This is a genomic window from Georgenia sp. Z1344 (assembly GCF_049856295.1).
In the GTDB taxonomy this organism is placed as follows: Bacteria; Actinomycetota; Actinomycetes; order Actinomycetales; family Actinomycetaceae; genus JB111.
Window position 1 is genome coordinate 1 of record NZ_JBNDMZ010000001.1, and the last position, 50,417, is coordinate 50,417.

At 74.7% G+C, this 50,417-nt stretch carries 42 protein-coding genes, 3 tRNA genes and 1 riboswitch; of the genes, 31 read left to right on the top strand and 14 right to left on the bottom strand.

All coding sequences use genetic code 11. From position 1 onward, the window contains the following. On the top strand, nt 1-693 hold a 693-nt coding region (locus tag ACPYO6_RS00005; RefSeq protein WP_425712829.1), incomplete at its 5' end, for a hypothetical protein. A 55-nt stretch (nt 694-748) separates the two neighbouring features. Here the strand turns inward: ACPYO6_RS00005 and ACPYO6_RS00010 are convergent. After that, on the bottom strand, nt 749-1,666 hold the full coding sequence (locus tag ACPYO6_RS00010; RefSeq protein WP_425712830.1) for a 3-methyladenine DNA glycosylase: 918 nt from the start codon (nt 1,664-1,666) through the stop codon (nt 749-751). A 195-nt stretch (nt 1,667-1,861) separates the two neighbouring features. Here ACPYO6_RS00010 and ACPYO6_RS00015 point away from each other — a divergent pair, with 195 nt between their 5' ends. The 5 genes from ACPYO6_RS00015 (at nt 1,862) to ACPYO6_RS00035 (ending at nt 4,813) form a co-directional block, all read left to right on the top strand. Next, entirely contained in the window at nt 1,862-2,620 is a 759-nt protein-coding gene (locus ACPYO6_RS00015; RefSeq protein WP_425712831.1) for a fumarylacetoacetate hydrolase family protein, read from the top strand. A gap of 117 nt (nt 2,621-2,737) precedes the next feature. After that, on the top strand, nt 2,738-4,252 hold the full coding sequence (gene gltX / locus ACPYO6_RS00020) for a glutamate--tRNA ligase (protein ID WP_425712832.1): 1,515 nt from the start codon (nt 2,738-2,740) through the stop codon (nt 4,250-4,252). A 173-nt stretch (nt 4,253-4,425) separates the two neighbouring features. Further along, a tRNA-Gln gene (locus tag ACPYO6_RS00025) sits at nt 4,426-4,497 on the top strand. A gap of 48 nt (nt 4,498-4,545) precedes the next feature. Further along, nucleotides 4,546-4,618: transfer RNA gene (locus ACPYO6_RS00030), tRNA-Glu, on the top strand. Nucleotides 4,619-4,740: 122 nt separating this feature from the next. Then, a tRNA-Glu gene (locus ACPYO6_RS00035) sits at nt 4,741-4,813 on the top strand. Nucleotides 4,814-4,963: 150 nt separating this feature from the next. Here the strand turns inward: ACPYO6_RS00035 and ACPYO6_RS00040 are convergent. Beyond that, the gene (locus ACPYO6_RS00040) at nt 4,964-5,695 is read right to left on the bottom strand and encodes an IclR family transcriptional regulator (protein ID WP_425712833.1); all 732 of its coding nucleotides are present in this window, start codon (nt 5,693-5,695) and stop codon (nt 4,964-4,966) included. An 80-nt stretch (nt 5,696-5,775) separates the two neighbouring features. On the opposite strand from ACPYO6_RS00040, the gene leuC reads away from it, so the two are divergent. From leuC to ACPYO6_RS00080, 8 genes are all read left to right on the top strand, one after another. Then, a complete protein-coding gene (gene leuC / locus ACPYO6_RS00045) occupies nt 5,776-7,209 on the top strand; it encodes a 3-isopropylmalate dehydratase large subunit (RefSeq protein ID WP_425712834.1) in 1,434 nt (477 codons plus the stop codon). A gap of 13 nt (nt 7,210-7,222) precedes the next feature. After that, a complete protein-coding gene (gene leuD, locus ACPYO6_RS00050) occupies nt 7,223-7,879 on the top strand; it encodes a 3-isopropylmalate dehydratase small subunit (protein ID WP_425712835.1) in 657 nt (218 codons plus the stop codon). Nucleotides 7,880-8,174: 295 nt separating this feature from the next. After that, nucleotides 8,175-9,494, top strand: coding sequence for a UDP-N-acetylglucosamine 1-carboxyvinyltransferase (murA, locus tag ACPYO6_RS00055; protein ID WP_425713186.1), 1,320 nt, complete (start codon nt 8,175-8,177; stop codon nt 9,492-9,494). Nucleotides 9,495-9,826: 332 nt separating this feature from the next. Further along, nucleotides 9,827-10,816 (top strand): ABC transporter ATP-binding protein, encoded by a 990-nt coding sequence (locus tag ACPYO6_RS00060; protein WP_425712836.1) that lies wholly within the window; start codon nt 9,827-9,829, stop codon nt 10,814-10,816. A gap of 44 nt (nt 10,817-10,860) precedes the next feature. Then, nucleotides 10,861-11,775: an ABC transporter permease gene (locus ACPYO6_RS00065; protein WP_425712837.1), complete on the top strand. Its 915-nt coding sequence runs from the start codon at nt 10,861-10,863 to the stop codon at nt 11,773-11,775. A gap of 121 nt (nt 11,776-11,896) precedes the next feature. Then, complete coding sequence (locus ACPYO6_RS00070) at nt 11,897-13,333, top strand: sensor histidine kinase (protein WP_425712838.1); 1,437 nt, start codon at nt 11,897-11,899, stop codon at nt 13,331-13,333. Beyond that, nucleotides 13,330-13,935, top strand: coding sequence for a response regulator transcription factor (locus ACPYO6_RS00075; RefSeq protein ID WP_425712839.1), 606 nt, complete (start codon nt 13,330-13,332; stop codon nt 13,933-13,935). The genes ACPYO6_RS00070 and ACPYO6_RS00075 overlap by 4 nt, the downstream gene beginning before the upstream one ends. A gap of 28 nt (nt 13,936-13,963) precedes the next feature. Continuing rightward, the gene (locus ACPYO6_RS00080; RefSeq protein ID WP_425712840.1) at nt 13,964-14,776 is read left to right on the top strand and encodes a lysophospholipid acyltransferase family protein; all 813 of its coding nucleotides are present in this window, start codon (nt 13,964-13,966) and stop codon (nt 14,774-14,776) included. A 136-nt stretch (nt 14,777-14,912) separates the two neighbouring features. Here ACPYO6_RS00080 and ACPYO6_RS00085 read toward each other — a convergent pair whose 3' ends face one another. Next, nucleotides 14,913-15,692, bottom strand: coding sequence for an AMIN-like domain-containing (lipo)protein (locus ACPYO6_RS00085; protein ID WP_425712841.1), 780 nt, complete (start codon nt 15,690-15,692; stop codon nt 14,913-14,915). Nucleotides 15,693-15,830: 138 nt separating this feature from the next. Between ACPYO6_RS00085 and ACPYO6_RS00090 the strand changes: the two genes are divergently transcribed. Next, nucleotides 15,831-17,015 (top strand): D-alanine--D-alanine ligase family protein, encoded by a 1,185-nt coding sequence (locus ACPYO6_RS00090; protein ID WP_425712842.1) that lies wholly within the window; start codon nt 15,831-15,833, stop codon nt 17,013-17,015. A 1-nt stretch (nt 17,016) separates the two neighbouring features. Here the strand turns inward: ACPYO6_RS00090 and ACPYO6_RS00095 are convergent, their stop codons facing one another. Then, the gene (locus tag ACPYO6_RS00095) at nt 17,017-17,604 is read right to left on the bottom strand and encodes a DUF3515 family protein (protein WP_425712843.1); all 588 of its coding nucleotides are present in this window, start codon (nt 17,602-17,604) and stop codon (nt 17,017-17,019) included. 38 nt (nt 17,605-17,642) lie between these two features. On the opposite strand from ACPYO6_RS00095, the gene ACPYO6_RS00100 reads away from it, so the two are divergent. Next, nucleotides 17,643-18,716, top strand: a complete 1,074-nt coding sequence (locus ACPYO6_RS00100; protein ID WP_425712844.1) for a thiamine-phosphate kinase — start codon at nt 17,643-17,645, stop codon at nt 18,714-18,716. A gap of 87 nt (nt 18,717-18,803) precedes the next feature. Here ACPYO6_RS00100 and rpmB read toward each other — a convergent pair whose 3' ends face one another. Then, nucleotides 18,804-19,001: a 50S ribosomal protein L28 gene (gene rpmB, locus ACPYO6_RS00105; protein ID WP_425708419.1), complete on the bottom strand. Its 198-nt coding sequence runs from the start codon at nt 18,999-19,001 to the stop codon at nt 18,804-18,806. Between the two features lie 233 nt (nt 19,002-19,234). On the opposite strand from rpmB, the gene ACPYO6_RS00110 reads away from it, so the two are divergent. Further along, nucleotides 19,235-21,496, top strand: coding sequence for an ATP-dependent DNA helicase RecG (locus ACPYO6_RS00110; RefSeq protein WP_425712845.1), 2,262 nt, complete (start codon nt 19,235-19,237; stop codon nt 21,494-21,496). Nucleotides 21,497-21,511: 15 nt separating this feature from the next. Here the strand turns inward: ACPYO6_RS00110 and ACPYO6_RS00115 are convergent, their stop codons facing one another. Together ACPYO6_RS00115 and ACPYO6_RS00120 are read right to left on the bottom strand one after the other, a co-directional pair. Continuing rightward, entirely contained in the window at nt 21,512-23,161 is a 1,650-nt protein-coding gene (locus tag ACPYO6_RS00115; protein WP_425712846.1) for a DUF6297 family protein, read from the bottom strand. A gap of 113 nt (nt 23,162-23,274) precedes the next feature. Further along, nucleotides 23,275-23,946 carry an ABC transporter ATP-binding protein gene (locus ACPYO6_RS00120; protein ID WP_425712847.1) on the bottom strand — a complete coding sequence of 224 codons (672 nt, stop codon included), beginning with the start codon at nt 23,944-23,946 and terminating at the stop codon, nt 23,275-23,277. A gap of 105 nt (nt 23,947-24,051) precedes the next feature. Between ACPYO6_RS00120 and rsmD the strand changes: the two genes are divergently transcribed. Genes rsmD through mutM form a run of 6 tightly spaced genes read left to right on the top strand, consistent with a single transcriptional unit; the run spans nt 24,052 to nt 28,231 of the window. Beyond that, on the top strand, nt 24,052-24,633 hold the full coding sequence (gene rsmD / locus ACPYO6_RS00125) for a 16S rRNA (guanine(966)-N(2))-methyltransferase RsmD (RefSeq protein ID WP_425712848.1): 582 nt from the start codon (nt 24,052-24,054) through the stop codon (nt 24,631-24,633). After that, nucleotides 24,630-25,196 (top strand): pantetheine-phosphate adenylyltransferase, encoded by a 567-nt coding sequence (coaD, locus tag ACPYO6_RS00130; protein WP_425712849.1) that lies wholly within the window; start codon nt 24,630-24,632, stop codon nt 25,194-25,196. Before rsmD ends, coaD begins: the two co-directional genes overlap by 4 nt. Continuing rightward, the gene (locus ACPYO6_RS00135) at nt 25,193-25,798 is read left to right on the top strand and encodes a hypothetical protein (RefSeq protein ID WP_425712850.1); all 606 of its coding nucleotides are present in this window, start codon (nt 25,193-25,195) and stop codon (nt 25,796-25,798) included. The genes coaD and ACPYO6_RS00135 overlap by 4 nt, the downstream gene beginning before the upstream one ends. Continuing rightward, complete coding sequence (locus ACPYO6_RS00140; protein WP_425712851.1) at nt 25,795-26,469, top strand: YceD family protein; 675 nt, start codon at nt 25,795-25,797, stop codon at nt 26,467-26,469. The genes ACPYO6_RS00135 and ACPYO6_RS00140 overlap by 4 nt, the downstream gene beginning before the upstream one ends. Then, entirely contained in the window at nt 26,466-27,335 is an 870-nt protein-coding gene (rnc, locus tag ACPYO6_RS00145; protein ID WP_425712852.1) for a ribonuclease III, read from the top strand. Before ACPYO6_RS00140 ends, rnc begins: the two co-directional genes overlap by 4 nt. Continuing rightward, complete coding sequence (mutM, locus tag ACPYO6_RS00150) at nt 27,335-28,231, top strand: bifunctional DNA-formamidopyrimidine glycosylase/DNA-(apurinic or apyrimidinic site) lyase (protein ID WP_425712853.1); 897 nt, start codon at nt 27,335-27,337, stop codon at nt 28,229-28,231. The genes rnc and mutM overlap by 1 nt, the downstream gene beginning before the upstream one ends. Nucleotides 28,232-28,309: 78 nt before the next feature. Here the strand turns inward: mutM and ACPYO6_RS00155 are convergent, their stop codons facing one another. Continuing rightward, nucleotides 28,310-29,323 carry a hypothetical protein gene (locus tag ACPYO6_RS00155; RefSeq protein ID WP_425712854.1) on the bottom strand — a complete coding sequence of 338 codons (1,014 nt, stop codon included), beginning with the start codon at nt 29,321-29,323 and terminating at the stop codon, nt 28,310-28,312. 279 nt (nt 29,324-29,602) lie between these two features. Here ACPYO6_RS00155 and ACPYO6_RS00160 point away from each other — a divergent pair, with 279 nt between their 5' ends. Further along, the gene (locus ACPYO6_RS00160; protein WP_425712855.1) at nt 29,603-30,196 is read left to right on the top strand and encodes a TetR/AcrR family transcriptional regulator; all 594 of its coding nucleotides are present in this window, start codon (nt 29,603-29,605) and stop codon (nt 30,194-30,196) included. 10 nt (nt 30,197-30,206) lie between these two features. Then, nucleotides 30,207-30,854: a response regulator gene (locus ACPYO6_RS00165; RefSeq protein WP_425712856.1), complete on the top strand. Its 648-nt coding sequence runs from the start codon at nt 30,207-30,209 to the stop codon at nt 30,852-30,854. Between the two features lie 31 nt (nt 30,855-30,885). Here ACPYO6_RS00165 and ACPYO6_RS00170 read toward each other — a convergent pair whose 3' ends face one another. Genes ACPYO6_RS00170 through ACPYO6_RS00190 form a run of 5 tightly spaced genes read right to left on the bottom strand, consistent with a single transcriptional unit; the run spans nt 30,886 to nt 38,959 of the window. After that, a complete protein-coding gene (locus tag ACPYO6_RS00170) occupies nt 30,886-32,610 on the bottom strand; it encodes a GAF domain-containing protein (RefSeq protein WP_425712857.1) in 1,725 nt (574 codons plus the stop codon). 14 nt (nt 32,611-32,624) lie between these two features. Next, nucleotides 32,625-34,583 (bottom strand): thiol reductant ABC exporter subunit CydC, encoded by a 1,959-nt coding sequence (gene cydC / locus ACPYO6_RS00175; protein WP_425712858.1) that lies wholly within the window; start codon nt 34,581-34,583, stop codon nt 32,625-32,627. Beyond that, entirely contained in the window at nt 34,580-36,262 is a 1,683-nt protein-coding gene (cydD, locus tag ACPYO6_RS00180) for a thiol reductant ABC exporter subunit CydD (RefSeq protein ID WP_425712859.1), read from the bottom strand. Before cydD ends, cydC begins: the two co-directional genes overlap by 4 nt. After that, nucleotides 36,259-37,416 (bottom strand): cytochrome d ubiquinol oxidase subunit II, encoded by a 1,158-nt coding sequence (gene cydB, locus ACPYO6_RS00185; RefSeq protein ID WP_425712860.1) that lies wholly within the window; start codon nt 37,414-37,416, stop codon nt 36,259-36,261. Before cydB ends, cydD begins: the two co-directional genes overlap by 4 nt. Before the next feature lie 31 nt (nt 37,417-37,447). Continuing rightward, on the bottom strand, nt 37,448-38,959 hold the full coding sequence (locus ACPYO6_RS00190; RefSeq protein WP_425712861.1) for a cytochrome ubiquinol oxidase subunit I: 1,512 nt from the start codon (nt 38,957-38,959) through the stop codon (nt 37,448-37,450). Between the two features lie 486 nt (nt 38,960-39,445). Between ACPYO6_RS00190 and ACPYO6_RS00195 the strand changes: the two genes are divergently transcribed. Then, nucleotides 39,446-43,570: an Rne/Rng family ribonuclease gene (locus ACPYO6_RS00195; protein ID WP_425712862.1), complete on the top strand. Its 4,125-nt coding sequence runs from the start codon at nt 39,446-39,448 to the stop codon at nt 43,568-43,570. 131 nt (nt 43,571-43,701) lie between these two features. On the opposite strand, the gene ACPYO6_RS00200 is transcribed toward ACPYO6_RS00195, so the two are convergent. Next, nucleotides 43,702-45,123, bottom strand: a complete 1,422-nt coding sequence (locus tag ACPYO6_RS00200) for a DUF4921 family protein (protein ID WP_425712863.1) — start codon at nt 45,121-45,123, stop codon at nt 43,702-43,704. A 227-nt stretch (nt 45,124-45,350) separates the two neighbouring features. Here ACPYO6_RS00200 and rplU point away from each other — a divergent pair, with 227 nt between their 5' ends. From rplU to ACPYO6_RS00225, 5 genes are all read left to right on the top strand, one after another. Next, nucleotides 45,351-45,668, top strand: a complete 318-nt coding sequence (gene rplU / locus ACPYO6_RS00205; protein WP_425712864.1) for a 50S ribosomal protein L21 — start codon at nt 45,351-45,353, stop codon at nt 45,666-45,668. Nucleotides 45,669-45,747: 79 nt separating this feature from the next. After that, nucleotides 45,748-46,005 (top strand): 50S ribosomal protein L27, encoded by a 258-nt coding sequence (gene rpmA / locus ACPYO6_RS00210; RefSeq protein WP_425712865.1) that lies wholly within the window; start codon nt 45,748-45,750, stop codon nt 46,003-46,005. 82 nt (nt 46,006-46,087) lie between these two features. Then, the gene (gene obgE / locus ACPYO6_RS00215) at nt 46,088-47,608 is read left to right on the top strand and encodes a GTPase ObgE (RefSeq protein WP_425712866.1); all 1,521 of its coding nucleotides are present in this window, start codon (nt 46,088-46,090) and stop codon (nt 47,606-47,608) included. A 79-nt stretch (nt 47,609-47,687) separates the two neighbouring features. Continuing rightward, entirely contained in the window at nt 47,688-48,836 is a 1,149-nt protein-coding gene (proB, locus tag ACPYO6_RS00220) for a glutamate 5-kinase (RefSeq protein WP_425712867.1), read from the top strand. A gap of 93 nt (nt 48,837-48,929) precedes the next feature. Continuing rightward, nucleotides 48,930-49,041: riboswitch (SAM riboswitch) on the top strand. Between the two features lie 288 nt (nt 49,042-49,329). Beyond that, nucleotides 49,330-50,304 (top strand): hypothetical protein, encoded by a 975-nt coding sequence (locus ACPYO6_RS00225; RefSeq protein WP_425712868.1) that lies wholly within the window; start codon nt 49,330-49,332, stop codon nt 50,302-50,304. Nucleotides 50,305-50,417: the final 113 nt, after the last annotated feature.

Below are 50,417 nucleotides of genomic sequence, written 5' to 3' on the forward strand. Positions count from 1 at the left end.
CCGGTGCCGCCGACTCCGGGGCGTGGGTTCTACCTCAACGACGGCTGGGACGCGGTCGCGGAGCACGAGTTCTCCTTCGGCCGGGTCGGTGACGAGGTGCTCGTGGGTGACTGGGACGGTGACGGGAGCGACTCGCTCGCGGTCCGTCGCGGGAACAGCTACTTCCTGTCCAACTCGCTGTACGGCGGGAACGCGGACGTCGAGCTCGACTACGGCCGGGCGAGCGACACGGTGCTCGTGGGTGACTGGGACGGTGACGGCGTGGACACCTTCGCCGTGCGCCGGGGGAACAGCTACTTCGTGTCCAACACCCTGGAGTCCGGGGACGCGGAGACCGAGCTGGACTACGGCCGCGCCCCCGACGCCGTCCTCGTGGGTGACTACGACGGCGACGCGATCGACACGTTCACGGTGCGTCGGGGGAACCGGTACTTCATCGCCAACTCGCTCACCGGTGGGAACGCGGACTCCGAGCTCGCCTACGGCCGGGCCACGGACGAGGTGTACGTCGGTGACTGGGACGGTGACGCGGTCGACACGTTCGCGGTGCGGCGTGGGATCACGTTCTTCGTCTCGAACTCGCTCACGGCGGTCAACGCCGAGATCGAGCAGGACTACGGCCGCTCCGGTGACGAGGTCTTCGTCGGCGACTGGGACGGCAACGGCACCGACACCGTCGGCATCCGCCGCTGACCGATCACCAGCTGATGGCGAGTGAGCGCCGCCCGGACCACGGTCCGGGCGGCGCTCACTCGTCTGCGAGAAGCGCGCTCGTCACCTCGATGAGTCGCTCCCGCAGCGGCGCCGCCCGCACCGCCATCTCCTTCTGCCGGCGCGCATACTCCGCCCTCCCGGCGGGCTCCTCGATGCGCACCGGCGCAAGCCCGTAGCCCGACACGTCGTACGGCGCCGCGGCCATGTCGAGCCGCCGCACGTCGAGGGCGAGATCGGCGCAGTCGAGCAGCAGCTCGCCGGGGACCGCGGGCCCCAGCGTGAGGCACCACCGCAGCAGGTCCATGTTGACGTGCAGGCAGCCGGGCTGGTCGAGCTCGATCTGTCGCTCACGGGTGGGCGTGAGGGTGTTGAGGGGTTCGGCGTCGGGCGTGAAGAACCGGTACGCATCGAAGTGGCTGCAGCGGATCGTCGCCGACTCGACCGCGGCGTCCGTGGCCGCCTGCCCGAGCCGCAGCGGTAGCGGGTGCCGGTGCCGTTCCTGCCGGTAGACCATCGCCCACTCGTGCCAGCCGAAGCAGCCGAGGGTGGGCGCCCGGCCGGCCGTGCGGCGCAGCAGCTGGTCGACCCACCGCACGCCGTCGCCGCGGTCGGCCACGAACGCGGGCACGTCCAGGGTCACGCCGCCGTCCTCGGTGCGGCGGTGCCAGCGCCAGGCGGAGCGCTCGTCGAGGTCGGCGACCGATTCCGCGCCCTCGCCCGCGGGGTGGGCATCGGCGGGGTGCGCGTCGTCGTCGGGCAGGAGCTCCACCCCGACCCCGGGGTGCCACCGACGTGCCTTGCCCGGCTTGAACGGGTAGTACTCGTAGAGGAAGTCCTCGACCGCGTGCTTCTCGTGGCGCGAGCGCCGAGCGCGATGGCCGGCGGTGAACGCGTCCGCGCGCGCGGCGTGCTCGGCGGCGCGCGCCCGCCAGTTCCTCGCCGTCAGTCGCACGTCGCCCAGGGTAGGCAGGTCACCTCACCGCCCCCGACGACGACGAACCGCGCGTTCCGTGGGTGGCCGCCGCCCTGAGCCGCACTCTCGACCATCCGTGGTGGGCCTGAACCGCACTCTCGACCACCGGGGCTGCTCCCAACCGCAATCTCGACGAGCACGAACCGCAATCTCGGCGAGCCATAGGATCGGGGCATGCGCATCGCCCGCTTCGTCACCGACGGCAACCCCCGCTACGGCGTCCTCGACGAGGACTCCGCCGAGCTCGTGGTCCTCAAGTCCGACCCGCTGTTCGCCGGGTTCGACACGACGGGGGAGCGGGTCCCGCTCGACTCGGCCCGGCTGCTCTCGCCGGTCATCCCGCGCTCGAAGGTCATCGGCCTCGCCCGCAGCTACCGCACCGACGAGATGCCGGACCCGGAGCCGGTGCTGTTCATCAAGCCCAACACCTCCGTCATCGGCCCCGACGACCCGGTGGTGCTGCCGCGGTGGAGCAGCGAGGTCTGGTACGAGGCCGAGCTCGCCGTGGTCATCGGCCGGATGGGCAAGGACGTGCCCGTCGAGCGCGCCGACGAGATCATCTTCGGGTACACCGCCGCCAACGACTACACGGCGAAGGACCAGCTCGCCCCGGGCACGTCGTGGACGCGGGCGAAGGCCTGGGACACGTCGACGCCGATCGGCCCGTACCTCGCGCTCGACCTCGAGCCGGACGACCTCGCCGTGCGCGCGCGGGTCGACGGCGGGCTCACCCAGGACGGCCGCACCTCGCAGCTCGTCTCGACGGTGCGGGAGATCGTCGCCCAGGTCTCGGAGGTCTTCACGCTCCTGCCGGGCGACGTCGTGCTCACCGGGACGCCCGCCGGCAACGGGATCGTCACCGAGGGGCAGCGGGTCGAGGTCGAGGTCGACGGCATCGGGTCGTTCACGAACCCGATCCTGCGCCGGGACTGACCGCGGCGCCCGCGCGGGCCCGGGACTGACCGCGCTCGGACCGAGCCCGGACCGGGCCCCGGCCGCGCTCGGACCGGACCCGAGACCGACCGGGCGCCCGACTACCCTGGGCGCACCATGACTGACACTGCCGCCCCGCGCCCCGACGTCCGCGTCCGCTTCTGCCCGTCCCCGACCGGCACGCCCCACGTGGGCCTCGTGCGCACCGCCCTGTTCAACTGGGCCTGGGCGCGGCACACCGGCGGCACGTTCGTCTTCCGCATCGAGGACACCGACGCGGCGCGCGACAGCCAGGAGAGCTACGACCAGCTCATCGACACGATGCGCTGGCTCGGCCTCGACTGGGACGAGGGCGTCGAGGTCGGCGGCCCGCACGGCCCCTACCGGCAGTCCGAGCGCGGCGAGATCCACGCGGGCGTCATCGAGCAGCTGCGTGCGGCCGGCTACCTCTACGAGTCCTTCTCGACGCCGGAGGAGGTCGAGGCCCGTCACCGCGCGGCCGGGCGTGACCCCAAGCTCGGCTACGACAATTTCGACCGCGACCTCACCGACGACCAGGTGGCCGCGTTCCGCGCCGAGGGCCGGGAACCGTCCCTGCGGATGCGGATGCCGGCCGAGGACATCACCTTCGACGACCTCGTCCGCGGCGAGATCACGTTCACGGCCGGGTCGGTGCCGGACTTCGTCGTCGTGCGGGCCAACGGGCAGCCGCTCTACACGCTCGTCAACCCCGTCGACGACGCGCTCATGGGCATCACCCACGTCCTGCGCGGCGAGGACATCCTCTCCTCGACCCCGCGGCAGATCGCGCTGCACCGCGCGCTCGCCGAGCTCGGCGTCTCGGCCCAGGTCCCGGAGTTCGGGCACCTGCCCTACGTCATGGGGGAGGGCAACAAGAAGCTCTCCAAGCGCGACCCCGAGTCCAACCTCTTCCTCCACCGCGAGCGCGGGATGATCCCCGAGGGCCTGCTCAACTACCTCGCCCTGCTCGGCTGGTCGATCGCGCCGGACAACGACCTGTTCACGCGCGAGGAGATGGTCGCCGCCTTCGACATCCGCGACGTCCTGGCCAACCCGGCGCGCTTCGACAACGACAAGGCCACCGCCATCAACGCCGAGCACGTACGCCGCCTCGAGGTCGGCGACCTCGCGCGCCGGCTCGTGCCGTTCCTGCACTCCGGCGGGTTCGTGGCAGCGGACTCCTACGAGGCGCTGACCGACCGCGAGCGCGAGATCCTCGACGCCGTCGCCCCGCTCGTGCAGACCCGCATGCAGGTGCTCGGCGAGGTCACCGACATGGCCGGCTTCCTCTTCGTCGACGGCGCCGACCTCACCTACGACGAGAAGGCCGTCGGCAAGCTCGCCGACACCGCGCCGTCCGTCCTCGCCTCGGGCCGCGAGGCCCTCGCGGCGCTTCCCGCGGACGGGTTCACGACGGCGAACATCGAGGCCGCGCTGCGGGCCGCTGTCGTCGAGGGACTGGGGATCAAGCCGCGCCACGCGTTCGGTCCGCTGCGCGTGGCCGTCACCGGGCGTCAGGTCTCCCCGCCGCTGTTCGAGTCGATGGAGATCCTCGGGAGCGACGAGACGCTCGCGCGGATCGACCGGCTCGCCGGGCAGCTGGGGGAGTAGGACGGACCGGCGGGGGACCGGCGTCACGTCGGGGTCGTGAGGTCCCTCACCGGAGGCCCGATCCGGTTGGACGACCCGGTTGAAGAGGGTAAAGTTCAACGCCGGTACGAGGTCGCGAGTTCGGCCCCGGAGCGTGCTCCGGAAGCTGACCATCGGACGACCGACTACCCCCATGGGGTATGGTGTAATTGGCAACACGACTGGTTCTGGTCCAGTTATTCTAGGTTCGAGTCCTGGTACCCCAGCTCCTCCGGCGCCCCGGCGTCGGACGTCACCGCCTCGTTCGGTGGCAGGCCCCCATCGTTTAGCGGCCTAGGACACCGCCCTCTCACGGCGGCGGCGCGGGTTCGAATCCCGCTGGGGGTACACGGTGACTGACCTCACCGGCACGTCGGAGCCCATCGGGTGACGGCGGGGCGTCGGTCCGGTAATGTCTCCCGGGCGCCGCGGCGCACAGCACGATCGCAGGACACAACAGCACATCGCAGGCCCCCATCGTTTAGCGGCCTAGGACACCGCCCTCTCACGGCGGCGGCGCGGGTTCGAATCCCGCTGGGGGTACAGATCGACGGCCCCCGGACCACATGGTCCGGGGGCCGTCGTCATGCCCGGCCGCGGCCGCGCCGGCGGGCCACCCGGGTGCCGGCCGCGCGCTCGTCGTCGGACCGGTCCCGAGCCTGGCCGGGACGGGACGGGACGGGCCCGACGCGGCTACTCCTCGGCGTCCTCGTCGGTGGTGCGCACGACCTCGCTCAGGCGGTTCGCCGCGGCCATGACGGCGGGTGCGAAGTGGCGGCCCGGCTGCCGGCCCATCCGCTCGATCGGCCCGGAGACGGACACCGCGGCGACCACGCGCCCCGACGGCCCGCGTACGGGCGCCGACACCGAGGCGACCCCGGCCTCCCGCTCGCCGACGGACTGGGCCCAGCCCCGGCGTCGGACCTGGGAGAGCATCGTCGCGGTGAAGGTGGCCCCGTGCAGCCCGCGGTGGAGCCGGTCCGGCTCCTCCCACGCGAGCAGCGTCTGGGCGGCGGAGCCGGCGAGCATCGACAGGGTCGCGCCCACGGGGATCGAGTCGCGCAGGCCCACCGGCCGGTCGGCGGCGGCCACGCAGATGCGCTGCTCGCCCTGCCGGCGGAAGAGCTGGGCCGACTCGCTCGTGTGGTCGCGCAGCGCGAGCAGCACCGGGCCGGCCGCGGCGAGCAGCCGGTCCTCGCCCGCGGCCGACGCGAGCTCACCGAGGCGTGGGCCGAGCACGAACCGCCCCTGCATGTCGCGCGAGACGAGGCGGTGGAACTCGAGGGCGACCGCGAGGCGGTGCGCCGTCGGGCGGGCGAGGTGAGTGGCAGCGACGAGCTGGGCGAGGGTGGCCGGCCCCGACTCGAGGGCCGCGAGCACTGCCGCGGCCTTGTCAAGGACGCCGACTCCGCTAGAGTTGTCCATGGATCAAGACTACTATCTCAGCCCCTGAGATGCACGCACGTTGGACGGACGTGCGGTTCGGACCGGATGAAGGAGTACGGATGAGCGGCACGCTCGCCGAGAAGGTGTGGCAGGAGCACGTGGTGGCACGCGGGGAGGACGGCGCCCCCGACCTCCTCTACATCGACCTCCACCTCGTGCACGAGGTGACGAGCCCGCAGGCCTTCGAGGGCCTTCGGCTCGCCGGCCGCCAGGTGCGTCGCCCCGACCTGACGATCGCCACCGAGGACCACAACACGCCCACGGTCAACATCGACCTGCCGATCGCCGACCGCACGTCGCGCAAGCAGATCGACACGCTGCGCGCCAACGCCGAGGAGTTCGGTGTCCGGATCCACTCGCTCGGTGACGCCGAGCAGGGCATCGTCCACGTGGTCGGCCCGCAGCTGGGTCTCACGATGCCCGGGATGACCGTGGTCTGCGGCGACTCGCACACCTCGACCCACGGCGCGTTCGGGGCGCTCGCGTTCGGCATCGGCACCTCCGAGGTCGAGCACGTCCTCGCCACCCAGACCCTCCCGCTCGCGCCCTTCAAGACGATGGCGATCAACGTCGAGGGCGAGCTGCGACCGGGGACGACGTCGAAGGACATCATCCTCGCCGTCATCGCCAAGATCGGCACCGGCGGCGGCCAGGGCTACGTCCTGGAGTACCGGGGCGAGGCGATCCGCAAGCTCTCCATGGAGGCGCGGATGACGATCTGCAACATGTCGATCGAGGCCGGCGCCCGCGCGGGCATGATCGCCCCCGACGAGACGACCTTCGAGTACGTCAAGGGCCGCCCGCACGCGCCGCAGGGCGCGGACTGGGACGCCGCCGTCGAGCACTGGAGGACGCTGCGCACGGACGACGACGCGGTCTTCGACGCCGAGGTCACCCTCAGCGCCGCGGACCTCGAGCCGTTCGTCACGTGGGGCACGAACCCCGGCCAGGGCCTGCCGATCTCCGGCGCCGTCCCGGACCCCGCGGACATCGCCGACGAGAACTCCCGCAAGGCCGCCGAGCGCGCCCTGGAGTACATGGCGCTCACCCCGGGCACGCCGCTCAAGGACATCGCCGTCGACACGGTGTTCATCGGCTCGTGCACGAACGGGCGGATCGAGGACCTGCGTTCCGTCGTCGAGGTCATCAAGGGCAAGAAGAAGGCCGACGACGTCCGGGTCCTCGTGGTCCCGGGCTCGGCCCGGGTCCGCCTCCAGGCCGAGGCCGAGGGCCTGGACCAGGTGTTCGCCGAGTTCGGCGCCGAGTGGCGCAACGCGGGCTGCTCGATGTGCCTGGGCATGAACCCCGACCAGCTGGCCCCCGGCGAGCGCGCGGCGTCGACCTCGAACCGCAACTTCGAGGGACGCCAGGGCAAGGGCGGCCGCACCCACCTCGTCTCGCCGCTCGTGGCCGCCGCCACCGCGATCCGCGGCACCCTGTCCACGCCCGCCGACCTGGAGCCGGCCGCCGAGCCCGTCGGCGCCGGCGCCTGAGGAGGAGCACGCCATGGAGAAGTTCACCACCCACACCGGGGTCGGCGTCCCGCTGCGGCGCAGCAACGTCGACACGGACCAGATCATCCCGGCCGTCTACCTCAAGCGCGTCACCCGCACCGGCTTCGAGGACGCCCTGTTCGCCGCCTGGCGCGGCGACCCGGACTTCGTCCTCAACCAGCCGGCCTACGCCGGGGCGTCCGTGCTCGTGGCCGGCCCGGACTTCGGCACCGGCTCCTCCCGCGAGCACGCCGTCTGGGCGCTCAAGGACTACGGCTTCCGCGTGGTGCTGTCCACGAAGTTCGCCGACATCTTCCGCGGCAACTCCGGCAAGCAGGGCCTGGTCGCCGGCCAGCTCGCCGCCGAGGACGCCGAGGTGCTGTTCAAGATCCTCGAGTCCGAGCCGGGCACGCCCGTGACCGTCGACCTCGAGTCGCGCACGGCGACCGCGGGCGACGTCACCGTGCCGTTCCAGATCGACGACTACACCCGCTGGCGCCTGATGGAGGGCCTCGACGACATCGGGCTCACCCTCCAGAAGGAGGACAGCATCGAGGCGTTCGAGCAGACGCGCGCCGACTGGCGCCCCAAGACGCTGCCCGCCCGCACGCTGGGCCCGGGCGAGGTCACGCTCGCCCGCCCGGTCGGCGAGGAGGCCGCTCTCGGCTGAGCCGCGTCGGTCGGCACCGGCGCGGGACGCCCGACGAGGCGCCCGCGCCGGCGGCCGTTCGTCGTCGTCGGACGCCCCGGTCCTCGCCGTCCCGACGTGAGGCGGGGATGAGAGCTCTCTCCCCGCGACGCCCCGTGAGTGCCCTCACGGCGGTCCGGGGGAGGCGCGACGTATCCTGAACGGCGTCACGCGCCGACCGGTGCGCGGCACCGCCCCCGGCTGGCCCAGGGGCCCACCGCGTCCGGCGACCGCCCGCGGCGCACGGATCGGAGGCTCGATGAGCGACCTGCTGACGATGAACGACGTCCTGACGATCGAGGGCGGTCGGCCCCTGAGCGGCGAGATCACGGTCCGCGGCGCGAAGAATCTCGTCTCCAAGGCGATGGTGGCCGCGCTGCTCGGCGAGACGCCCTCGGAGCTGCGCAACGTCCCCGACATCCGCGACGTCGAGGTCGTCTCCGGCCTGCTGAGCATCCATGGGGTCGGCATCGAGCACGACCACGAGGCCGGCGTCCTGCGGATGGACCCGAGCAACGTCGAGTCGGCGCACGTCGCGGACATCGACGCCCACGCGGGGTCCTCGCGGATCCCGATCCTCTTCTGCGGCCCGCTGCTGCACCGCCTCGGCGAGGCCTTCATCCCGGACCTCGGCGGCTGCCGCATCGGCGACCGACCGATCGACTTCCACCTCAACATCCTGCGCGAGTTCGGCGCGGTCGTGGACAAGCAGCCCTCCGGCATCGCCATCACGGCGCCGAAGGGCCTCAAGGGCTCCGTCATCGAGCTGCCCTACCCGTCGGTCGGCGCCACCGAGCAGACCCTGCTCACCGCCGTGCGCGCCGAGGGTCGCACCGAGCTGCGCGGCGCCGCGACCGAGCCCGAGATCCTCGACCTCATCGCCGTCCTGCAGAAGATGGGCGCGATCATCTCGGTCGACACCGACCGCACGATCCGCATCGAGGGCGTCGACCGCCTCGAGGGCTTCCGGCACAACAGCCTCTCCGACCGCATCGAGGCCGCGTCCTGGGCCTCCGCCGCGCTCGCCACTGGCGGCGACATCCTCGTCAAGGGCGCGACCCAGCCCGAGATGATGACCTTCCTCAACACCTTCCGGAAGGTCGGGGGCGCGTTCGACGTCCGCGACGACGGCATCCGCTTCTGGCACCCCGGCGGCGACCTCCAGCCGATCGTCCTCGAGACGGCCGTGCACCCGGGCTTCATGACGGACTGGCAGCAGCCGCTCGTCGTGGCGCTCACGCAGGCCGAGGGGCTGTCGATCGTCCACGAGACCGTGTACGAGAACCGGTTCGGCTTCACCGAGGCGCTGCGCGGCATGGGCGCCGAGATCCAGGTCTACCGCGACTGCCTCGGCGGCTCGCAGTGCCGGTTCGGGCAGCGGAACTTCTACCACTCGGCCGTCATCTCCGGCCGGACCCCGCTCAAGGCGGCCGACATCGTCGTGCCCGACCTGCGCGGCGGCTTCTCCCACCTCATCGCGGCGCTCGCCGCCGAGGGCACCTCCCGGGTCAGCGGCATCACGCTCATCAACCGCGGGTACGAGCACTTCATGGACAAGCTCGAGGCCCTCGGCGCCGCCGCCTCGATGACCGACTGATCGATGTCCGACTGACACCGCCGGGCCCCTCCGGGTCCCGAAGCACCACCCCGCCCGACGCCGGAGCGCACCTCGCGCTCCGGCGTCGGGTCGTTCGGTGGCCGGGTGCCGTCACGGGGGTTCATCGAGATTGCGGTTGGTGCACGAACCGAGACCACGGCGCGCACCAACCGCAATCTCGACGACGACGAACCGCAATCTCGACGACGACGAACCGCAATCTCGACGACGGGGTGGGATGACAAACCTCATGGGGCGGCCGTGACGGGGCCAGGAGAGCCGGTGAGTGCACGCACTGGGGGGAGCGGGTAACCGGCGGCATCGTGGATGCCATGACGACGACGACCAGCACCCAGGCACCCCACCGACCCGGCCCCGGCACCGAGACCGACACCGTCATCGAGGCGCGCGACCTGCGCCGGTCCTACGGCTCCGGCAAGGACGCCTACGAGGCCGTGCGCGGCATCGACCTCACCGTCCGCCGCGGCGAGCTGTTCGCGCTGCTCGGCACCAACGGCGCCGGCAAGACCTCCACCCTCGAGGTCCTCGAGGGCCTCGGCCGGAGGAGCGGCGGCACCGTCTCCGTCCTCGGCGGCGACCCCGTCAAGGACCGCGCCCGCATCCGTCCCCGCACCGGCGTCCTGCTCCAGGAGGGCGGGTTCGTCGCCGAGCTCACCGTCATGGACACCGCCCGCTCGTGGCACGGCACGCTGCCCAGCTCGATCGGGCCCGAGGCCGCGCTGTCGATGGTCGAGCTCGACCACCGCCTCGACGTCCGCGTCCCGTCCCTGTCCGGCGGCGAGCGGCGCCGCCTCGACCTCGCGCTCGCGCTCATGGGCGACCCGGAGCTCCTCTTCCTCGACGAGCCGACCGCCGGCCTCGACCCGCAGTCGCGCGCCGTCCTGTGGGACCTCGTGCGCGCCCGGCTCGCGAGCGGGACGACCGTCGTCCTCACCACGCACTACCTCGAGGAGGCCGAGTCCCTCGCCGACCGGATCGCCATCATGCACCAGGGCGAGATCGTCAGGGAGGGCACGCTCGCGGACATCGTCGCCGACGAGCCGGAGCGGATCTCCTTCACCACCGCCGGCACCGAGCACCTGCCCGTCGCCGGACTGCCGCACCTGCTCGCCCGCCCCGCCCACGAGCGCGGCCGCACGGTCCTCGAGACCCACGACCTCCAGGCCACCCTCACGGCGCTGCTGACCGCCGCGTCCGACGCCGGCGTCCGCATCGAGGGGCTCGACGCCCGCCACGCCTCGCTCGAGCAGGTCTTCCTCGGCGTCGCAGGCTCCGAGCTCGACCAGCAGGCCGCCGCATGAGCGCCCGGGCCGCCACCGACCGTACCGACCGTCAGGAGAACGTCATGACCACCGACCAGTCCGTCGCGACGACCGACCGCGCCACCGCCGAGAACCCGTACGGCGCGGGGCGGCCCCGCCCCGCGGCCGGCGCGGAGGAGCCGCCCACGGCGACCCCGCGCCGCACCGGCCCGCTCGGCCGCATCGCCTCCCTCGCCGTCGCCGAGCTCAAGGTCCTGCGCCGCAACTCCGTGGCCGCGTTCTACGCGATCGCCATGGCGCCGGCCATGCTGCTGCTGATGACGACCCTCCCCGTCTGGGAGGACATCGCGTCCGTCGCCGGCCCCTCGATGTCCGTGCGCGCGCTGGGCATGCTCGCGATCTTCGGCATCGTCATGGCGATCTACTTCAACCTCACGACGGCGGCCGTCGCCCGCCGCGAGTCCCTCGCCCTCAAGCGGCAGGTCTCCGGCACCGCCCGGCCCTGGGAGGTGCTCACCGCCCTGGCGATCCCCAACACGGCGGTCTTCCTCGCCCAGGTCGTCATCGCGTTCGCCGTGGTCGCCACCCGCATGGAGATGCCGGCGCTGACCAACCCGCTCGTCGCCGTCGTCGGCGTCCTCCTCGGCGCCATCGTCTTCGCCCTGCTGGCCTACGTGACGACCATCGTCACCCGGACCGCCGAGTCCGCCCAGCTCACCACGATGCCGATGATGCTCGTCGGCCTCGTCATCTCCGGCGCGCTCGTGCCGATGTCGGTCCTCCCCGACACCGCGGCCACCGTCCTCGAGCTCCTCCCGGTCATGCCGATCACGGAGCTCGTCACGATCGGCCTCGGGGGCACCTCGCTGGCCGGACAGGAGCTCAGCCTCATGGAGACCTTCACCCACGCGGCCCGCCCCGCGGCCGTCCTCGCCATCTGGATCGCGGTCCTCGCCGTCGTCGTCTCGAAGAAGATGCCGTTCGAGCCGCGCCGCTGACCGCGGTGCCGGCCGGCCGCCGACCAGCGACCGACCGCGACCCGCCGACCCTCCGGGCCGGGTCCGCCACCTGTGGCGGGCCCGGCCTGGAAGACTGTCCACCCCGGAGGAAGGACGATCGATGAAGGTGCTCGACCGCTGGCGCAGCTCGACCGACGCCGCCCGGTTCGAGGCGTACACGTGGTGGTCGATCGCGGTCCTGCTCTGGATCGTCCCCTTCTTCGCCTTCGGATCCTCCGTCGCCGCCACCGAGGGCGTGACCGTCGCGGAGTCGGATGCTCCGGTCCCTCTCACCCGGACCTGGACCATCGTCGTCCTCGTGGGCGCCGGCGTCCTGCACGCGCTGGCGGACGTCCGTGCCGCGCGCGAGTCCTGGTCGGTGCGCCTCGGGCGGGGCACGTCGAGCGCCACCACGCTCGTCCTGCTCGTCGCGACGACCGCCCTCCTCGTGGTCGCCGCCGTGCTGGTCGTCCCGACCTCCGAGGACCCGTTGAGCGACGGCGATTTCGTCGTCGTCGTGGCGATCACGGCGGCGCTCGCCTCCTACGGGGCGCGGTGGAGCTTCCGGACGCTGGCCCTGGCGGTGCTCCCGGCGGCCGCCCTCAGCGGCGTCGTGCGGCTGCTCTCGGACGCGTCCGCCGGGCGCGAGGCGCTCGTCGTGCTGGTCGCCGACGGCCTCGTCATCTTCGGCTTCGGCGCCTCGATCTGGCTCTCGGCCTGGATGGTCGAGGTGGTGCGCCGCCTCGAGCAGTCCCGCGAGGTCGAGGGGAGGCTCGCCGTCGCCGAGGAGCGGCTGCGCTTCTCCCGGGACCTCCACGACACCGTGGGCCGCTCCCTCTCGGCGATCGCCGTCAAGTCCGAGCTCGCCGCCGAGCTCGCGCGCCGCGGCCGGGGGGAGGCGGCCGAGGAGATGACGAGCGTGCGCGACCTCGCCCACGACGCGCTCGCCGAGGTGCGCACCGTTGCCGCCGGCTACCGCGCGGTCAATCTCACCGACGAGCTCGAGGGTGCCCGCTCGCTCCTGCGCTCGACCGGCGCGGTCACCACGATGACCGGGGACGTCGACGGTGTCGGGCCCGTCGCGCAGGACGTCCTTGCCTGGGTGGTCCGGGAGGGCGTGACGAACGTCGTCCGACACTCGTCCGCCCGCGAGGTCACCCTCACGCTCGCCCGCGAGGACGGGGACGCGGTCCTCACCCTCGTCAACGACGGCGCCACCCTCGGGGCGGACGAGGCGGACACCGACGGAGCGACGCCCCACGGCACCGCCGCCGACGGGCGTCGGGGGAGCGGCCTCGCGGGCCTCGAGGAGCGCCTCGCCCGGGTCGGCGGCCGGCTGACGACCGAGCGCGACGGCGAGCGGTTCGTGCTCGTCGCCCGCGTCCCCGCCGACGCCGCAGGACGGCAGGGCTCGCCCGCGGAGGCGGCGTCGTCGGCCGCGAGCGCGCCCTCGCCCGAGCCGGGAGCGACCGACGGCGCCGACCCCGCCACCGGCGCGGCCGCCGGTGCCGCTCCGCCCGCCGCCCCACCCTCGACCACCACGGAGGTGGCCCGATGATCCGGCTCCTGCTCGCCGACGACGAGACCCTCATCCGCGACGCCCTCGCCTCGCTGCTGCGCCTCGAGGACGACATCGACGTGGTGGCGGTCGCCGCCTCGGGCACGGAGGCGCTCGACGCCGCGCGCAAGCACGAGCCCGACGTGGCGGTCCTCGACCTCCAGATGCCCGGGCTCGACGGCATCGAGGCCTCCGAGGAGATCGCGCGGGCGGTCCCCGGTTGCCGGTCGATCATCGTCACGAGCCACGGCCGGCCCGGCTACCTCAAGCGCGCACTGTCCGCGGGCGTCTCGGGGTTCCTCCCGAAGACGGTGTCCTCGACCGTGCTCGGCCAGGTGGTCCGGCAGGTCCACGACGGCGGCCGGTACGTCGACCCGCAGCTCGCCGCCGAGGCCATCGGGGCGGGCGACTCCCCGCTCACCGCGCGCGAGGCCGATGTCCTCGAGCTCGCCGCGCAGGGCGCCCCGGTCGAGGAGATCGCCGAGCGCGCGCACCTGTCCACCGGGACCGTGCGCAACTACCTCTCGTCGGCCACCCACAAGCTCGACGCCGCCAACCGCCACGAGGCGGTGCACAAGGCGCGCGAGCACGGCTGGATCTGAGGGGCCGGGCCGCGCGTACCATCGCCCGGTGCCTCGACCCGTCCCGCCCGCGCTCGCCGCCGTCGCCGGGCTGGTCGTGCCGCCGCTGCGCCTGCTCGTGGGCCGCCGGTGGTCCGGCGGGGAGCACGTGCCGCCCACGGGTGGGTTCGTCGTCGCCTCGAACCACGTCTCCAACCTCGACCCGTTGCTCGTGGGCGACTTCCTCCAGGCCCACGGCGCGCCGCCGGCGTTCCTCGCCAAGTCCGAGCTCTTCACGTCGGGGCCGGTCGGGCGGATCCTGCGCGCCGCCGGCCAGGTCGAGGTCCGCCGGGACGCCGAGGACGCGGACCGGGCGCTCGATCACGCGCGCGAGGCGCTCGCGGACGGACGCTGCGTCGTCGTCTACCCCGAGGGGACCTTCACCCGCGACCCCGACCTGTGGCCGATGACCGGGCGGAACGGCGCGGTCCGGCTCGCGCTCGAGGCGGGAGTGCCGATCGTCCCGGTGGTCTCCTGGGGCGGCCAGCGGGTGCTGCCCCCGTTCACCTCGCGGTTCCGGCCGCTGCCGCGGACCACCGCCGAGGTCGTGGCGGGCCGGCCGATGGGTCGCGCCGAGCTCCTGGGGGACGGCGGGGGAGCGGGGCGGGAGAGCCACGGCGTCGTCGCGGACTCCTCGGACGCCGGGAACGGCTCCGACGACGTGGCGGCCCTGACGCCGGAGGCGCTGACCCGCGCGACGGACCGGGTGATGGACCGGCTGGCCGCGATGCTGTCGGTGGTGCGCGGCGAGCCAGCGCCGGAGCACCGCTGGGACACCCGGGTCGACGGCGACCCGCACCCCCGGCGCCGCACCGCGCGCTGACCCCGGTCCGGTCGCCGCCACCTCGCCGGCAGGCACCACTCCGCGGGTGTGAGGAAGGCCCGTCCGACGTCGACGAGCCCGGACGTGCCGACCGGCCGGACCCGTCATCGGGTCCGGCCGGTGGGGTCCGGGGTGCCTAGCCGGCGATCTCGATGTCGATGACGAGGCGCAGCGGGTCGGGCAGGACGAACACGCGGTAGGGGCGGGCCGAGTCGACGCCGAGGACCACCTGGATCTGGCCCTCGAACGGGGAGGACACGTAGGCCTCGGTGACGCCGGTGCCGTCGACCGCGTACACGCCGTCGGCGAACTCCTCGCCCTCCTCGGGGTACCGGAAGCCCGAGACCGAGACGTGGAGGAACGCGTTGCCGTCGATGTCGATCGGGGTGCCCGAGCCGTCCTCGACCGGGTCGCCCGTGTAGTCGGCGTACCAGCCGGGGTTGCCGCCCTCGCCCTCGAGGTCGACCACGACGCGGTCGTAGTACGGGTGGATGCCCGAGCGGACGTCGACGGCGAGCAGCGGGCCGCCGGCCGGGTCGCCTGCGCCCTCGTCCGAGCTGCCGGGGGAGATCCACTGCGCGTCCGTGCCGCCGGGCTCCTGCTCGTCGCTCGAGCCCTCCTCGGTGGCACCGGCCGCGCCGTCGCTCCCGTCGGCGTCCTCGTCCTCGAGCTCGTTGAGGTCGGAGCCGCTCTCGGAGCCGGACTCGGCGGCGGACCCGGACTCGGCAGAACCGGTGCCCTCCTCGCTCGAGGGGGCCTCCGTGGGGGAGTCCTCGCTGGGCGAGCCCGACTGCTGGGTCGGGGTGTCGACGTTCGCGCCGTCGTCGGGGCCGGAGTCGTCCTCGGCCGAGCAGGCGACGAGCGTGACGAGGAGGGCGGCGGTGGCGGCAGTGGCTGCCGCGCGACGAGCGCGCACGTGATCTCCTTCATGATCTGGGGAAAGGGCGGTCGGGGGCCCGCCTGGTCGGCATCGATCCTGCCTCACGAGTGGCGCGGATCCGTCACGGCGTGGTCACAGGACAGACGCGATCAGGTGGCCGTTAGGCTTCGGTCGATGACTATCGAGACCCCGGCCACAGACCGCAGGATCCGCGTCGCCCTGGTGTTCGGCGGGCGCAGCGGTGAGCACGAGATCAGCTGCGCGACGGCCGCCGGTGTGATGCGGGCGCTCGACCCGGATCGTTACGAGATCGTGCCCGTCGGCATCACCCGGGAGGGCCGCTGGGTGCAGGGACCGACCGACCCGGCCACGCTCGAGCTCGCCGCCCACGGCGCCGTCACCGAGGGCGCCGACGTCCTGCTCCGGCTCGACGGCGGCCGGGAGCTCGTCGTCGAGGACAGCCCCGCGGCGGATGCGGTAGCCGCGTCCGGCCCGACCGGCTCTGCCGCCACCGGTGTCGAGAGTGCGGCTCAGGGGCTGCGCGCGCTCGGGCGCGTCGACGTCGTCCTGCCCCTCCTGCACGGACCGTTCGGCGAGGACGGCACGCTGCAGGGGCTGCTCGAGATGGCGGACGTGCCCTACGTGGGCTCGGGCGTCCTCGCCTCGGCCGCGGGCATGGACAAGGACGTGATGAAGGTGCTGCTCGCCGCCCGCGGGCTGCCCGTCGGCCCGTACGTGTCCGTCCCCGCGCGCCGCTGGGCCACGGAGCCCGACGCCGTGCGCGCCGAGGTCGCCGCCCTCGGCCTCCCGCTGTTCGTCAAGCCGGCCCGGGCAGGCTCGTCGATCGGCATCAGCAAGGTCGCCGACCTCGCCGAGCTCGACGCAGCGATCGATCAGGCCCACGCGCACGACCCGAAGGTGGTCGTCGAGGCGGGCATCGACGGGCGCGAGATCGAGTGCGGCGTGCTCGGCGGTCGCGGCACGTCCGCGCCGCGCGCCTCGCTGCCCGGCGAGATCGTCCTCGACGGCGCGCCCGCCGGCTTCTACGACTACGAGGCCAAGTACGTCGACACCGACGGCCTGGAGATGGCGGTCCCCGCCGACATCCCCGAGCACGTGGCCGCCCGCGTCCGCGAGCTCGCCGTCCGGGCCTTCGACGCCATGGGCTGCGAGGGGCTCGCGCGCGTGGACTTCTTCGTCGACGGCGAGACGATCGTCGTCAACGAGATCAACACGATGCCCGGCTTCACGCCCTTCTCGATGTTCCCGGTGGTGTGGGAGGCGAGCGGCGTTCCCTACGGCGAGCTCCTCGACGAGCTCATCACGCTCGCGCTCGCGCGGCCCGTCGGCCTGCGCTGACTCAGCCGGCGCCGTCCGTCGCCGTCTCGTCCGTGGCGGTCTCGTCCGTGGCGCTCCCGTCCGACGACGACTCCGCCTCGGCGGACTCGACCTCGGCCGCGCCCACGCAGCTCGCCACGTGCTCGGTGGCCTCGACCGCACCGTCGAGGTCGACGAGCACCGCGGACGCCTGGTCGGCCAGCTCCGGCGGGACGACCACCTCGATCGCCGGCCGACGGCCGTAGGAGACCCAGGTCGACTCGACGCCGTCGCTCGCGCCCTCCTCGAGGACCGCGCCGGCGTCGGTGTGGATCCAGTCGTGGATCCGCCCGTCGGGCAGCTCGATCGACAGGCACTCGGCCGTGGTCGGCGGGGGCGGCTCGACGCCGCAGCGCAGCGTGATCGCCGGGTCGCCCCAGGCGGTCGAGGCCTGCGACGTGGTCGACCGCCGCTCGCCCTCGGCCAGGACGTCCGGGGTGGCCTGGAGGACGGCGCCGCAGTCCGGGGCGGCCGCCGACGGCGCGGCCTCGAGCGAGACGGGCGTGCCGCAGGCGCCGAGGAGCAGCGCGGTCAGGACCGCCGCCGGGGCGAGGGGGCGACGGCGAGGCATGTCCGCAGGGTACGTCGCGCGCTGGGTAGCGTGTCCGGGTGACCGTCCCGCCGAGCAGTTCCGACCAGCAGCCGCGAGTCGACGACCGGGACGGCACCACGCCCACGGTCCGCGACGTCGGCGAGGACGGGGTGCTCGCCGTGCTCCTGCCCGAGCTCCCGGCCGGCGACGGCACGATCGTCGGTCCCGGCGACGACTGCGCGGTCGTCGCGTCGACCGACTCCCGGCTCGTCGTCAGCGCGGACATGCTCGTCGAGGGCCACCACTTCCGTACCGACTGGGGCACCGGCGTCGACGTCGGGTGGCGGGCCGCGGCCCAGAACCTCGCCGACGTCGCCGCGATGGGCGCGGCCCCGCTCGCCCTCGTCGTCTCGCTCGGCCTGCCCGGGGCGACCCCGCTGACGTGGGTGCGCGACCTCGCCCGGGGCCTCGCGCTCGCCTGCCGGCCGATCGGGGTGGGCGTGGTCGGCGGCGACCTCACCGCGTCCGAGCGCCTCGTCGTCTCCGTCGCCGTCCACGGCGACCTCCAGGGCCGCGACCCCGTGCTGCGCCGCGGCGCCCGACCCGGGGACGTCCTCGCGCACGCCGGCGTGCTGGGCCGTGCCGCCGCCGGGTACGCGCTGCTCGACGCGGGCGCACGGGACGCCGGGGAGGGGCCGGGGCGCGACCCGCTCGTGGCCGCCTTCCTCCGACCGGACCCGCCGGTCGCGCTCGGGCCCCTGGCGCAGGAGGCCGGCGCGACCGCGATGATCGACGTCTCCGACGGCCTCGTGCGCGACGCGGGCCGGATCGCGCGGGCGTCCGGTGTCGTCGTCGACCTCGACTCCCGGGCGACGCTCGCTGCCGATCGCGACGCCCTCGCCGGTGCTGCCGCAGAGCTCGGCGCCGACCCGGCCGAGTGGGTCCTGCGCGGTGGCGAGGACCACGGGCTGCTCGCCACCTTTCCGTCCGATGCCGCGCTTCCGGCGGGCTTCCGGGCGATCGGCCGCGTCCTCGGCGCGGGCGAGGCGGCGGCGGAGACACCCCCGCCCGTGGTCGACGGGGTCGGCGGCGCGGTCCTGCTCGACTCCCGCCCGGTCGGCGGGATCGGCGGCTACGACCACTTCGTCTGACAACGGACCTGGGAACGACGAAGGACCCCGCCCGACGGGCGAGGTCCTTCGTTCACGCGGCCGGCCGAGAGCCGGTTCGCGGAGGTGTCAGCTCTTGACGTAACGCGTGACCTTGTCGGCCTTGAGGCACGAGGTGCACACGTTCATGCGCTTCGGCGCGCCGTCGATGTTGGCGCGGATGCGCTGGATGTTCGGGTTCCAGCGGCGCGACGTGCGCACGTGGGAGTGCGACACGGTCTTGCCGAAGCTGGGGTGCTTGCCACAGATGTCGCAGGTCGCAGCCACGGTGGATCTCCTGAGCTCGTACGGGGCGGCCGCGACGGGAGCCGCGGGCCGATGGTCGACACGCCCATTCGACGGCCGGGGCCGGACGGGCAACCGGGACAGCGTACCCGAGTCGGCACCCCCGCCCCAAGGGGCGGCGGCCCCCCGTCGCGTGCGTTGAGACACAGGGGAGAGTCGCGCGGGCCTGGGGATGCGCAGGTCCCGACGTCGGTGGCTCACCGTAACCTGGCCCCGTGACAGGCGTGGCGGCTCACCGTGCGGGCGAGGACCCGGCCGGGCTCGACTCTCCCGTGAGCCGGCTCGTGCGCAAGGCCGCCGCGGACAAGTTCGCCCGGCTCGGCGTGCGCACGCAGCGCGACCTCCTGCGGCACTACCCGTTCCGGTGGGTCGCCCCCGGCCGCCTCTCCTCCCTCGCGGACCTGCGCCCCGGCGAGCAGGTGACCGTCGTCGCGGAGGTCGTCGGCGCCGAGACCCGCGTCTCCCGGGCCGGCGGGCGCGGCGGCTCCCGGCTCGTCGTGACGATCACCGACGGCTCCGCCTTCCTCACGCTCGTCTTCTTCGGCTCGTCCCCGCGCTCGTTCGGGATGCACACGCGCCGCCTGCGCGCCGGCGTGCGCGGCCAGTTCACCGGCGAGGTCTCCGTCTTCCGCGACGAGCTCCAGCTCACCCACCCCGACTACCAGACCTTCGAGGCGGGCGAGGACGGTGCCGAGGCGGAGGCCCTCGCCGCCGAGGAGGCGCTCCGCCCCACGCCGATCTACCCGGCCACCCGCGGCCTGCCCTCGTGGGTGATCGCCGCGACCGTGCGCTCGGTCCTCGACCCCCTGCGGCCCGGCGACCTGCCCGAGCCGCTCCCGGCCGGCTACCGCGCCGAGCACGGCCTCCTCGGCTCGCTCGAGGCGCTGCGGGCGATCCACCATCCGGCCGACGAGCGGGAGGTCGCCGCCGGAGCGCTCACCCTTCGCCACGAGGAGGCCTTCCTCGTCCAGACGGCGCTCGCCCGCCGCCGGGCCGAGGCCGCCGGGGACGGCGCCGAGCCCAACGCCGCGATCGACGCCGGCCTGCTCGCCGCCTTCGACGCCGCCCTGCCGTTCACCCTCACGCGCGGCCAGTCCGAGGTCGGCGCCGCGATCGCCGAGGAACTGTCCGGCACGGTCCCCATGCAGCGGCTCCTGCACGGCGAGGTCGGCTCGGGCAAGACCGTCGTCGCCGCCCGCGCCATGCTCCAGGTGGTCGACGCCGGCGGCCAGGCCGCGCTGCTCGCCCCCACCGAGGTCCTCGCCCAGCAGCACCACCGCGCGCTGAGCGCCCTGCTCGGCCCGCTCGCCCGCGCCGGCCGTCTCGACGCCCCGGACGGTCCCGCCACCCGGGTCGGCCTGCTCACCGGCTCCCAGCCGGCCGCCACCCGCCGGGACGAGCTCGCGCGGCTCGCGTCGGGGGAGACCGGCATCGTCGTCGGCACGCACGCCCTGCTCACCGATACCGTGCAGATCCCGTTCCTCCGCCTCGTCGTCGTCGACGAGCAGCACAAGTTCGGGGTCGAGCAGCGCGACGCCCTGCGCATGCGCGGCGAAGCCGTGCCGCACCAGCTCATCATGACCGCGACCCCCATCCCGCGCACCGTCGCGATGACGGTCTTCGGCGACCTCGAGACCTCGGTCCTCGGGGAGCTGCCCGCGGGGCGCTCACCGATCGCCACCACCCTCGTCCCTGCCGCCAACGCCCGGTGGATGGCGCGCGTGTGGGAGCGCGTGCGCGAGGAGGTCGACGCCGGAGGGCGCGCCTACGTCGTCGTCCCCCGGATCGATGCCGGGGACTCCGACGACGCCCCCGCCCAGGGAGCGACCGGCGGGGCGCCCGACGACGCACCTCGCCCGCTCCCGTCCGCGTCCGTGGAGGAGACCTCGGCGCTGCTGGCGGCGGAGCAGGCGCTCGCCGGCGTACGGGTCGGGGTCCTGCACGGGCGGATGGCGGCCGACGAGAAGGACGCGGCCATGGCGGCCTTCGCCTCCGGCGAGACGCCGGTGCTCGTGGCCACCACCGTGGTCGAGGTCGGCGTGGACGTGAGCGAGGCGAGCATCATCGTCGTCCTCGACGCCGACCGCTTCGGCCTGTCCCAGCTCCACCAGCTGCGCGGCCGCGTGGGTCGTGGGTCGCGGCCCAGCATCTGCCTCGTCGTCAGCGGCGTCGAGCCCGGCACGCCCGCCTGGGAGCGGCTCGAGGTCTTCGCCTCGACCTCGGACGGCTTCGCCCTGGCCGAGGCGGACCTGTCGATGCGCCGGGAGGGCGATGTGCTCGGCACCGCCCAGTCCGGGCGTACGAGCGGGCTGCGGCTCCTCCGGCTCGCGCGGGACGCCGACGTCATCGCCGCCGCCCGGACCGCCGCCCGCGAGCTCGTCTCGGGCGACCCGGACCTCGAGCGCCATCCGGGCCTCGCGGACGCGATCGCGATCGAGCTGGCCGACGGCGAGGACGAGTTCCTCGACAAGTCGTGAGACTGCGTCGCCGGGCTACTCCTCGTACGGGGGTGGCGGGGACGTGACGACGGACGCGACGAGCAGCGAAACGGCGAGCGCGATCGCGGTGAGGACGCCGAGCGGAGCGCCGGCCCAGACCGCGAGCCCGACCGCGACGGAGGCGACGACCCCGACGTCGGGCCCTGTGAGCAGCAGCATGATCGACCCGACCGGCACGGGGCCCATGGGGGAAGGGGCGACCGGACCGGTGCCCTCGTCGTCCTTGCGGTAGGCCCAGCGAAGCGCCGCCCCGGCCCAGCCGAGCGCGGCGGAGGCGAGGACCGGCACCCACGCGAGGACGTCGAGGGCCGGGCCCCGGCCGCCGGACGCGTGGAGACCGAGGACGATCGCAGCCCCGACGACGAACGGCGCGAGCGCCACCCACGACCACACGAGGCGGGTCACGCGGTGCGCGCGGGCACTCATCGGCAGGTGCGCGTCGAGCCCCTCGCGCGTGCGGGCGATGCGGGCGCCGGTCGCGCTCGCGCACGCCGAGACGTAGCCGAGCGTGCCGACGGCTACCGGGAGCAGCCACGCGGGCGCCCCGCGGACGTCGGCCACGAGCGCGAGGGCGAGCACCGCGAGCAGGGGCCGCAGCGCGAGGGCGGGGCGGCGCAGCGTGGCCGCGGCGTCGGCCGCGAGCAGCGCCGCCGGGGCCCGCAGGCTGCGGGGCAGGCGGGCGAGGAGCCCCCACCGGGCCCGACGCCGCACGACCGGCGCGCCGTCGGCGGCCGTGAGCGCCCCGAGGGTGCGGGTGTCGAGGGTGGCGAGAGCGAACGTGGCGGACCCCGCGACCCCGCCGCCGCGCGCGAGTTCGGCGTCCGGGATCCGCTCGACGCTGCGCCGGGCGAGCACGCCGGCCACCACAGCAGCCGCCAGCCCCAGCCCCGAGACGGCGAGCAGGACGGGCACCGGCGGCAGGGCCGGGACGGGGGGCGCCGTGACGAGAACGACGAGCGCACCTGCGACGACGACGAGAAGTGCCGCTCCCGTGGCGACGTCGACCGCCCGGCGGGTGGTCCGGCGTCGGGCCGGTGATGCGGGCGCGGAGGCGAGGTCGTCGAGCGTCCGGGGCGCCTCGTGGACGTCGGCGCGGGCCGGATGATCCTCGCCGGCGTGCTCGGCCGAGTCGTCGACCGGCCCGGCGGTCTGGGCCGGGACGAGGGCGAGGCAGGCCGCGCCGGTGAGCGTCGCGGCGAGCGCGGCGGCGGAGGCGACGGGTCCGGCGGCGACCTCCTGCCCGCCGAGGGCGGTGGCCGCGATCGCCCCCAGACCGCCGCCGACGACCGCGCCGAGGGCGGGCCACCGCCACGCCGCCGGACCGATGAGCGAGAGCCGGTCGACCGGCAGCGGCAGCCACCAGCGCACGCGCTCGCGGTCGAGCCCCACCGGACCCAGGCGGCGCGAGAACCGGACCACGGAGAAGAGGGCGGCCGCGAGGGCGAGCAACCAGAGCCAGCCGGCGTCGACCCGGCCGGCGGCGCCCTCGGCGCCCTGGGCGAGCAGGCCCGCGTCCCGGGCCGCGTAGAGCGCGGCGGCCAGGGCCATCGCGGCGGCGAGGACGCCCATGTAGACGTCGGCGAGGGTGTCGGCGAGCGTCGTCGACGCGCCGAGGGACCGTCGCACCTCGGTCCAGCGGCGCACCGACCGACCGGACGGCCACCAGGTCGCCGCCGGCGCCGTGGGTGAGGGTCCGCCGGCCGGTCCGCCGGCCGGTCCGGGAGCCGAGCTCGCCCCGCCCCCCGGCCCGCCCGCCGTCACAGGCCGGCCACGAGGTCGGCGCCGTCCTCGGCGTCGGTGATCCGCACGCCGTCGTCGGACAGGACGAGCACCGAGGTGGCGGCGAGCTGCACCGTGGCCGGGTCGTGCGAGGCGAACAGGACCGCCCGCCCGGCCTCGCGCTCGTCGGCGAGCCGGTCCGCCACCCGGTGGCGCGCCCCGGTGTCGAGTCGGGACTCGGGCTCGTCGAGGACGAGGAGCTCGCGGGGCCGGGCGAACGCGGCGGCGAGCAGGAGGCGGCGGCGCTGGCCCGACGAGAGCGCGGACGGCACCGCGCGCGAGCGTTCGGCCAGCCCGAACTCGGTGAGCAGCTCGCCCGCGAGCTCGCCGGGGGAGTCGCCACCGTGCCCGAGCGCGGTGAGCTCGAGGTGCTCGGCGGCGGACAGGCCGGGGAAGAAGACCTCGTCGCCGAGGTCGTGCGAGATCGCGGCCCGCTGGCGCGCCGAGCGCGGGTCGGGCGCCCGGCCGTCGATGCGCGCCTCGCCGCCAAGGGCGGGCAGCATGCCGAGGACCGTGCGCAGGACCGTCGACTTGCCCGTGCCGTTGACGCCGACCACCGCGAGCGCCTCGCCCGGGCCCACCGAGAACGTGACCGGCGGGCACACGGGGAACGCGTACCCCACCACCAGGTCCGTCGCCTCGAGCCGCATCCCCGCAGGTTACGCGCGGCGACGCGGTACCCAGCGAGCGGGTCCGGCCCGGCGATCGGGTGCGGTGCCACGAGCGGGTCCGTCCTCCCGTCGTAGGCTGCGCGGGTGACACGGATCGTGGCGGGCACCGCCGGCGGGCGCTCGCTCAAGGTGCCGCGCTCGGGCACCCGGCCCACCTCCGAGCGGGTCCGCGAGGCCCTCTTCTCCTCGCTCGCGTCGATGGGGGCCGTCGAGGACGCGGTCGTCCTCGACCTCTACGCCGGCTCCGGCGCGTTGGGCCTCGAGGCCGCCTCCCGGGGTGCCCGCGCGGTCACCCTCGTCGAGCGGGCGGCCCCGGCGGCCGCCGTCATCCGGGACAACGTCCGGACCCTCGGCCTGGCGGTCGCCCGGGTCGTCACCGCCGACGCCGCCGCCCACGCCGCGTCCCCGGCCGCGGAGCCCGCCGACCTCGTCCTCCTCGACCCGCCCTACGACCTCGCGGCGGCCGACCTCGACGCCGTCCTGGCCTCCCTCGCGAGCAACGGCCACCTCGCGGACGGCGCGATCGTCGTCGTCGAGCGGGACCGCCGTGCCCCGGAGCCGAGCTGGCCCGCCGGGCTGTTCCCCCTGCGGACCCGCCGGTACGGCGACACCACCGTCCACGTCGCCGCCCACGAGGCCCCGGCGGCTACCGTGGACGCACCATGAGTCTTGCCGTCTGCCCCGGTTCGTTCGACCCGGTCACCCTCGGTCACGTCGACGTCGTCCGCCGCGCCCGCGCGATGTTCGACGAGGTCGTCGTCGCCGTCGCCACGAACGTCGCCAAGCGCTACCTCTTCACCGACGACGAGCGGGTCGACCTCGTCCGCCGCGCGGTCGCCGACCTCGACGGGGTGCGCGTCGAGCTCGTGCCCGGCCTGCTCGCGCAGTACTGCGCGGAAGTCGGGGCGAGCGCGATCGTCAAGGGCCTGCGCGGCGCCGCCGACGTCGACGCCGAGCAGGCGATGGCCCTGATGAACCGCCACCTCACCGGGGTGGAGACCGTGTTCGTCATGGGCGACCCGCGGCTCGGCCACGTCGCCTCCTCGATGGTCAAGGACGTCGCCCGCCACGGCGGCGCGGTCGACGACCTCGTGCCGGCCGACGTCGCCGCCGCCCTGCCCCTCGCCCTGCGCCGCACCTCCGGCGGCCCGGGCGCCCGCGTCGTCCCCGCCACCGGCGGGCCCGGCCCGGACGCCACCCCGCCCCGACACCCAGGAGTCCAGGTATGACCTCCGAGCCCATCGACGCCACCCACGACGCCGGGGAGTCGCTGCTCGCGATCCTCGACGAGCTGAGCCGGATGGTGACGCAGGCCCGCTCGATGCCGATGTCCTCCTCGGCGATCGTCAACCGCGCCGAGGTCCTCGACCTCATCGCGTCGGCGCGCGCGGTGGTCCCCGAGTCGATCGCGGCGGCCGACACGATCGTCGCGGACGCCGACGCCGTCCTCGAGCGCGCCCGCACGCAGGCCGAGGAGATCGTCCACGACGGCGAGCAGCAGGCCGCCCGCCTCGTCCAGGACGAGCCCGTCCTCGCCCAGGCCACCGAGCAGGCCCGGCGCATCGTGGCCGAGGCGGAGGACGCCGCCGCGCGCCGCGCCGCCGACGCCGACTCCTACGCCGGCCAGCACCTCGGCCGGTTCGAGAAGGAGCTCGACGCCCTGCTCCAGCAGGTCCGCGCCGGCCGCGAGTACCTCGCCGGGGGAGCGGGTCTGTCCCGGCCCGGGCAGGGGGCCGACGACCGGGAGGGCGCCGAGCGCCGCGACGGCGGCGACCGCCGAGAGCAGCGCTCCGAGCACCGCCCCGAGCACGGCCGCCCGGAGTCCCGATGAGCTCCCCGCTGACCGTCTCGATCCGGGACCTCGCGCGCCGCGCCGGCTCGGTGCGCCAGGTCGAGCTCGCCGCGCCGGCGCCCGAGGAGATGGGCAACGAGGTCCTGCGCGTCCCGCAGGGCTCCGACATCGACCTGGACCTCACCCTCACCGCGGTCTCCGACGGCATCCTCGTCACCGGCCCCGTCCGCGCCCGCCTCGCCGGCGAGTGCACGCGCTGCCTCGACCCGATCGACACCGAGGTCACGGCGGAGCTGACCGAGCTCTTCTACCACCCGGACGTGCGCGCCCGGCTCGTCGAGGACGGCGACGAGGACGCGGAGGAGTACCCGGTCGTCGACGGCGACGACCTCGACCTCGAGGTCGCCGTGCGCGACGCGATCGTCCTCGACCTCCCGTTCACCCCGCTGTGCCGGCCTGACTGCCCGGGCCTGTGCTCCGTGTGCGGGATCCGTCTCGCGGACGCCGAGCCGGGCCACGCGCACGAGGACGTCGACCCCCGGTGGGCCGCCCTGTCCGCGCTCGCGAGCGAGGACGCGCCGGTGCACGGCGCCGTCGTCAGCGACCCGGACGCCGGATACACCCAGGCCGGCGACCCGGGGGCCGGGGGAGCGGACGACGAGGCACCGACCTCCTCCGCCGACGCCCCCGACCCGCGAGGCCGGGAGTGACCCGGAACAGGAACCGGCAGCAGACCGGCGAGGGCCCGGCCCGTCGCTCCGACGTCGAGCGGCTCACCGACGCCCTCGGCGTGGCGATCGACCCCGAGCTGCTCGTCCTCGCCCTCACCCACCGCTCCTTCGCCCACGAGGCCGGTGGTCTGCCGACCAACGAGCGGCTCGAGTTCCTCGGCGACTCCGTCCTCGGCGTCATCGTCACCGAGCACCTCTACCGCACGCACTCCGACGTGCCCGAGGGCGACCTCGCCCGGATGCGCGCGGCCACGGTGTCCCAGAAGGCGCTCGCCGTCGTCGCCCGCGAGCTCGACCTCGGCGACTACGTCCTCCTCGGCCGCGGCGAGCGCACCTCCGGCGGCCGGGAGAAGGACTCGATCCTCTCCGACGCCGTCGAGGCCATCATCGGCGCCGTCTACCTCGGCCACGGCCTCGAGCCCACCCGCGAGGTCGTCACCCGTCTCGTGGGTCCGATGCTCGAGCACGCCAGCTCGCTCGGCGCCGCGCTCGACTGGAAGTCCTCCCTCCAGGAGGCCGCCGCGGCGAAGGGGCTCCCGGCGCCCACCTACGAGATCAGCCACGAGGGCCCCGACCACGCCAAGGTGTTCACCGCCGTCGTCACGTTCTCGGGCGAGGTGGCCGGCACGGGCGCGGGCTCGTCGAAGAAGGTCGCGGAGGCCGAGGCCGCCGAGGCCGCGTACGCCTGGGTGACCGGGCCGTCGGAGGCGAGTGACGGCGTCGGGCAGGAGGGTTCCTCGAACGACGAGACCCCGAACGACGAGGTGCCCGACGACGAGACCCCCGATGCGTCCCCGTCCGCCGCGCCCGCGGGTGACGCCGGCCCGGCGGGGACCACCGCGTAGTGCCCGAGCTGCCCGAGGTCGAGGTCGTCCGCGCCGGCCTGGTCCCCGCACTCGTGGGACGCACGGTCGCCGACGTCGAGATCCGCCACCCCCGCGCCGCGCGGAACACCGCTGGCGGGGCCCACGCGTTCCGCGCCCTCACCGGCCGGGAGGTCGTCGGCGCGGTCAGGCGCGGCAAGTACCTGTGGCTGCTGCTCGACGATGCGTCCGACGCCCTCCTCGCCCACCTCGGCATGTCCGGGCAGATGCTCGTCCAGCGGCCCGGCACCGACCTCGCCCCCGGCCCGCACCTGCGGGCCCGCCTGCGCACCGACGACGGCAGCGAGGTGTGGTTCGTCGACCAGCGCACCTTCGGGTACGTCGACCTCACGCGCACCGTGCCCACCCCGGACGGCGGGCCGGGCGGCCTCGGCTCGCCCGAGCCAGTGCTCCCGGCGCCGGTCGCGCACGTCGCCCGCGACCTCCTCGACCCGGACCTCGACCTGACGGGACTCGTCGCCCGGACCCGGCGCCGCCGCACCGAGGTCAAGCGGGCGCTGCTCGACCAGACCCTCGTCTCCGGGGTCGGCAACATCTACGCCGACGAGGCGCTGTGGCGCGCCCGCCTGCACGGCACGCGAGCCACCGACGCGCTGCCCGCCTCGCGGCTGCGCGAGCTCTACGAGGCCGCCGCCGCGGTGATGGCCGAGGCCCTCGCGCAGGGCGGCACGAGCTTCGACGCCCTCTACGTGAACGTCGCCGGCACGCCAGGCTACTTCGCCCGAAGTCTGCAGGTCTACGGGCGCGCAGGGGAGCTGTGCACGCGGTGCGGAGCGGGCATCGCACGGGCGCGGTTCATGAACCGCTCGAGCCACTTCTGCCCGGTCTGTCAGCGAGAGCCTCGGGTCAGGCGGTGAGGGGAGGCAGCTCGCGCTGATGTGCTCGTCGGGGGTGCGCGGCCAGGTCCCGTCGCGTCGACGCAGGTCGCGGCGTCGTCACGACGTCTCCGTCCCGTCCAGGGCGAGGATCTGGGCGCCGCTGCGCCGGAGGCGGTCGAGGTACGCGGCCGGGTCAAGCAGCTGCGAGGGGAAGTGCAGCCCGGAGGGCACCGGGTCGCCGCCCCCGAGGCCGGCCAGGCGTTCGAGCACCATCGCGACCCCGAGGCCGGTCGGAGACATCTGCCCCTGGGGATGCACGACCGCCTGCCGCAGGCGCAGCGGTCGGCCCTGCGGATCCTCACCGACGAGCTCGACGAGGATCTCGGTGGACAACGCCCCGCCCGCACGGCGGGCAGAGGTGACCCCCTCGGCGAGGTCGAACCGGATGTCCGGGGCGCCGGTCGCGGTCCCGAGCACGACGACGTCGAACGGGGAGAGCGCCGCGGCCTGCATCTCCGTGCCGTCGGCCGCTCGGACGATGGACCCCAGGTCTTCCTCGGGGAGCCAGGAGTACGCGCCGTCGCTGCGGACCATGGCCGGTGTCGTCGCTCCCACGGCCCGCTCCAGGTCCGCGACCTGGGCGGGTCCGCCCGCGTCCTGCTCGTCGAGCACGGCGGCCAGGCGGATCCGGTCGACACGCGCGAACCGCTCGGCGAGGTGGAGGGCAGGGATCGTTGTCGCCGCGACCAGCCACTCGGCGCCCAGCACGATCGGCGCGGCGTGCGGTCGGGCGGCGGAAGCTGCCACCTCGGGGGCCATCTCGTGGACGCCCAGCGCCGAGATCCCGATGTGCCCCGCTCCGCGCTCCTGCGCGAGGCGCAGCACGGACAGGGCCCCGTCCCTGAACAGGGTGGCGACGGCTGCGACGGGGCGGTCGCCGAGGCCGAGGTCCGGGGCGCCGAGGTCCAGACGCACGGCCTCCGCCGCGCCGACCTCCTCGGCGACCCTGCGTGCCCTTGAGAGGTCGCGCCCGCCGATGAGCAGCGGCACCGTCGGGTGCGCGTCGCGCAGGTGCCGGGCGGTCCAGCGTCCGATGAGGCCGGATCCCCCGGCCAGCAGGATCGGGTCCATGTCGTTCTCCTGCCTGCAGCTAGTAACCTACGAACAGTAGGTTCAATGCACGTTAACCTACTATTCGTAGGTTGAGCAACGGCGGCGCGCGAGGACGGCGGGGAGAACGTGGCGGAGTTCGAGACGAGCGACCCGCGGGAGATCGCGCGGGGGGCTGTGCGACGGACCGCGCGGGCGCAGCCAGGGGCCGCACGGGGGGCTGTGCGACGAACCGAGCGGGCGCAGCCGGAGGCCGCGCGGGGCGTGGACGGGACGGCGGCCCCGGCCGGAGACGCTCGCGTGGCTCGGGGCGGCAGAGCTCGACTCACGCGCGCCGGGCGTCGTGACCAGCTGCTGACGACAGCGACGCGCATCCGGCAGGAGGAGGGTGCGGACAGGCTGACGCTGGGCCGCCTCGCCGAGCGCGCCGGGGTCTCCAAGCCGGTGGTCTACGACCACTTTCACGCACTGGAGGACCTGCAGATCGCGCTGTACCGCACCCTGCACGAGCAGCAGCTGGACGCCGTGCGCGCAGCCCTCACGCAGGGGGAGGCCCGCCCCGGGTCGACGATCGATGCCCTGGCCGAGGCCTACATCCGCTGCGCGGCCGACGTCGACGCCGACTGGCGGGCGCTCTCCGGCAGCGCGCAGAAGGACGCCGTCTTCCAGGAGCTGCTGGACAGCTGCGTGGACCTGTTCGTCGACGTTCTCGGCCCCCGCGCCGAGGTGCCGTCGGCAGAGCTGCGTCGACGGTGCACGGGCCTGGTCGGCGCAGGCGAGGCGCTCGCCGCGGCCTGCGTGCGAGGGGAGTGCCGGACGAGCGACGGCGCTCGGTCGCTGGCCGCGCTGATGCAGGGGGCACTCGCGCCCGGTGGGCGCCGCGGCGACGGATAGCATCGGCACCATGACGAGCGAGGCCAACGGCGACGTCCGGGTGATGATCATCGACGATCACGAGATCGTCCGGAGGGGCATCGCCGAGGTCGTCGACCGGGCCGAGGGGCTCACCGTCGTGGCCGAGGCCGGGTCGGTCGCCGATGCTCTGCGGCGCGCCGAGCTCGTCCGGCCCGACGTCCTGCTCGTCGACCTCCAGCTCGGCGACGGCTCGGGCATCGACCTCATCAAGGCCCTCGCCGAGAAGGTGCCCGGCGCCCACCCCGTGGTCCTCACGAGCTTCGACGACGACGACGCTCTCGCCGCCGCCCTCGACGTCGGGGCGAAGGCCTACCTGCTCAAGACCGTCCGCGGCGCGGAGATCGCCGACGTCGTGCACGCGGTCGCCCAAGGGCGCACCCTGCTCGACGCCCGCACCGTCACCCGGCGCCGTGCCTCGCACGACGACCCGACCGCCGACCTCACCCCCTCCGAGCGCAAGGTGCTCGACCTCATCGGGGACGGCCTGTCCAACCGTGAGATCGGGGAGAGGCTCGGGGTGGCGGAGAAGACCGTGAAGAACCACATCACGAGCCTGCTGAGCAAGATGGGCCTCCAGCGCCGCACGCAGGTCGCCGCCTGGGTCGCGGGCCAGCGGGCCGCCGGCTGGCGCGGCTGAGCGACCGGGCGGACGCGGACCGGGTGGCGGCCTAGCCGCGTCCGCCCGTGGGCACCTGCCATTGCAGCAGGGTGCCGCGGCCGGTCTCCGTCCGGCCCACCGAGAACGTCCCCCGGTGCCGGCGCGCCCGCTGGGCGAGGTTGCCGAGGCCGGAGGAGCGGGTGCGGGCGGGGTCGATGCCGCGTCCGTCGTCGACGACCTCGAGCAGCACCGACCCAGTGGGCCCGGAGCCGCGGATGCGCAGGCGCACCGAGACGGACGAGGCGCCCGCGTGCCGCGCGGCGTTGGACACGCCCTCGCGGACGACCGCCACGATGTCGTCCGCGACGTCGGGGTCGACCCGCTGCCGGATGACGTCGGACATCGGACCGCCGAGGTCGGCGTCCGAGACGAGGGTGCCGTCGACCTCGACGAGCAAGGACGGCGCGAAGCCCAGGGTGGTGCGGGCGATCGACGCCTCGCGGCGCAGCCGCTCGACGAGCAGCACGCCCTGCTCGGGCTCGCGCAGGTTGTGGACGATGGACCGGATCTGCCGCACAGAGGAGTCGACGGCGTCGACGGCGGCGTCGATGAGCGCCGTGAGCCCGAGCGTGCCGGCCGGCTCGTCCTCGGTGCCACCCGTCCCGGCGGCCCCGGCCCGCCCTTGCTCGAGGTCCTCGGCGCGGGCGCGCGCCTGCGTGAGCTGCATACCCGTGGCGAAGAGCTGCTGGATCGCGAGGTCGTGCAGGTCCCGCGCGATCCGGGCGCGCTCCTCGACCATGGTCGCGACGTCCTCGACGTGCCGGGCCCCGGCGATCTGCAGCGCGAACACGGCCTGGGAGGCGACCTGCTGGGCGATCTCCAGCTCGAGCTCGGTGAACTCGGGGCGGCCGCGGTGCCGCAGGAGCAGGAGCACCCCCTCGGCCTCGCCGCCGAGCAGCATCGGCGCGTACAGCGCGGGCCCGTACGACGCGAGCTCGGGCACACGCACCGTGCGCGACCGCGTGAGCGAGTCGACGATGAGCCCCGAGCGCTCCCGGATGACGGTCCGTGCGCGGCCGTCCGGCGGGAAGACGAGGCCGAGCAGCTCCCCGGAGCGGTCGCCCCGCACGATCTCGGCCACCCACGTGTCGCCGACCGAGGGCAGCACGAGGATGACCGTGTCGGCCTCGGCCACGTCGAGCAGGCGTGAAGCGACGAGCTCGAGCGTCTCCTCCTCGTCCGTGCCCTCGAGCAGGGCGGTGGTGATCTCGTTCGCCACGGCCGTCCACCGGGCCCGGGTCTGCGAGGCGCCGTAGGTGGTCGCGTTCGCCACCGCGACCCCGGTGGCCCGGGCGAGCGTGATCGCCGTCGTCACGTCCGCCTGCGTGAAGGGCCCGTCCTCCTTCTCCGCGAGGTAGAGCCGTCCGTAGACGCGGCCACCCGCGCGGACCGGGACGCCGAGGAACGAGTGCATCGGCGGGTGCCCGGGCGGGAAGCCGCCGAAGTCCGGGTGCTCCGTGAGGTCGTCGAGGAGGAGCGCGCCGTCCGGGGGGATCGCGCCGAGGACGCCCGTCCCCGACGGCGGGTGCCCGAGCACGCGCATGTCCTCCTCAGACATGCCCACCTGGATGAACGTCTGCGTCTCGCCGTTGGAGTCGAGGACGCCGAGCGCCGCGTAGCGGGCCCCCGTCAGGGCGGCGGCGGAGGCGACGAGCCCGTCGAGCGCGCCGCGGACGTCGAGGTGGCTGGTGAGGGTGAGCGCGGAGCCCAGCACGTCGTCGTCGAGCTCGTGCACCGGATGTCTCCCCCTCAGGTCGTGGCGCGGGCGGGGCGGGCGCCGCGCTCGGCCCGCCACGCGTCAGCGTACGGCGGGTGGCCGGCGAGGAGCTCGGCGTGCGTGCCGCGGGCGAGCACCCGGGCGGGCGCGACGGAGCCGTCGTCGGGTCCGCCCGCCCGGTTCGACGGATGGTCCGACGGGTGGTCCCGACCGAGCACGAGCACCTCGTCGGCCGCGGCGAGGGGGGCCAGACGGTGAGTGACGAGCAGGATGCCGCGTGCCTCCCTCTCGGGCGCCCCTCCCGCGCGCGGCGCGGTGAGCAGGTCGGTGACGAGCTCGTCGGCCGTCCCGGGGTCGAGGTGCTCCGCCGGCTCGTCCAGGAGGAGCAGCGGAGCGCGGGACGCGAGGGCGCGGGCCAGCAGGAGGCGACGTCGTTCGCCGCCGGAGATCGTCGTGGCGTCGGCACCGAGCCGGGTGGCGAGCCCGTCCGGGAGGCCCGCGAGCCAGGGTCCGAGACCGACCTGATCGAGCAGCGCGGACGCCTCGCCCTCGGTGAGGTCGCCGCGACCGACGCGGAGGTTCTCCAGCACGCTCGTGGCGAAGACGTGGGCGTCCTCGGCGGTGAGCGTCACGGTGGAGGCGCGGTCGGCCGAGGTGAGGGCGGTCGCGGCGTGCCCGTCGATCGTCGCCGTGCCGGCCGCCGGTTCCAGCAGGCCGGCGAGCGTGGCGAGCACGGTGGACTTGCCGATCCCGGACGGGCCGACGACGGCGATCGACCGGCCCGGGGACAGGTCGACGTCGACGCGCGCCACGGTGGGGCCGCCGGGCCAGGCGACCGCGAGGTCCTGTGCGAGCAGCCGAGGCCCGGTTGCGTCCCGACCGGTGGTGGTGGCATGGGGAGCGGCGGTCGGTACCGACCCCGGCGCCGCGACGGTCGGCGACCGGTCCGCCGGTGCGGACGCGGAGGACGCCCCGGCCTGGTCGGCGGGCGCCCCCGCGGCGTCCACGAGGCCGAGGACCCGGCGGGCGGCGGCCGCGCTCGTCACCCTCTGGACCGCGGCCTGACCGAGGACCGCGGTGCCCTCGAAGCTCGCGAGCGGCGTGAGCACGACGACGCACAGCCCGACCTCGGACAGCTGCCCGGCGCCGACGGCCGCGATCCCGAGCACCAGTGCGCCGACGACTCCCACGGCCATTCCCGTGAGGTCGAGCGCGGCGGCGAACCCCCGGGCCCGGCCGATCGCGTCGCGCTCCCGCGCGAGGCGGCGCTCGGTCGCACCCAGCGCCGCCAGGGCGGTGCCGACCCGCCCCGAGGTCTGCAGCTCGGCAGCCCCGTCGATCAGCGCACCGGAGTGTGCCGTGAGGTCGGCACGAGCTGCGACCTGCGCGGTGGCCGCCCGCCGGGCCGCGGCTGCGGTGACGGCGGGTGAGACCACCCCCGCCAGCAGCAGGCCTGCCGCGAGGACCAGCCCGGCGGCGGGCAGCAGGGCACCGACGATCGTCACGGACACCAGAGCGACGCCGAGGGCCACCGCCCGGGGGACGGTCGAGCGGACGACGAGGTCACCGATCGCGTCGACGTCCTCGCCGGCGCGGGCCAGCAGGTCGCCGCGGCGCAGCGTGGCCACGACCTCGGTACGGCCGCCCGCGAGCGCCAGGTAGGTGCGCTCGCGGAGCGTGGCGACGCCGTCGAGGGCCACCTTGTGGGAGGCGAGGCGCTCGAGGTAGCGGAACAGGGCCTTGGAGATGCCGAACGTGCGCACGCCCACCGCCGCGACCGACAGCGTGAGCACGGGCGGGTGCTGGGAGGCACGCGCGATGAGCCACGCCGAGACGGCCGTGAGCCCGACGCCCGCGCCGACGGCGAGGACACCGAGCAGCACCGCCCAGGCCACCCGCCACCGCGAGACACCGAGCATCGCGACCGCACGCCGCAGCACGACCCGCTCGCCCGCCCCCTCGCCCACGGTCACTCCCTCGCCCACGGTCACCGCGCGGCCTCCTCGTCCGCCACGGTGCAGGAGTCGGCGGCGACCACCTCGACGACGTGGTCGGAGACCGCGACGAGCGCGGGACGGTGCGCGACGACGAGCACGGTGCGGCCCGCGTCCCGCAGAGCCCGGACCGCTGTCAGGACGTGGCTCTCGGCGGCGGCGTCGAGGTGCGCCGAGGGTTCGTCGAGCACGACGAGCGGGGCGTCGGCGACGAGCGCGCGCGTGAGGGCCAGCCGCTGGCGCTGCCCGACCGACAGGCCGACGCCGCCGTGGCCCACGACCGTGTCCCAGCCGTGCGGGAGTCCGGCGAGAACCTCGTCCAGGCCGGTGGCGCGGGCGGCGGCCGCGAGCGCGTCGGCCTTCGCGCCCGGGGCGACGTTCTCGGCGACCGTGCCGGGCAGGATCGTCGGGCGCTGCGGGACGTACGCGACCTGGGCCCACCAGGACTCCCGGTCGACGTCGGCGAGGTCGGTCTCCGTTCCGTCGGGGGCGCGCACAACCACCCGCCCGGTGTCGGGGGCGAGGACGCCGAGGGTGGTGAGGGCCGTCGTCGTCTTGCCCGACCCCGACGGGCCGACGAGCGCCGTGACCTCCCCGGGTGCGATCTCGGCGTCGAGCCCCGCGGGGGCGAGGCGGTCGCTGTCGCCCGCCCGGACCCCGAGGCCCTGGAGGAGCACCGTCGAGCCGCGCAGCCCGGGTGCGGGGGCGGTGCCGGACCCGGCGGCCGGGGCGTCGAGCACGGCGAACGCCTTCTCCGCGGCCGCGACGCCGTCGGACGACGCGTGGAACTGGGTGCCGACCTCGCGCAGCGGCCGGAAGACCTCGGGCGCGAGCATGATGCACACCAGGGCGCCCTCGAGGCCGACGTGCCCGTAGACGAGCCGCATGCCGACGCTGACGGCGACGAGCGCGACGCAGATCGAGGTGAGGAACTCGAGCACGGCCCCGGAGAGGAACGCGAGGCGTAGCGTGCGCATGGTGGCGGCCGACCATGCTCGTCCGAGCTCCCGCACCCGCCTCGCGGGCCCGTGCTCGCGGCCGAGCGCGGTGAGGGTGGCCAGGCCGGCCATGAGGTCGACGAGCTGGGCGCCGAGGCGGGACATCGACGCGAGGCGGGCGTCGGCGAACTGCTGGGTGAGTCGCCCGATGAGGATCATGAACACCGGGATCAGGGGGATCGTCACCGCGAGGATGGCCGCGGAGGTGAGGTCGGCCCCGAGCACCACCGCGAGCGTGGCGGGCGTGACCGTCGCGGCCAGGACCAGCTGGGGCAGGTAGCGCACGAGGTAGGGCTCGAGGTCGTCCAGGCCGCGCACGGCGAGGGTGACGCTGTCGGCGCCGTGCTCCGCCCGCCACCGGGGGCCGAGCGCGAGCGCGTGGGCGAGCACGCCTGCGCGGAGCTCCGCGACGACGTCGGTGGCCGCCCGGTGCGCGACTGACTCCTGGGCGCCGTGCACGAGCGCGCGGGCGACCAGGACGACGCCGAGCCAGATCAACGGCGTGCGGACGTCGGTGAGGGTGGCGCCGCCCTCGATCGCCGCGGCGAGGATGCGCGCGAGGAGGAGGACCTGCGCGATCACCAGCGCCGCCGTCGTGGCCCCGGCCAGGGCGACGACGACGACGTAGCGCCGCGCCGCACGGGCGTGCGCGAGGAGTCGGGGGTCGAGCGGCTTCACGCTGTCGGCGCACCGTCGTCGTCGGACCCGGCGTCGGACCCGTCGTCGGACCCGGCGTCGCCCCTGTCCGACCTGGCGGCGACCCGGACCGGGACGGTGACCCGCCGGTCGAGGCCGGCGGGCGTGTCGGGCAGGACGTCGGCGTTGATCCGGCGGCGGAAGACCCAGTACGACCACGCCTGGTAGGCGAGCACCACGGGGACGAGGACGAGCGCGACGATGCTCATGACGACGAGCGTCGGCCCGGTGGCCGCGGCCTCGCGGAAGGTCAGCGAGTACGCGGGGTCGACCGAGGAGCGCATGACGTCGGGCGCCATGGCACCGAAGATCAGCACGACGGCGGCGACGATCGTCACGGCGGAGCAGACGAACGACCGCCCCTCCTGCTCGCGGTGCGCGAAGAACGCGGCGCCGACCAGGCCGACCGCGGCGACGACCAGCGGTGCCCACGTCCACACGTGGGCGGAGTGGGCGAGCTGGGCCCACAGCCCCCAGGCGGCGCCGACCACGAGGGCGATCAGCGAGAGCGGCTTGGCGGCGGCGACGGCCTGGTCGTGCACGGTTCCGGCCGTCTTCCAGGCGAGGAACACCATGCCGTGGGCGAGGAACAGCACCGCTGTGAGCAGGCCGCCGAGGAGGGTGAACGGGGTGAGGAGCGAGAGCAGGCCACCGGTGAGCTGGGCGTTGCCGGCGTCGTCCCGGACGATCTCCATGCCCTGGACGAGGTTGGCGAACGCGACCCCCCACAGGACGGCGGGCACCCAGGCGGAGATCGTGTGCAGGAGGTCCCAGCGCCGGCGCCAGGCGGGGTCGGTGACCTTGCCGCGCCACTCGATGGCGCAGATCCGCACGATGAGCGCGACGAGGATGACCAGCAGCGGCAGGTACATGCCCGAGAACATCGTGGCGTACCACTCGGGGAACGCCGCGAACATGGCCCCGCCCGCGGTGATGAGCCACACCTCGTTGCCGTCCCAGTGCGGACCGATCGAGGACAGCATCGTGCGCCGCTCCTTGTCGCGGCGCTCAGCGTCGCCCCGGGGCAGGATCGTCAGCAGCATGCCGACGCCGAAGTCGAAGCCCTCGAGCATCAGGTAGCCGGTCCAGAGGACCGCGATGAGGACGAACCAGAGAAGCGGCAGCGCCTCGGTCATGTCGATCGGTCTCCTTGTCGGGTCGGGCGGTTCAGTAGGCGAAGGACAGCGGCTGGTCGTCGTCGGCGGGGTCCGGCTCGGGCGCGGGGGCGGGGTCGATCCCCTCGCGGACGTACCGGCGCACGAGCCAGAACCAGACGACGCCGAGCGCCGCGTACAGCAGGGTGAACGTCACCAGCGAGGTGAGGACCGTCGTCGAGGTGACGACCGTGGACACGCCGTCCGCCGTGCGCAGCCAGACCTGGTCGACCGGGTTGTCCGGGTTCGGGTGGACGACCCACGGCTGTCGGCCCATCTCGGTGAAGATCCAGCCGAACGAGGAGGCGAGGAACGGCATGGGCAGCGAGACCAGGCACAGGCGGGAGAACCAGCGCGAGCCGGTCACCCGTCCTCCGCGCAGCGCCCACAGACCCCACACCGCCAGGGCGGCGGAGAACACGCCGAGCCCGATCATCAGGCGGAAGCTCCAGTACGTGACGACGAGGTTGGGGCGGTAGTCGACCCCCTCCCCGTAGAGCTCCTCGTACTCGGCCTGGACGTCGTTGACGCCCGGCAGGTAGCTCTCCTCGCCGGCGAAGCTGTTGGTTCCCATGAACGAGGTGACGCCGGGCAGCTCGAAGAGGTGGATGGCGTTCTCGCAGTCGTTCGACAGGTCGCCGATCGCGAGGATGGACAGGGGGACGGACTCGCCGCCGTCGCAGACGGCCTCGGCGGAAGCCATCTTCATGGGCTGTTGCTCGTACATGAGCTGGCCCTGGTGGTGGCCCGTGAGGATCACGGCGACGCCGGAGATCACCACCGTGATCAGGCCGACCATCGCGCCCGGTCGCCACACGTGCCGCGCCTCGGCCTCGGCCTGGTCGCCCTCGTGGGCGAGGCCGGAGGCGGGGGAGCCCGCGCCGCGGACGGTGCGCACGATCCACCAGCCGCACACGCCGGCCACGAGCGTGCCCGCCACGAGGAAGGCGGCCGCGACGGCGTGGCCGAACGCGGCGATCGCCGTGTTGTTCGTGATGACCTCGAGGAAGCCGCCGATGCCGTCGAGCTCGGCGCGGCCCGTCTCGGCGTTGTAGACGGCCCCGACGGGGTGCTGCATCCACGAGTTCGCCGCGATGATCCAGTACGCCGACAGGTTGACGCCGATCGCCACCATCCAGATGCACGCCAGGTGCAGGCCCTTGGACAGGCGTTCCTTGCCGAAGAGCCACAGGCCGAGGAACGTCGACTCAAGGAAGAAGGCGGCCAGCGCCTCGATGGCGAGCGGGGCGCCGAAGATGTCGCCGACGAACCGCGAGTACTCCGACCAGTTCATGCCGAACTGGAACTCCTGGACGATGCCGGTGGCCACGCCGAGCGCGAAGTTGATGAGCAGGATTTTGCCGAAGAAGTTCGTCAGCTTGAGCCAGTGATCCTTGCCGGTGCGCCACCAGAACGTCTGCATGAGCGCGACGAGCGGGGCCAGGCCGATCGTCAGCGGGACGAGGATGAAGTGGTAGACGGTCGTGATGCCGAACTGCCACCGGGCGAGCTCGAGGGCTTCCACTTGGCTGTCCTTCCGGGCAGGGCTGTCGCACGGGTGAGCGCGGCTGCCGCCACGGTAGGAAGCGACACCGCGTCAGTGCCGGGACCAAGGTCCTGCGAGGTGACGCGACGTCGCGATCTGTGGGCGGGGGCGGGCGGTGCGCTGGGATGCGGGACGTGGGCGAGGTTGCAGGGTCCGGACGGCCTCCGTGTGGGATACTCGCCGGGACCCTGTCGCGGGGCCGTTCCCCCCGCGCGGGGTCCGACGACGAGTTCCACGTCGGTGAGCAGGACCGGTTCGCGCCGCCAGAGAGCGCCGCCGCGACCGCCCTGCGTAGCCGACGAACCGCCGGGCGACAGAGCCCGCGCGGCTGCGGGGTTCGCCGTCGGCGTTCCTGCCCCGTCGCGGCGGGGGGCGCACCCACAGGACTTCCGTCCGCGCACGCCGCGGACGACGAGAGGCTCACCGGGCCGAGGGACGGCCGGCACGGTGGGTGGAAGGATTTGCATGTCTGAGAGCTCCGAGCCCACGGCACAGGCAGGCGAGCAGGCGGGGGAGACCGCCGCACCGGCACCGCGCAGGCGCGCCTCGCGCCGCGCCACCAAGCCGGCCGCCGCGCCCACGGTCCCCGAGGAGACCACCGGGACCGCCGGTTCAGCCCCGTCCGACGACGACGCCGCAGCGCCCGGCGCCGCCGACTCGTCCGGCGAGGCCGCATCGTCCGCCGCCGGCGCGGACGCCCCGGCCGCGACCGACGAGGCCGCCCCGAAGGTCACCCGGACCCGCGCGACGCGCACGTCCGGCTCGGCCCGCGCGTCCGGCACCCGCTCGACCACGAGCCGCGCCACCCGCTCGCGCCAGGCCGCCGCCCCCGCCGACAGGGCCGGCGCCGACGAGACCGCCACCGACGCCGCCTCGACCGACGTCGGCGCAAGCACCGCTACCTCGGCCGACGTCGACGCGACGTCCACCGTCGAGACCGGCGCGGCCCCGACGACGACCGGCGGCGATGTCGAGAGCTCCGCCGATGGCACGACCACGTCCTCGGACGCCACCGCGACGACCACCGGCGACGCCGCGCCGAGCACCACCACCGACCTCACCGCCGACGTCGAGGCCCTCGGCGCCTCCCGCGCCGCACGGTCGACCGGGACCGGGACCAGGTCGAGCCGCACGTCGGGATCCTCCACCTCCACCGGCACCCGCTCGCGCCGCGCGACGAGCGGCGGTTCACGGCGGGCGAGCTCGCGCGTGACCACACCCGCGGCCGCCGAGCCCGCCGAGACCGAGGTGCCCCGCACGACGGCCGGCACGGCCGCCGCGGCGTCCGGTCTGGACGCCGTCGTCGCCGAGGCCGCGACCGCCGCCACCGGGTCCGCCGACCTCGCCGACGCCGCCAAGGACACCGCCCCGGCCGCGCGCAAGCCGCGCCGCAGCCGCCGCGCGACCGCCCCCGCGCGCGAGCCCGACCAGAGCATCGACGTCCTCGCCGAGCTCGGTGTCGAGACCGCCGACGGATCGGCCGACGCCGACGACGACACCCAGGCCGCCGGGCAGCCGGACGCGGGCCCGGACGTCGCCGCGACGACCGACCCCGCAGACGACACCGCGACGCAGGCCACCACCGACGTCGACCCCGACGAGACCGACGAGATCGACGACGAGGACGCGACGGACGAGCAGTCCGACGAGCCTCGCCTGCCGGCCTCGGCCCTCCTCTTCCAGGCGCCCGACCCGGCCAAGGCGCGCCCCCGGCGTCGTGCCGTGGCCCCGGCAGGGGCCCCCGAGGTGCGCTTCGGCGCGCCGGCGACCGATGACGCGTCGGAGCGGGCGCAGGCGTCGGACACCGAGGACACCGACGACAGTGACGAGCAGTCCGCCGACGAGCGCCCGCGCTCCCGCGGCCGCGGCGGATCGCGCCGTGGCTCGGGCGGCCGGTCCGGCTCGCGCCAGGGCGGCGACCGCTCCGGCGACGGCCCGGCCGACGACGCGGCCGGCACCGCCGGCGACACGAGCACCGGCTCCTCCGCCTCCTCCGACGACGACGGGTCCGACGACGACTCCGACGAGTCCCAGAACGACGAGTCCCAGAACGACGAGTCCCAGAACGGCGAGTCCCAGAACGGCGAGGGCGGCGGCAACCGTCGGCGTCGTCGTCGGGGCGGCCGCGGCCGACGCAACCGGTCCGGCTCGCGCGGCAACGGCGAGGGCTCCAGCGACTCGGACGACTCCGGTGACGACTCCGACGACGGCGACGAGCAGAACGGGTCGGGCTCGGGCGGCCGCGGCCAGGACCGCTCGCGCTCCGGCGAGAACGACTCCGACGGGGACGGCGGTGACGACTCCGGCAACGATGACGGCGAGGACGGCTCGAGCTCGCGTCGTCGTCGGCGCCGTCGTCGCTCCGGCGGGCAGGGCGACGACGACGGGGGCGCCGCGCGTGCCCGCAACGAGGTGACGGCCCTCAAGGGGTCGACCCGCCTCGAGGCCAAGCGCCAGCGCCGCCGTGAGGGTCGCGACGCCGGCCGCCGCCGCACGACGATCTCCGAGTCGGAGTTCCTCGCGCGCCGCGAGTCGGTCGAGCGCACGATGCTCGTGCGCGAGCAGGACGGCCTCAACCAGATCGCCGTGCTCGAGGACGGCGTCCTGGTCGAGCACTACGTCGCCCGGCACACCCAGACCTCGATGGTCGGCAACGTCTACCTCGGGCGCGTGCAGAACGTGCTGCCCTCGATGGAGGCCGCGTTCATCGACGTCGGCAAGGGCCGCAACGCGGTCCTCTACGCCGGCGAGGTCAACTGGGAGGCCGCCGGTATGGACGGCCAGCCCCGGCGCATCGAGCAGGCGCTCAAGTCCGGCGACCAGGTGCTCGTCCAGGTCACCAAGGACCCGATCGGGCACAAGGGCGCCCGCCTCACCTCGCAGATCACGCTCGCCGGCCGGCACCTCGTGCTCGTCCCCTCGGGCGCGATGACCGGTATCTCCCGCAAGCTCCCCGAGGGCGAGCGGAACCGCCTGAAGAAGCTGCTCAAGGAGATCGTGCCCGCCGGATCCGGCGTCATCGTGCGCACCGCCGCCGAGGGCGCGACCGAGGAGCAGCTGCGCAGCGACGTCGAGCGGCTGACGAAGATCTGGGACGACATCACGAAGAAGTCGTCCGGCAACGCCAAGGCGCCCGTCCTGCTCAAGGGCGAGCCCGAGCTCGCCGTCCGCGTGGTCCGCGACGTCTTCAACGAGGACTTCGCCAAGCTGGTCGTGGCCGGCGACACCGCGTGGCGCACGATCAGCGACTACGTGGGCGACATGTCCCCGGACCTCGCCGAGCGCCTGCACCACTGGACGGACGACAAGGACCTGTTCGCCGAGCACCGCGTGGACGAGCAGCTCGCCAAGGGCATGGACCGCAAGGTCTGGCTGCCCTCGGGCGGCTCGCTCGTCATCGACCGCACCGAGGCCATGACGGTCGTCGACGTCAACACCGGCAAGTTCACCGGCTCGGGCGGGACGCTCGAGGAGACGGTGACGAAGAACAACCTCGAGGCCGCCGAGGAGATCGTCCGCCAGCTCCGGCTGCGGGACATCGGCGGCATCATCGTCATCGACTTCATCGACATGGTGCTGCCCGCCAACCGCGACCTCGTGGTCCGGCGCCTGCTCGAGTGCCTCGGCCGCGACCGCACGCGTCACCAGGTGGCCGAGGTGACGAGCCTCGGGCTCGTCCAGATGACCCGCAAGCGGGTCGGCCAGGGCCTGGTCGAGGCGTTCTCCACGCCGTGCGAGCACTGCCACGGCCGCGGGTTCGTCGTCCACGACCACCCGATCGAGCGCAGCGACGCCGCCGAGGCGCAGATCGCCGACTCCTCCGAGCAGGGTGGTCGCCGTCGCCGCGGGCGCGGCGGCTCCGGCCGGGGCGGCAACGGGTCCGGCGGCGGCTCCGGCTCCGGCGGCAACGGCTCGTCCGGCTCCGGCGGCGGCAAGGACCAGGACTCGTCCGGCGAGGCCAAGCCCGAGCCGGACCGCGAGGCCGTGCGTCAGACGCTCGCGCAGATCGCCGCCGCGGCGGCCAGCGCCCACGACCGTACGGGCGCGGACTCCGCGGCGACCGCCGAGGAGGGGGCTCAGGTCGGACAGTCGTCCGACGCCCCGGCCGCGGGCGAGACCGGGGACACGGGCACGACGACGACCGACGCGCCGGCTGCCTCCGACGAGTCGGGCGCGGTTCCTGCGGCGGACGCCACGGCCGACGACGCGTCGTCCGGTGCGTCCGGCTCCGACGACGCCTCCGCCGATGCGCCGGCCGCGGGCTGGGCCACCACGATCGACGCCCCCGGCGCCGGTTCGACGACCGAGGTCGCGCCCGACGACGCGACGCCCACGGGCGGCGGGGCAGAGGACGCGACGTCTACTGAGGCAGCGGCCGGAGACAGGCCTGCCGCCGAGGCAGCCCCCGCCGAGGCAGCCCCCGCCGAGGCAGCCCCTGCCGAGGCGGGCGAGCCCGCCGAGGTGAGCTCCGCCGTCGGGCAGGGTGCGGCCGACGAGGGGACCGAGGCCGTGAAGGCCCCGGCCCCGCGGAAGCGTCGGTCGCGCCGCGCGACGAGCGCGCCGACCGCGGCTCCGTCCGCGGAGGCCTGACCGACCGGTCGAGGGCGGGCCGGCTCAGGGCCGCCGACCGACCCGATGACGACGAACGGGCGCGCACCCCGAGGGGTGCGCGCCCGTTCGGCCTTCCCCGTGCGGCGTTCCGGCGTGCGGCCGACCGCCGCTCAGCGCACGAGCGGGTGGTAGCGCAGCGGGTTGGGCCAGCACTCGGCCTCCGTGGCGATACGCATGTCCGCCGCGACGGCGCCCGAGTCGCGCAGGGCGTAGAGCCGGTCGACGACCCGGTCCCGCAACGTCCACGGGTCGATCGTGTTGAGGTAGATCTTCGTGCCGCCCTCGAAGCCCGCGAGCGTGGAGACGCGCCACTTGAGCATGATCCGCCAGGGCATCGGCTGGTCGACGTCGGCCGGCTGGTGGTGCCACTCCTCGTTGCACGGCACGAGCGTGCCGGTCGCCGCGTGGCAGGCGTGCACGAGGTCCGAGACCGCGCGCAGCTCGTCGGCCGAGTGCTCCCACGGCGCCGTGCGCTCCGAGCGGGAGTAGATCTCGAGCGTGGGGTAGCGGTGGCCGAACCCGGCGAACGCGACCGCGTGGTCGTTCTCCGCCACCACGAGGTTCTGGTACTGCGCGTAGTTGACAGCCGACTCGTTGAAGAGGTTGGGGTTCGCGCGCAGCCGCTGCAGCTCGAGCTCGGCCTGGACGCCGCGCTCGTCGATCGCCACGAGCTGCTTGTGCAGGTGGTCGAAGCTCGCCCCGGCCGGCTTCAGCCAGTTCTGGAACACCGCCACGTAGCGCGCGTAGCGGTTGGCCTCGTAGAGGGACCGCATCGCGTCGACCGTGAAGGACGTGTACCGGTGGTGCTCCTGCGGGGTCAGCGTCCCCGACGAGGCGAGGTCGACGTCGGTCGTGGCGTCGTCGGTGAAGTGCCGGCGCGCGACGATCACGTCGTGGCCGCCCCCGAAGAACCCGGTGGCGTGCGCGAGGCGGTCGGCCTCGCCCATCGACTCCCACGTGGAGGTCGCGTCGCCGGAGGCCCGCAGGCGCTGGTCGACGACCCGGGCGACGTGCGCCTCGCCGTCGGGGGTGGCGAGGTAGGCGTCGCGGCGCTCCGCCACCGCGGCGGGCACCTCGTAGCCGTAGTTCTGGTGCCAGTAGTCGAAGGAGAGGATCTCGAACAGGTTGGGGATGCGCCGGAACTCGGCGACCGTGTCGAACATCCGCGCCGCCGGGAGACCGCGCAGGAGCTGCCAGGAATCGTCCGGGCCCGGTGCGGGGGCGGCGGGGACTGGGCGGACGGCATCGTCGTCGGGCCGTTCGTCGTCGTCGGAGGGGGTGGGAGCGTCGTGCCGGACGAGACGGGCCTTCTCGGGCGGCGTCTCGTCGTAGCGCAGGTGGCAGAACGCGCAGTGCCGGCCGTGTTGCGCCGGGTCCAGCGCGGTGGGCTCGGCCGCCGACTGCCCGATCGGGCGATGGGCACGGCCGGGGACCGTCCAGACCTCCGTCCCGGTGAACGGGGAGACCTGCTTGATCGTCCCGTCCGTCATCCTGGTCAGCGGCGCCGCGCCGGGCGCGTGGGGTTGCACCATGCCGGCCACGCTAGTGCTGGCGGCGCGCGGCGCGGGGAGGTCCCTGTGCGGGATCACACAGGCGATCCGGGGCGTCCCCGCACGTCTGAGCCTTGCCGCTGGGCGTCGCGGTGCGTAACCTAGGTCGTCGGCGCGCGCTGCGCCGACAGTGAAGAATCCCCGTGGCCCCGCGGCCGCGGCACGTCCGCGCCGAGCGGGCGGAGGGTTCCCCCAGCAGCGATACAGAGATGAGCAGCAACGTGGTCTACGCGATCGTCAAGGCCGGCGGCCGGCAGGAGAAGGTGTCCGTCGGCGACATCGTCGTCGTCAACAAAATGGCCGGTGCGCCCGGCGACACCGTCGAGCTGACCCCGATCCTGCTCGTCGACGGCGAGAAGGTCACCACCGCGGCCGACGGCATCTCCGCCAAGGTCACCGCAGAGATCGTCCGTGCCGAGAAGGGCAAGAAGGTCACGATCCTGCGCTACAAGAACAAGACCGGCTACATGCGCCGCCAGGGCCACCGCCAGTCGCTCACGCGGCTCAAGGTCACCGGCATCTCCTGATCCCGCCGGTCCGGCAGGCCGGACCGCACCCGACGCACGCGCGCGAGCGCACCACCTCACGAAGAGAGAGCAGAACGAGATGGCAACGAAGAAGGGCGCCAGTTCCTCCAAGAACGGCCGCGACTCCACCGCGCAGCGCCTGGGCGTCAAGCGCTTCGGCGGCCAGGTCGTCAAGGCCGGCGAGATCCTCGTCCGCCAGCGCGGCACGCGTCTGCACCCGGGCCTCGGCGTCGGCCGCGGCAAGGACGACACCCTGTTCGCCCTCGAGGCGGGCACCGTCGAGTTCGGTCGTCGCCGCGACCGCCGCGTGGTGAACATCCTCCCGCTGGAGGTCTGAGCACCACCGCTTCATCCTTGACGGGGGCGGACGGCACGATGCCGTCCGCCCCTCGTCTGTATCCACCCACCTGGAGGACCGCATGGCCAGCTTCGTCGACCGGGTCGTCCTCCATGCCGCCGGCGGGAACGGCGGCCACGGGGTCGCCTCGATCCGCCGTGAGAAGTTCAAGCCCCTGGCCGGGCCCGACGGCGCGAACGGCGGCAACGGCGGGGACGTCGTCCTCGTCGTCGACCCGCAGATCCACACGCTGCTCGACTACCACCACTCGCCCCACCGGCGCGCCCCCAACGGCGGGCAGGGCGCGGGCGACATGCGGCAGGGTGCGAACGGGGCCGACCTCGTGCTCGGCGTGCCCGACGGCACCGTGGTGAAGACCTCCGACGGCGAGGTCATTGCGGACCTCGTGGGCGCCGGCACCTCGGTCGTCATCGCCGAGGGCGGCCGCGGCGGGCTCGGCAACGCGGCCCTGGCCTCCGTGCGCCGCAAGGCCCCCGGCTTCGCCCTGCTCGGCGAGGAGGGGGAGGAGCGGGACGTCGTCCTCGAGGTCAAGTCGGTCGCCGACGTCGCCCTCGTCGGCTTCCCCTCGGCGGGCAAGTCCTCCCTCATCGCCACGGTCAGCGCGGCGCGGCCCAAGATCGCCGACTACCCGTTCACCACGCTCGTGCCCAACCTCGGCGTGGTCATGGCGGGCGAGGAGCGCTTCACCGTTGCCGACGTCCCCGGGCTCATCCCCGGCGCCTCCACCGGCAAGGGCCTGGGACTGGAGTTCCTCCGCCACGTCGAGCGGTGCGCCGTGCTCGTCCACGTCCTCGACTGCGCCACACTCGAGCCGGGGCGCGACCCGATCTCCGACCTCGACACGATCGAGGCCGAGCTCGCCGCCTACTCCGCGGACCTCGACGCCGCGGCCGGGGCGGTGCCCCTCATGCAGCGGCCCCGCGTGGTCGTGCTCAACAAGATCGACGTGCCCGAGGCCCGCGAGCTCGCCGAGTTCGTCCGCCCCGACCTCGAGGCGCGCGGCCTCAAGGTCTTCGCGGTCTCCACGGCCACCCACGAGGGACTGCGGCCTCTCACGTTCGCCCTGTCCGAGATCGTGTCCCGGGCGCGTGCCGAGGCCGCCGAGGTCGCGGCGCCGCGCGTCGTGCTGCGCCCCACCGCGGTCGACGACGCCGGGTTCACCGTCACCCGCAAGGGCAGCGCCGACGAGCCGTTCTTCCAGGTCCGCGGCAAGCGCCCCGAGCGCTGGGTCAAGCAGACCGACTTCTCCAACGACGAGGCGGTCGGCTACCTCGCCGACCGGCTCGCGCGCCTCGGGGTCGAGACCGAGCTGATGAAGGCCGGCGCCGTCCCCGGCGACACGGTCGTCATCGGACCCGCCGACGGCGGAGTCCTGTTCGACTGGGAGCCCACGATGTCCACCGGCGCCGAGCACCTGGGCCCCCGCGGGACCGACCTGCGGGTCGAGGACGAGCGCCGCCGGCCCACGCGCGCCGAGAAGCGCCGCGAGTTCCACGAGTCGATGGACGCCAAGACCGCCGCCCGCGAGGAGCTGTGGACCGAGCGCAAGGCGGGCCACTGGGCCGACCCCTCCGACGAGTGAGCGCGCGCGTCACGGCCTGACCGTGGCCGCTTCGTGGCACGGGCCGAGCCACCGAGGAGCCGCGCGGCACAATGTCCGGGTGAGCTTCCCGACCGTCCACCGGCCCCTCGCCAACCGTGCGCTCCTCGCCCGGGCGGGGTGCGTCGTCGTGAAGATCGGTTCCTCCTCGCTCACGCGCACGGACGGCTCGCTCGACCTCGAGCGGATCGCGCAGCTCTCCACGCTGCTCGCCACGCGGGTCGCGCAGGACCGGCAGGTCGTCCTCGTGTCCTCGGGCGCCATCGCGGCCGGTCTCGCACCGCTCGGTCTCAGCGCCCGGCCGAAGGACCTCGCCACGCAGCAGGCTGCGGCGTCGGTCGGCCAGGGAATGATCCTCGCCCGCTACACCGAGGCATTCGCGCGGCACGGCCGGCGCGTGGGCCAGGTGCTGCTCACGGCGGACGACCTCGTGCGCCGCCAGAGCCACGTCAACGCCGCCCGCGCGCTCGACAAGCTCCTCAGCCTCGGCGTGACACCGATCGTCAACGAGAACGACGCCGTCGCCACCGACGAGATCCGCTTCGGGGACAACGACCGGCTCGCCGCGCTGGTGGCCAACCTCGTCCGGGCCGACGCGCTCGTCCTGCTCACCGACGTCGACGGCCTCTACGACGGCCACCCCGCACACCCGACGTCGTCGCTGATCCCCACGGTCATCGGGCCCGAGGACCTGGCGGGCATCGAGGTCACCGGCCGTGGCTCCGCGGTGGGGACCGGAGGCATGGTGACCAAGCTCGAGGCCGCGTCGATCGCCACCGGCTCCGGCATCCCGGTGGTCCTCACCGACGCCGACCACGCCGCCGATGCGCTTGCCGGCCGGCCGGTCGGCACCTGGTTCGCCGCCCGCGGCCGCCGGATGTCCGCGCGCAGGCTCTGGCTCGCGCACGCGGCCAGGCCGCGCGGGAGCGTGCTGGTCGACGCCGGTGCGGCTGCGGCCGTGGGGGAGCGGCAGCGCTCGCTGCTGATCCCCGGGATCACCGAGGTGGTCGGGGACTTCGAGGCCGGGGACGTGGTCGAGGTGCTCGGGCCGGAGGGCCTCGTGGCCCGGGGAGTCAGCGGTTATGACACCCGCGAGCTCACAGATCTCGTCGCGGCGCCGATGGCGGAGCGGGCGAACCTGCGACCCGCGGTCCACCGCGACGACCTCGCGGTCATGCGGGACGTGGGCGGACGCGCGCAGAGCACCTGACCCGGGGCGCACCCCGCCCCCGCGCGTCCGGAACGTGAGACAGCACCGGGTGGTCGTTGACCCCGGGCGGCAAGCCTGCCTAGTGTCCCTCCAGGTCTTGAGAACCAGTGCGAAGCCCCGGCTCGCTGGTCGGCAACCCCCCTCGTGTGGCGGGGGTGCTCCGGGTGATGACCTGGCTCCACGTCCGTGGAGCAACGCCCGGCGCAGCCCGCGCCCTTGCACGAAGGATCCGGACATGATGCAGCAGGTGAGCACCCACCGATCCAGCTCCACCCTCCTCCCGGCGATGATGATGTGCATGCGCCCGGGCTGTCGGCGAATGTCGGCCTGACAGCCCGGAGACACCAGCGACGCCTGCGCTCCCGCGCCGCGTCACCGCCGGTCGAGGCTGCGACCCGCAGGAGCGAGTGACACGCTCCGCCCGCAGCGCTCCCGGTCATCGCACAGCCGTCGGCCGCGCCGCCGACGGCGGGACCCCGTGAGGACCCCTGCCATGAGCATCAGCCTGACCTCTGCCCGACCCGCCACGACCTCCACGACCGGGCCGACGACGACGATCCGCCGCTCGCCCGCGACCGCTCCGTCCACCGGAACACCCGCCGCGCGGACCACGACCACCACCGGCGCCGGCGCGCCCACCACTCCGGACCCGCGGCGCGCCGCCGAGGGCTCGTCGCGGATCGGCGGCGCCGTCGTCGTCGACCTGTCCGGGCTCGGTGCCGCGGTCTCGGACCCCGAGGCCGACCTCCCCGTCGACACCGCCGACCTGCCGCGGCTCGCCCGGCACGCCCACGCCGCCCGCCAGGCGGGGATCGCCGAGGTCGCGCTCTCGCCCGCCTTCCACCTGCGCTCGGACGCGCCGTGGCGCACCGACGCCGGCTCCGACGCGCGCCGCACCGGTGAGCGCCTGACCGACGCCGGCGTCGACGTCCTCCTCCCGGGCGCCGCCGCGCCGACCGCGGGCGGGCCGACCGCCGGGGCCGGCCTCACCGCCGACTCCGCGCGCCGCGCCTCGGCCAGCCGCGCGCGGACCGCCGGTGCGGCGACGACGGTCGGTGCGCGCGTGCGGACCGCTCCCTACGTCGACTCGGTCGCCGAGTGCGAGGCCGCGGGACGGCTCGGCGGCACGGTGATCGTGCGCGCCGTCCACCACGAGCGGGTGGCCGAGTTCGTCGCGGCCGTCCGCCGCGGCGCCGCCGAGGCCGGGGCCGACGTGCGCGTGCTCGTCGAGCTGCACGTGGCGATCGCCGAGACGCGCGAGCGGGCCCTGGCGCGCACGGAGCTCGTGGCGGACATCGCGGCGGTCGAGCAGCGCGAGCTGCCGTGGTCGGGCTCGGCGGCCGTCATCGGCTCCGCCGAGGACGTCCTCGCCGAGGCGCGCTCGTTCGCCGCGCTCGCCGACGGCCTCGTCCTCGTCCCGATCTCCGTGCCGGCCGACCTCACGGCCATCCTCACCGAGCTCGTCTGAGGTAGGCCGGGCGCACTGCCGACGAACGCACGAGCGGGGCGGCGCCACCGGATGGTGGCGCCGCCCCGACCTTAACGCCTGTGGGTCGCGGTCGAGAGGGGGGGGCCGGCAGT

Coding starts and splice junctions, on each gene's coding strand:
- rpmA (WP_425712865.1), top strand. CDS start 45,748: ATGGCAACGAAGAAGGGCGCCAGTTCCTCCAAGAACGGCCGCGACTCC.
- cydB (WP_425712860.1), bottom strand. CDS start 37,416: ATGACCGAGGCGCTGCCGCTTCTCTGGTTCGTCCTCATCGCGGTCCTC.
- ACPYO6_RS00155 (WP_425712854.1), bottom strand. CDS start 29,323: ATGGACCCGATCCTGCTGGCCGGGGGATCCGGCCTCATCGGACGCTGG.
- ACPYO6_RS00060 (WP_425712836.1), top strand. CDS start 9,827: ATGACGACGACGACCAGCACCCAGGCACCCCACCGACCCGGCCCCGGC.
- coaD (WP_425712849.1), top strand. CDS start 24,630: ATGAGTCTTGCCGTCTGCCCCGGTTCGTTCGACCCGGTCACCCTCGGT.
- leuD (WP_425712835.1), top strand. CDS start 7,223: ATGGAGAAGTTCACCACCCACACCGGGGTCGGCGTCCCGCTGCGGCGC.
- rplU (WP_425712864.1), top strand. CDS start 45,351: ATGAGCAGCAACGTGGTCTACGCGATCGTCAAGGCCGGCGGCCGGCAG.
- ACPYO6_RS00070 (WP_425712838.1), top strand. CDS start 11,897: ATGAAGGTGCTCGACCGCTGGCGCAGCTCGACCGACGCCGCCCGGTTC.
- ACPYO6_RS00200 (WP_425712863.1), bottom strand. CDS start 45,123: ATGGTGCAACCCCACGCGCCCGGCGCGGCGCCGCTGACCAGGATGACG.
- ACPYO6_RS00015 (WP_425712831.1), top strand. CDS start 1,862: ATGCGCATCGCCCGCTTCGTCACCGACGGCAACCCCCGCTACGGCGTC.
- ACPYO6_RS00140 (WP_425712851.1), top strand. CDS start 25,795: ATGAGCTCCCCGCTGACCGTCTCGATCCGGGACCTCGCGCGCCGCGCC.
- ACPYO6_RS00120 (WP_425712847.1), bottom strand. CDS start 23,946: ATGCGGCTCGAGGCGACGGACCTGGTGGTGGGGTACGCGTTCCCCGTG.
- murA (WP_425713186.1), top strand. CDS start 8,175: ATGAACGACGTCCTGACGATCGAGGGCGGTCGGCCCCTGAGCGGCGAG.
- ACPYO6_RS00090 (WP_425712842.1), top strand. CDS start 15,831: ATGACTATCGAGACCCCGGCCACAGACCGCAGGATCCGCGTCGCCCTG.
- ACPYO6_RS00065 (WP_425712837.1), top strand. CDS start 10,861: ATGACCACCGACCAGTCCGTCGCGACGACCGACCGCGCCACCGCCGAG.
- ACPYO6_RS00095 (WP_425712843.1), bottom strand. CDS start 17,604: ATGCCTCGCCGTCGCCCCCTCGCCCCGGCGGCGGTCCTGACCGCGCTG.
- ACPYO6_RS00195 (WP_425712862.1), top strand. CDS start 39,446: ATGTCTGAGAGCTCCGAGCCCACGGCACAGGCAGGCGAGCAGGCGGGG.
- ACPYO6_RS00040 (WP_425712833.1), bottom strand. CDS start 5,695: ATGGACAACTCTAGCGGAGTCGGCGTCCTTGACAAGGCCGCGGCAGTG.
- ACPYO6_RS00165 (WP_425712856.1), top strand. CDS start 30,207: ATGACGAGCGAGGCCAACGGCGACGTCCGGGTGATGATCATCGACGAT.
- leuC (WP_425712834.1), top strand. CDS start 5,776: ATGAGCGGCACGCTCGCCGAGAAGGTGTGGCAGGAGCACGTGGTGGCA.
- gltX (WP_425712832.1), top strand. CDS start 2,738: ATGACTGACACTGCCGCCCCGCGCCCCGACGTCCGCGTCCGCTTCTGC.
- ACPYO6_RS00225 (WP_425712868.1), top strand. CDS start 49,330: ATGAGCATCAGCCTGACCTCTGCCCGACCCGCCACGACCTCCACGACC.
- ACPYO6_RS00075 (WP_425712839.1), top strand. CDS start 13,330: ATGATCCGGCTCCTGCTCGCCGACGACGAGACCCTCATCCGCGACGCC.
- ACPYO6_RS00135 (WP_425712850.1), top strand. CDS start 25,193: ATGACCTCCGAGCCCATCGACGCCACCCACGACGCCGGGGAGTCGCTG.
- obgE (WP_425712866.1), top strand. CDS start 46,088: ATGGCCAGCTTCGTCGACCGGGTCGTCCTCCATGCCGCCGGCGGGAAC.